Source organism: uncultured Campylobacter sp., assembly GCF_938002845.1.
Taxonomy (GTDB): Bacteria; Campylobacterota; Campylobacteria; order Campylobacterales; family Campylobacteraceae; genus Campylobacter_B.
On sequence record NZ_CALKZP010000012.1, the window covers coordinates 1 to 55,606 of the forward strand.

Annotated in this window: 49 protein-coding genes and 1 tRNA gene; 28 read left to right on the top strand and 22 right to left on the bottom strand. The window is 46.2% G+C overall.

Annotated features, from left to right (window positions below):
* Window positions 1-378: 378 nt before the first annotated feature.
* Together Q0224_RS01250 and Q0224_RS01255 are read left to right on the top strand one after the other, a co-directional pair.
* Window positions 379-789: a hypothetical protein gene (locus Q0224_RS01250; RefSeq protein WP_297948431.1), complete on the top strand. Its 411-nt coding sequence runs from the start codon at window positions 379-381 to the stop codon at window positions 787-789.
* Window positions 786-1,055 carry a hypothetical protein gene (locus Q0224_RS01255; protein WP_297948434.1) on the top strand — a complete coding sequence of 90 codons (270 nt, stop codon included), beginning with the start codon at window positions 786-788 and terminating at the stop codon, window positions 1,053-1,055. The genes Q0224_RS01250 and Q0224_RS01255 overlap by 4 nt, the downstream gene beginning before the upstream one ends.
* Window positions 1,056-2,532: 1,477 nt before the next feature.
* On the opposite strand, the gene Q0224_RS01260 is transcribed toward Q0224_RS01255, so the two are convergent.
* The 6 genes from Q0224_RS01260 to Q0224_RS01285 all read right to left on the bottom strand — a co-directional run bounded on the left by Q0224_RS01260 (window position 2,533) and on the right by Q0224_RS01285 (window position 9,241).
* Window positions 2,533-3,060, bottom strand: coding sequence for an NAD(P)H-dependent oxidoreductase (locus Q0224_RS01260; protein ID WP_297948437.1), 528 nt, complete (start codon window positions 3,058-3,060; stop codon window positions 2,533-2,535).
* Window positions 3,061-3,343: 283 nt separating this feature from the next.
* On the bottom strand, window positions 3,344-4,687 hold the full coding sequence (locus tag Q0224_RS01265) for an anaerobic C4-dicarboxylate transporter (protein WP_297948439.1): 1,344 nt from the start codon (window positions 4,685-4,687) through the stop codon (window positions 3,344-3,346).
* 286 nt (window positions 4,688-4,973) lie between these two features.
* Window positions 4,974-6,380 (bottom strand): aspartate ammonia-lyase, encoded by a 1,407-nt coding sequence (locus Q0224_RS01270; protein ID WP_005870686.1) that lies wholly within the window; start codon window positions 6,378-6,380, stop codon window positions 4,974-4,976.
* A gap of 315 nt (window positions 6,381-6,695) precedes the next feature.
* Complete coding sequence (locus Q0224_RS01275; protein ID WP_297948442.1) at window positions 6,696-7,295, bottom strand: DedA family protein; 600 nt, start codon at window positions 7,293-7,295, stop codon at window positions 6,696-6,698.
* Window positions 7,296-7,525: 230 nt separating this feature from the next.
* Complete coding sequence (locus Q0224_RS01280; protein ID WP_297948445.1) at window positions 7,526-8,350, bottom strand: peptidylprolyl isomerase; 825 nt, start codon at window positions 8,348-8,350, stop codon at window positions 7,526-7,528.
* A 114-nt stretch (window positions 8,351-8,464) separates the two neighbouring features.
* Window positions 8,465-9,241, bottom strand: coding sequence for a MetQ/NlpA family ABC transporter substrate-binding protein (locus Q0224_RS01285; RefSeq protein WP_005870677.1), 777 nt, complete (start codon window positions 9,239-9,241; stop codon window positions 8,465-8,467).
* Between the two features lie 233 nt (window positions 9,242-9,474).
* Between Q0224_RS01285 and Q0224_RS01290 the strand changes: the two genes are divergently transcribed.
* From Q0224_RS01290 to Q0224_RS01315, 6 genes are all read left to right on the top strand, one after another.
* Window positions 9,475-12,090: a valine--tRNA ligase gene (locus tag Q0224_RS01290; RefSeq protein WP_297948449.1), complete on the top strand. Its 2,616-nt coding sequence runs from the start codon at window positions 9,475-9,477 to the stop codon at window positions 12,088-12,090.
* Window positions 12,091-12,338: 248 nt separating this feature from the next.
* Window positions 12,339-13,325, top strand: a complete 987-nt coding sequence (locus tag Q0224_RS01295; RefSeq protein ID WP_297948452.1) for a diaminopimelate dehydrogenase — start codon at window positions 12,339-12,341, stop codon at window positions 13,323-13,325.
* 44 nt (window positions 13,326-13,369) lie between these two features.
* Window positions 13,370-14,359: a methionine ABC transporter ATP-binding protein gene (locus Q0224_RS01300; RefSeq protein ID WP_297948455.1), complete on the top strand. Its 990-nt coding sequence runs from the start codon at window positions 13,370-13,372 to the stop codon at window positions 14,357-14,359.
* A 431-nt stretch (window positions 14,360-14,790) separates the two neighbouring features.
* Window positions 14,791-15,033 (top strand): hypothetical protein, encoded by a 243-nt coding sequence (locus tag Q0224_RS01305; RefSeq protein ID WP_297902676.1) that lies wholly within the window; start codon window positions 14,791-14,793, stop codon window positions 15,031-15,033.
* The gene (locus Q0224_RS01310; protein ID WP_297948458.1) at window positions 15,033-15,695 is read left to right on the top strand and encodes a response regulator transcription factor; all 663 of its coding nucleotides are present in this window, start codon (window positions 15,033-15,035) and stop codon (window positions 15,693-15,695) included. Before Q0224_RS01305 ends, Q0224_RS01310 begins: the two co-directional genes overlap by 1 nt.
* On the top strand, window positions 15,688-16,860 hold the full coding sequence (locus tag Q0224_RS01315) for a HAMP domain-containing sensor histidine kinase (protein ID WP_297948460.1): 1,173 nt from the start codon (window positions 15,688-15,690) through the stop codon (window positions 16,858-16,860). The genes Q0224_RS01310 and Q0224_RS01315 overlap by 8 nt, the downstream gene beginning before the upstream one ends.
* A gap of 243 nt (window positions 16,861-17,103) precedes the next feature.
* On the opposite strand, the gene Q0224_RS01320 is transcribed toward Q0224_RS01315, so the two are convergent.
* From Q0224_RS01320 to pta, 4 genes are all read right to left on the bottom strand, one after another.
* On the bottom strand, window positions 17,104-17,451 hold the full coding sequence (locus Q0224_RS01320) for a hypothetical protein (protein ID WP_297948463.1): 348 nt from the start codon (window positions 17,449-17,451) through the stop codon (window positions 17,104-17,106).
* Window positions 17,436-17,726, bottom strand: coding sequence for a hypothetical protein (locus tag Q0224_RS01325; protein ID WP_297948465.1), 291 nt, complete (start codon window positions 17,724-17,726; stop codon window positions 17,436-17,438). The genes Q0224_RS01320 and Q0224_RS01325 overlap by 16 nt, the downstream gene beginning before the upstream one ends.
* A 519-nt stretch (window positions 17,727-18,245) precedes the next feature.
* Window positions 18,246-19,478 (bottom strand): acetate kinase, encoded by a 1,233-nt coding sequence (locus Q0224_RS01330; protein ID WP_297948467.1) that lies wholly within the window; start codon window positions 19,476-19,478, stop codon window positions 18,246-18,248.
* Complete coding sequence (gene pta / locus Q0224_RS01335) at window positions 19,479-21,077, bottom strand: phosphate acetyltransferase (RefSeq protein ID WP_297948470.1); 1,599 nt, start codon at window positions 21,075-21,077, stop codon at window positions 19,479-19,481. It abuts the gene before it with no gap.
* A 112-nt stretch (window positions 21,078-21,189) separates the two neighbouring features.
* Between pta and Q0224_RS01340 the strand changes: the two genes are divergently transcribed.
* From Q0224_RS01340 to Q0224_RS01360, 5 genes are all read left to right on the top strand, one after another.
* A complete protein-coding gene (locus tag Q0224_RS01340) occupies window positions 21,190-21,909 on the top strand; it encodes a helix-hairpin-helix domain-containing protein (protein ID WP_297948472.1) in 720 nt (239 codons plus the stop codon).
* 456 nt (window positions 21,910-22,365) lie between these two features.
* Window positions 22,366-24,060, top strand: a complete 1,695-nt coding sequence (locus Q0224_RS01345; protein WP_297948475.1) for an acetolactate synthase large subunit — start codon at window positions 22,366-22,368, stop codon at window positions 24,058-24,060.
* 1 nt (window position 24,061) lies between these two features.
* Entirely contained in the window at window positions 24,062-24,532 is a 471-nt protein-coding gene (gene ilvN, locus Q0224_RS01350; RefSeq protein WP_297916700.1) for an acetolactate synthase small subunit, read from the top strand.
* A 31-nt stretch (window positions 24,533-24,563) separates the two neighbouring features.
* Complete coding sequence (gene lpxD / locus Q0224_RS01355) at window positions 24,564-25,514, top strand: UDP-3-O-(3-hydroxymyristoyl)glucosamine N-acyltransferase (protein WP_297948477.1); 951 nt, start codon at window positions 24,564-24,566, stop codon at window positions 25,512-25,514.
* A gap of 386 nt (window positions 25,515-25,900) precedes the next feature.
* On the top strand, window positions 25,901-26,518 hold the full coding sequence (locus Q0224_RS01360; protein ID WP_297948479.1) for a Type 1 glutamine amidotransferase-like domain-containing protein: 618 nt from the start codon (window positions 25,901-25,903) through the stop codon (window positions 26,516-26,518).
* A gap of 82 nt (window positions 26,519-26,600) precedes the next feature.
* Here Q0224_RS01360 and Q0224_RS01365 read toward each other — a convergent pair whose 3' ends face one another.
* The 3 genes from Q0224_RS01365 to Q0224_RS01375 form a co-directional block, all read right to left on the bottom strand.
* Complete coding sequence (locus Q0224_RS01365; RefSeq protein WP_297948481.1) at window positions 26,601-26,801, bottom strand: hypothetical protein; 201 nt, start codon at window positions 26,799-26,801, stop codon at window positions 26,601-26,603.
* 71 nt (window positions 26,802-26,872) lie between these two features.
* Complete coding sequence (locus tag Q0224_RS01370; RefSeq protein ID WP_297948484.1) at window positions 26,873-27,346, bottom strand: hypothetical protein; 474 nt, start codon at window positions 27,344-27,346, stop codon at window positions 26,873-26,875.
* A 187-nt stretch (window positions 27,347-27,533) separates the two neighbouring features.
* Window positions 27,534-27,752, bottom strand: a complete 219-nt coding sequence (locus Q0224_RS01375; RefSeq protein ID WP_297948486.1) for a hypothetical protein — start codon at window positions 27,750-27,752, stop codon at window positions 27,534-27,536.
* Between the two features lie 109 nt (window positions 27,753-27,861).
* Between Q0224_RS01375 and Q0224_RS01380 the strand changes: the two genes are divergently transcribed.
* Window positions 27,862-28,140, top strand: coding sequence for a helix-turn-helix transcriptional regulator (locus Q0224_RS01380; RefSeq protein WP_297948539.1), 279 nt, complete (start codon window positions 27,862-27,864; stop codon window positions 28,138-28,140).
* Between the two features lie 213 nt (window positions 28,141-28,353).
* Here Q0224_RS01380 and Q0224_RS01385 read toward each other — a convergent pair whose 3' ends face one another.
* From Q0224_RS01385 to Q0224_RS01395, 3 genes are read right to left on the bottom strand one after another with little or no spacing between them, the layout of a single operon-like run.
* Entirely contained in the window at window positions 28,354-29,757 is a 1,404-nt protein-coding gene (locus Q0224_RS01385) for a CAP domain-containing protein (protein WP_297948487.1), read from the bottom strand.
* 17 nt (window positions 29,758-29,774) lie between these two features.
* The gene (gene pckA, locus Q0224_RS01390) at window positions 29,775-31,352 is read right to left on the bottom strand and encodes a phosphoenolpyruvate carboxykinase (ATP) (RefSeq protein WP_297948489.1); all 1,578 of its coding nucleotides are present in this window, start codon (window positions 31,350-31,352) and stop codon (window positions 29,775-29,777) included.
* A gap of 18 nt (window positions 31,353-31,370) precedes the next feature.
* A complete protein-coding gene (locus Q0224_RS01395) occupies window positions 31,371-33,191 on the bottom strand; it encodes a biotin/lipoyl-containing protein (RefSeq protein ID WP_297948492.1) in 1,821 nt (606 codons plus the stop codon).
* A gap of 108 nt (window positions 33,192-33,299) precedes the next feature.
* Here Q0224_RS01395 and Q0224_RS01400 point away from each other — a divergent pair, with 108 nt between their 5' ends.
* Window positions 33,300-34,307: a hypothetical protein gene (locus tag Q0224_RS01400; RefSeq protein WP_297948494.1), complete on the top strand. Its 1,008-nt coding sequence runs from the start codon at window positions 33,300-33,302 to the stop codon at window positions 34,305-34,307.
* A 660-nt stretch (window positions 34,308-34,967) separates the two neighbouring features.
* Here Q0224_RS01400 and Q0224_RS01405 read toward each other — a convergent pair.
* From Q0224_RS01405 to Q0224_RS01425, 5 genes are read right to left on the bottom strand one after another with little or no spacing between them, the layout of a single operon-like run.
* The gene (locus tag Q0224_RS01405) at window positions 34,968-36,398 is read right to left on the bottom strand and encodes a DUF4139 domain-containing protein (protein WP_297948496.1); all 1,431 of its coding nucleotides are present in this window, start codon (window positions 36,396-36,398) and stop codon (window positions 34,968-34,970) included.
* A 51-nt stretch (window positions 36,399-36,449) separates the two neighbouring features.
* The gene (locus Q0224_RS01410; protein ID WP_297948498.1) at window positions 36,450-37,775 is read right to left on the bottom strand and encodes a TRAP transporter large permease subunit; all 1,326 of its coding nucleotides are present in this window, start codon (window positions 37,773-37,775) and stop codon (window positions 36,450-36,452) included.
* Entirely contained in the window at window positions 37,772-38,353 is a 582-nt protein-coding gene (locus tag Q0224_RS01415) for a TRAP transporter small permease subunit (RefSeq protein WP_297948501.1), read from the bottom strand. The genes Q0224_RS01410 and Q0224_RS01415 overlap by 4 nt, the downstream gene beginning before the upstream one ends.
* Window positions 38,354-39,694 carry a sodium-dependent transporter gene (locus Q0224_RS01420; protein ID WP_297948503.1) on the bottom strand — a complete coding sequence of 447 codons (1,341 nt, stop codon included), beginning with the start codon at window positions 39,692-39,694 and terminating at the stop codon, window positions 38,354-38,356.
* Window positions 39,695-39,696: 2 nt separating this feature from the next.
* Window positions 39,697-41,076: a sodium-dependent transporter gene (locus Q0224_RS01425; protein WP_297948505.1), complete on the bottom strand. Its 1,380-nt coding sequence runs from the start codon at window positions 41,074-41,076 to the stop codon at window positions 39,697-39,699.
* 229 nt (window positions 41,077-41,305) lie between these two features.
* Between Q0224_RS01425 and Q0224_RS01430 the strand changes: the two genes are divergently transcribed.
* The 13 genes from Q0224_RS01430 to Q0224_RS01490 all read left to right on the top strand — a co-directional run bounded on the left by Q0224_RS01430 (window position 41,306) and on the right by Q0224_RS01490 (window position 54,061).
* The gene (locus Q0224_RS01430) at window positions 41,306-41,605 is read left to right on the top strand and encodes a F0F1 ATP synthase subunit C (RefSeq protein ID WP_122862636.1); all 300 of its coding nucleotides are present in this window, start codon (window positions 41,306-41,308) and stop codon (window positions 41,603-41,605) included.
* A gap of 47 nt (window positions 41,606-41,652) precedes the next feature.
* Window positions 41,653-41,736: transfer RNA gene (locus Q0224_RS01435), tRNA-Leu, on the top strand.
* A 224-nt stretch (window positions 41,737-41,960) separates the two neighbouring features.
* The gene (locus Q0224_RS01440; RefSeq protein ID WP_297948508.1) at window positions 41,961-43,247 is read left to right on the top strand and encodes a hypothetical protein; all 1,287 of its coding nucleotides are present in this window, start codon (window positions 41,961-41,963) and stop codon (window positions 43,245-43,247) included.
* Between the two features lie 64 nt (window positions 43,248-43,311).
* Window positions 43,312-44,856, top strand: coding sequence for a hypothetical protein (locus Q0224_RS01445; protein WP_297948510.1), 1,545 nt, complete (start codon window positions 43,312-43,314; stop codon window positions 44,854-44,856).
* A gap of 175 nt (window positions 44,857-45,031) precedes the next feature.
* Window positions 45,032-45,286, top strand: a complete 255-nt coding sequence (locus Q0224_RS01450; RefSeq protein ID WP_297948512.1) for a hypothetical protein — start codon at window positions 45,032-45,034, stop codon at window positions 45,284-45,286.
* 163 nt (window positions 45,287-45,449) lie between these two features.
* On the top strand, window positions 45,450-47,864 hold the full coding sequence (locus Q0224_RS01455; protein ID WP_297948515.1) for a hypothetical protein: 2,415 nt from the start codon (window positions 45,450-45,452) through the stop codon (window positions 47,862-47,864).
* A gap of 1,004 nt (window positions 47,865-48,868) precedes the next feature.
* Window positions 48,869-50,095, top strand: a complete 1,227-nt coding sequence (locus Q0224_RS01460) for a hypothetical protein (RefSeq protein WP_297948518.1) — start codon at window positions 48,869-48,871, stop codon at window positions 50,093-50,095.
* 108 nt (window positions 50,096-50,203) lie between these two features.
* Window positions 50,204-50,794, top strand: a complete 591-nt coding sequence (locus Q0224_RS01465) for a hypothetical protein (RefSeq protein ID WP_297948519.1) — start codon at window positions 50,204-50,206, stop codon at window positions 50,792-50,794.
* 178 nt (window positions 50,795-50,972) lie between these two features.
* The gene (locus Q0224_RS01470) at window positions 50,973-51,569 is read left to right on the top strand and encodes a hypothetical protein (RefSeq protein ID WP_297948522.1); all 597 of its coding nucleotides are present in this window, start codon (window positions 50,973-50,975) and stop codon (window positions 51,567-51,569) included.
* A gap of 59 nt (window positions 51,570-51,628) precedes the next feature.
* Window positions 51,629-51,925 (top strand): hypothetical protein, encoded by a 297-nt coding sequence (locus tag Q0224_RS01475; protein ID WP_297948525.1) that lies wholly within the window; start codon window positions 51,629-51,631, stop codon window positions 51,923-51,925.
* A gap of 140 nt (window positions 51,926-52,065) precedes the next feature.
* On the top strand, window positions 52,066-52,641 hold the full coding sequence (locus tag Q0224_RS01480) for a hypothetical protein (RefSeq protein WP_297948528.1): 576 nt from the start codon (window positions 52,066-52,068) through the stop codon (window positions 52,639-52,641).
* Window positions 52,642-52,648: 7 nt separating this feature from the next.
* Window positions 52,649-53,608, top strand: coding sequence for a hypothetical protein (locus Q0224_RS01485; protein ID WP_297948531.1), 960 nt, complete (start codon window positions 52,649-52,651; stop codon window positions 53,606-53,608).
* A 210-nt stretch (window positions 53,609-53,818) separates the two neighbouring features.
* Complete coding sequence (locus Q0224_RS01490) at window positions 53,819-54,061, top strand: hypothetical protein (RefSeq protein ID WP_297948534.1); 243 nt, start codon at window positions 53,819-53,821, stop codon at window positions 54,059-54,061.
* A gap of 826 nt (window positions 54,062-54,887) precedes the next feature.
* On the opposite strand, the gene Q0224_RS01495 is transcribed toward Q0224_RS01490, so the two are convergent.
* The coding region (locus Q0224_RS01495; RefSeq protein WP_297948536.1) for a universal stress protein at window positions 54,888-55,606 on the bottom strand (719 nt) is incomplete at its 5' end.

Below are 55,606 nucleotides of genomic sequence, written 5' to 3' on the forward strand. Positions count from 1 at the left end.
CAAAAATTTGAGGCGTGCAAGCAAAAGGCGCGGGAAATTTTAAATTTATAGGTATTGCTCGTCAAAATTTTACTCTTTGCGGCGAGCTAAATTTAAAACCGTAAATTTCTACAAAAAAAGCAAAGAAACCTTAAAATAGTAAAATTCAGGTCGTAAAATTTTACGCATTTTTCTAGTGAAAATTCTCATACCTTTTTCAAATATGCGCCCATATCGCTGCGGCGTGCGCATCACAACTAAATCGGCTAAATTTAAAGAGCCGATTTGCGCTTGCGGCGACGGGGCGCGTAAAACGCCGCAAAATATCAGACAAAATATCCGTAAATTTAGCCGAAACGCAGTAAAATTCGAGCGACAAATTTAACAAAAGGAGCGATCGTGGAAAATTTATTACTGGCGCAGCTGCGCGAGGCATTACCGCAGGGTATGCGCGTGCCGAGCGAGACCCAGGCGCTTTATGCGTGGGTCGAGGCAAACGGCTTTTATGACGACGCGGGCGGGCGCAGACGAGGCTATCTCTACCCGCAGGATCGGCTACGGCAGAGCTGGAGCGACGATGAGCGCGAGGGCGGCACGGACATCGTATTTTTCACGGATGAGCCGAAAAATCGCGGCGAGGAGCTAAGGTATTGGTTTTACGGCGAGGATCGCGAGCTTACTGCGGAGATCAAGCGGCGGCTTTGCGTATTCGCAGGCAGCGGCTCGGAGGGCTCGATGTGCGCGCTGTGGCTGGACGATGCGGGCGAGGCTAGACCCCGCACATGGGCTCCGGCTCGGGCTCGAGCATGACCTGCGTTTTGGCTCATAGCGGGCTAGATTTTTTGCGACTGCTCGCGATCGGATACGATGAAATCTGCTGGGACGAGGATTTTAGTGCGCCGCCAAACAGCGACGACTTTATTGTGCATCCAAACGTAGAATTTCAGCAGTGGCTCAAGGAGACGTTTAAAACGACGATCCCGCAAACTGCGCTTGAGCTCGTCACGCCCGCGCATATAGACGACGAGAACCCGAGCGATGAGTTTTTGATCTGGGTAAATCGCGTCACGGAGTAAAATTCAAAGCGGCTTTTGCGCCGCTTGATGAAGCGTTGTGGGCTTTACTTTAGCAGGAAACCTTGAAATTTAAGCTTTTGCTGGCTAATTTAAAGAGCGTAAATTTAATGGATATCTTTTTATTAAAATTTGGCGTCGGTATCTATATAGAAAAGCATTAATCATCTATTACTACTTCTGCTACTCTTAAAATTTTTAATAAATTTGCTCGATAGAATTTAACTCTTTGCAGTGTGGGGGTAGAATTTTGCTGTTATCCGAAATAAGACGCGATAGAAAAGTTGGCACGTTTTTAAGAATCTAAATAAAAATTTAGCTAAATTCCGCGTGGATGAGCTGATATACCAAACGCATGGAAGTTCTGTCGGTTTATTAGCAAAGAACTGATTGAGACTAAATTCTAAAGCAGAAAAAACAAGGCTAAAAGCTTTTCGGTAGTTTTGGCGATAGGTTGTCTTTAAGTGTCGTATCAGAAAAATTGTGACCGCAGCGACGCAGGCAGCGCGCGCAGAGCAAAAAAATGGTGCGCATCTGTATCGGCGTAGCGTTTTTGGGCTTCATATGAAAGATCGTATCCAAACGATCCTGCTGTCAAATATCTACATAAATTACGGCGGATTTTTATCGAGGGCATGAGGGGGGCGAGCTACAAGGCATATCCAGCTAATACGTCTTTGCAGCTAGCTGTATGCAGGCATTTAAAGACGGAAAGTAAAAGCGAACAGGTTGAAATCTGAAAGCATTAATAGGCGCGCAATAGGCAAATTGCGCTCAGTGGCGAAGTGAGCGCAAACTTTTTGGCAGCTTTGAGCTGTTTGCACGCGCGTAGGGTGGCAGGCGCTACTTTACTTTAAATCTCTTTTTGGATCTTGGGTTTGCGCGCGCAGAGCAGCAAGTACTAAGCAGCTCGGCGCGGAGGTATCGTATTTTGCACCGCTTTCGCAGTAACTCTCCTTGATACCTGCCAGCTGACGCACTTTCTAGCAAGATGAGTGATTGTTGTTTTGACATTGATGAGGATGAGCTTGGCGGACTCATGACAGCATATACAGCTCAGTAGCGGTAAACGCGTAGTTCGCAGCGTTTTATGAATTTAGCGGAGGGTTTGAGCCGGGTGGGCATGCATAGTTTTTTAGCGCCTTGTGGAAATTTAGGACGAGTATTATTGCGAGCGGGTGCAAATTTTTAGGTAAAATTTTATGCTCATTGATTTTTATATGGTTGTACTAAAGCATGCTTCATACAGAAAAATTTCGTATAAATTTTTAACGTAAACTTTGCCCATTTAGGGGAGAAGAGAAGGGAGTAAAATTTTACGATCAAAAGAGCGGGGGATTATGTCAGCAGGCTGCGTGTGCAACGCAAAAAATAGCGATACAGGAAGCGTATCGAGTAGTGTGGATGAAAAGATGATTTTCATCCGTCACTTTTTAAAATAAAATTTCTCGACTAAAAAGCGATTTTGCCTTTGTAAATTTTAAAATTTTGCTAAAAATTCTTCGTATTTTTCTGCACTTTTTGCGATATATTCGCTATCTGGATGAAATGAAAATCCATAGCCAAAGTGGCACGGCAGCAGCTTGGCGCCTGTAAAATTCATCGCGCATTTAAAAGGCGTGATAACTTCCTCTATGTCAAATCCGATCGTGCCGTCTTTTTTATAGTTGTTTCGCTCATCGCCGATAGTGATCGCTAGGGCGAATTCTTTACCTTTTAGCTTGTCGCCGGTGCTGCCGTAAGCCCAGCCGTAGGCAAATACATCGTCGAACCATTGCTTTAAAAGCGGCGGATAGCTGTACCAATAAAGTGGAAACTGAATGATAATTTTATCGTGGCTTAAAAGTAACCCCTGCTCGCGCGCTACGTTTATTTTGCCGTTCGGATAAGCGGCGTAAATTTCGTGAATATCAAATTTATCCGCTTGCTTTTTGGCTACCTCGCGCCACGCCTTGTTTGCGTGCGAGCTTGCCATATCGGGATGAGCGATGATGATGAGATTTTTCATATTTTATCCTTGTTTTAATTTTCTTACATTATATGTTTTTTGGCTGAAATTTTGATTTATCATCCAGCATAATATGGGTATGAAATTTCAAGTGAAATTTTACTTCCACTCAAATACTACTGGCAGGCTTATAGTTTTTGTATGTAATTAGAAGTTAAATTTTATAAGCAAGTACGGCAGGCCCCAAAATCGATAGAATTTTACCTACTAAATTATATTAAAGATTTTAAATGTGGTTAAAAATGCGCCGAAAAATTCGGCGCAAATGAAAGGAATACTAATCTTAGATTAGCGCAGGAGCTACTAAAAATCCTAGAGCGACCGAAATCGCAACCATAATAGTTCCCGGAAGGAAGAATGAGTGGTTAAATACAAATTTACCGACTCTAGTCGTTCCGGTATCGTCCATGGCGATCGCGCCGAGTGTCGTAGGATAGGTAGGGAGCACGAACAAGCCCGAAACGGCTGCGAAAGATGCGACCAAGATCCAAATTTGACCGGAATTTTCAGGGCTAGTCATTCCAAGCGCGGCAGCAACTGCAGGCATCATAACCTTTGTGGTCGCAGCCTGCGAGTATAGCAAGCAGCTTAGGAAATATAGCGCGACGGCTAGTACGAAAGGATACTGCGTAACAACGTTTTTAGCTACCTCTTTGATGCTGTCGATGTGACCGTTTACGAAAGTAGTACCGAGCCACGCGATACCGATGACGCAGATGCACGCATTCATACCGCTTTGGAAGGTGCTGGTAGAGAGCAGCTTGCCCGTATCAATCTTGCATAAAACAGCGATAAGAAAGCCGATAGTTAGCATAAAGCTGATGATCGCGCTATCTCTTGAAAGGATCGGTTTTTCTACCAAGCCGACGCTCTTTGAGATCGCAAGCGCATAGCAAACGACGATCAAAACGCCGACGGCAAATATCGCAACCGATCTTTTCGCGTAAGGTTTCGGCTCTTTATACTCCTCGGCTTTGATCTCAGCTACAAGACCTTTTGAAAGTCTTTCTTTGTAAACAGGATCTTTTGAAAGATCGAGATCGTAGAATTTATTTACGATAAAAGCCGTAATCAACATAGCTACAAAGGTAGTAGAGATGCAGATAAACAAGAGTTTAGGATAGCTAACGCCCAGCTTCTCGCACAGACCGCTCATAGCGACGAACGCCGCCGAAATAGGGCTCGCAGTGATCGCTACCTGAGACGAAACAACCGAAAGCGCAAGAGGAGCGGAAGGCTTGATGTTCTGCGTCTTTGCGACCTCGACGATAACCGGGATCATAGAAAACGCAGTATGTCCGGTGCCCGCAAGTATCGTAAGTAGATAGGTAACGATAGGCGCTAGGAAGTTGATCTGCTTAGGATTTTTCCTTAAAATTTTAGATGCTACCTGCACCAAATAATCAAGTCCGCCTGCGACTTGCAGCGCCGTAATCGCGGAGATTACCGATGCGATAATTAGGATAACGTCAATCGGGATATCCTTCATATCAACCTTCATGCCCAAAATGGCTAGGACGATAACGCCCAAGCCGCCTGCATAACCGACGCCCATGCCGCCTAGCTTAACGCCTAGGTAGATGCCGCCGAGCAACACGATAAATTGCAATATCACCATAAAGTCCATTGCAAAACTCCTTATAAAGTAATTTTTTTAACGGCGCGCAGAATTCTAAAGATTTCAGCAGGTAAAATCCGAATTATCTTTATAATTCAGTGGTCGGAATTCTATGCGGAATTTTATCCTAAAATTTCGCAAGTGGAATTTTACTCCACGGAAGCTAAATCTAACTTGATGAAATTCTGCATCTACGGAATTCTGCACGATCAATCTTATCTATTTAGAATTCTACTTTGCGGAATTTCGCCTATTAAATTAACCGACGAAATTCCGCGCCGCACCTAGTTTGAAACTATTTTTTGCTCATATGTGGGTTGAGCATAGATTTAGGCTCTAGGATCTTATCGATCTCCTCTTTTTTCAAATATCCGCGCTCTAGGCAGATTTCGCCGACGGATTTTCCGGTCTGAAGTGCCTCTTTGGCGATACTTGCGGATTTTTCGTAACCTATGTAAGGATTAAACGCCGTAACGATACCGACGGAATTTAACACCGATTTTAGGCAAGCTTCAGGGTTTGCCTTTAGATGTTTGATAGCTTTTTCAGCTAGTGTATTCATCGCATTTTCCAAAAGCACGATCGAGTTAAATAACGCATATGCGATGCCAGGCTCAAACGCATTAAGCTCGAATTCTCCGCGCTCTGAGCAAAGCATAATCGTAACGTCGTTGCCGATAACCTCGTAGCAAGCCTCGCCTACGACCTCGGCGATGACCGGATTTACTTTGCCCGGCATGATGGAGCTGCCCGGTTGCATCTTAGGAAGCTCGATTTCGCCTAGACCGCATCTAGGACCGGAGTTCATAAGACGTAGGTCGTTTGCGATCTTGCTTAGGCGAACGGCAGCTGTTTTTAGCGCGCCACTAACGTGAACGAAGTCTGCGGTGTCTTGTGTAGCGGCGATGAAATCCTCTGCGGCTTTAAATTTAACGCCGGTGATTTCGCCTAGTTTTTTCTCGACTACGTTTTTGTAATCAGGATGGCAGTTGATACCCGTACCAATCGCCGTAGCGCCCATATTTAGGTAAGTCATCGACTCTCTAGCAGCTTTGATAAGCGCGATATCGGTTTTGATGTAGGTAGCAAAAGCGTTGAAAGTGTTTCCAAGAGTAGTAGGAACGGCGTCTTCAAGCTCCGTCCTTCCCATTTTGATGACATCTTTGTATTCTTTGGCTTTAACTTCAAGCTCTTTTTTCAAATTTTCCATAGCTTTTAGTAGATCGGTTAGCTTGGCGTAAGCGGCGACTTTGATCGAGCTAGGATAGGTATCGTTAGTGCTTTGACCCAAATTTGTGTGATCGTTTGGATGGAGGTATTGGTATTCGCCCTTTTTGTGTCCCATGCTCTCCAAAGCTATGTTAGTAATGACTTCGTTGGTATTCATATTCGTCGAAGTTCCGGCGCCGCCTTGGATCATATCGACTACGAATTGATCTCTGAACTCTCCTGCGATGAGCCTGTCGCAAGCTTTTGCAATCGCATCGGCTTTTTGTGCGTCTAGGACTCCGACCTCTTTATTGGCTAATGCAGCTGCTTTTTTGATTTGTGCAAATGCTTTGATAAAAAACGGATAGTCTTTGAGCGCTCGTCCGCTTAGATGGAAGTTCTCTAGTGCCCTAAATGTCTGCACACCGTAGTAAAAATCGTCGGAAATTTCTAATTCACCGATGAAATCGTGTTCTTTTCTGGTCTTTGCCATAATAAGTCCTTTCGTTGAAATTGTTAATGGAATTTTAAAGCTTTTAGTATTAAAAGTAGCTTAAAACGTAACGAAAAATTAAAATTTAGAAATTAGTGCGATTGTTTAAGGCTTTAAATAGAATTTTACTTAAAAAATATTTTGGAATTCGCTACTAAGGCATAATTACACTTTAATAGAAATATCGTATTATAGGTAAATTATGAAAGTGAAATTATAAAAATTCTTGTTTAGCTTAAATTATAATTTGAAAAATTTGAACTTAAAGGCGATAAAATGGAATTTTTCATTGTATTTGTATTTACTAGCGCGGAGCTATCTTTTGCGTTTTATAAAATAAACATATAGAAGCGAGATTATAATGACGATGGCGAACAAAGCGATCGTAATTAGATGCAGATCTTGCTTGATTAGTTCCTCGTTTTCGCCGATGAAATATCCCAGGCTCATAAGTATTAATGTCCAAATCGCAGCCCCAAGCCCGGTAAATAGCACGAAGCGTGCGACATTCATCTTTGCAAGGCCCGCAGGAAGGCTGATGTATTGACGAATGCCCGGGATCAAGCGGCAGTTAAACGTTGAAATTTCACCATGGCGGTTAAAAAAAGCTTCGAATTTTGCAAATTTCTCCTCGGTGATACCTACGTATTTGCCGTATTTAGCGATAATCTTACGTCCAAAAAAATAGCATAGATAGTAATTAAACAGCGCGCCGGTGATGCTGCCGCCAAGCCCACAAACAAATGCCGCAACAAAGCTCATCTGCGATTTTGAGGCCAGATAGCCCGCAGGGATCATCACTACTTCACTTGGGAAGGGAAAGAAGCTGCTTTCTAAAAACATCATCACAAAAATGCCAAGGTATCCCCAACCTGCGACAAATTCTACGATAAAATTTACGATATTAGAAAGCATTTGAATTCCTTGATTTAATGTAAAAAACCGACTGCGCTTAAAATTTCGCGAAATTTAGCATCAGCAGAGCGAATAAGTTTGTAATTTAACAATCTGTCGATATAAGAGTGGCTTAAAATTTCGCGAAATTTAGCGCATATAAAACAAAGGCGCGGGCTAAATTTTATCCTTGCAAGTTGCCGCTGCAGCGAACTTGCATATAAATTTAATAGCCTCACGCCTTAAATAAACTATTTTGCGTATTCGATGTTTAGTTTGCCGAATAGCTCATTAGCCTTGTCATCGATTTTTTTGTTTACTTTGCTTGGAAGTAATTGATTTTTGATGAGATCTTTTACCTTTTCAAACGGCATAGTCTCAGCCTTTTTGCTGCTTTCTTTGTAGATTATATGATATCCGAATTGCGTCTTTACCGGCGTTTTGCTCATCTCACCATCTTTTAGCGCAAACGCCGCTTTTTCAAACTCCGGCACCATCATCCCTTTACCGAAAGAGCCCAAATCGCCACCGTTTTCTTTCGCACTTGGATCGATTGAAATTTCTTTAGCTAGCTTATTAAATTCCTCTTTTAAATTCTCTTTTTTGACTTTTGATAGCTTCGCAATCGCGTTTTTAGCAGCCTTTTCGTCTGCTACTAAGATATGACTTGCGGTAACGGAATCTGGTTGCATGAAATTCTGTTTATTTTCATCATAAATTTTTTTAGCTTCCTCGTCGCTGACGCTTACGTCTTTAGCCTGTTCGCGTTGCCATAGATTAAATGCGATGCCATCTTTAGCAAGCTCTAGCTGATGCTTATATTCGTCGCTGTTTTCAATGCCTGATTTTTTCGCCTCTGCGATTAGAAGTTTGTATTTGATTAGATCATCGATTAGTTTTTTCTTCTCATCGGCGGTCGGTTCCTGTCCGCCGTGCTGCATACCTTGAGCTAAAAACGGTGCAACATCCTCATCTGTAATAGTGATATTCGCGTCTTTTGCAGTAGCCAAAACGCCTGCATTAAGCGAAGATATAGCCATAGCGGCAACAAAGCTGAAAGATAAAATTCTTTTCATTATTTTTCCTTTACTCGGTAAATTTCGCGCAATTATAAAAAAAGATAGTAAATAAAATAGCGAATGCCAGCAAATTCGGCGCGAATCGTGCGCCGAATTTTAAAAAGAGAGGAGTTAAAACGATGGAATGATTGCGCCTTTATATTGCGTCTCGATGAATTTTTTCACTTTCTCGCTTTGAATTGCTTTATCTAGCGCCTTGATTTTAGGGCTGTTTTCGTTGCCTTCTTTAACGCTAATAACATTTGTGTAAGGGTTGCCCTCAGCCTTTTCTAAAAATAGCGAATCCTTGATTGGGTTTAAATTTGCGTTAAAGGCAAAATTTGAGTTGATAACCGCAATATCGACATCGCCCAGGGTGCGTGGAAGCGCGGCGCCTTCAAGCTCTAAAATTTCTAAATTTTTAGGATTTTTCGTGACATCTAGCGGCGTGCGAAGCTTAGCGTTTTGATCTACTTCGATGAGCCCCGCGGCTACGAGCAGATCAAGAGCGCGGCTTTCGTTAGTCGGATCGTTCGGCACGGCAACTTTGGCACCGTTTTTAAGATCTTTTAAATTTTTAATCTTATGGCTGTAGATGCCCATCGGCTCTAAGTGCACACCCACGGTCGCTTTTAACTTCGTGCCTTTATTAGCGTTAAATTCCTCCATATATGGCACGTGCTGGAAAAATCCCGCATCCACGTCGCCGCTATCAGTAGCGAGGTTAGGGGTTACGTAGTCGTTGAAAACCTTGACCTCAAGATCGTAGCCTTGGGCTTTTAGATCAGGCTTAATCTGCTCTAAAATTTCGGCATGCGGTATCGGAGTAGCGGCGACTACGATTTTTTCGGCAAGAGCGAAGCTGACGACGCTGGCGCTAAGAAGCGAAGCGAGAAGAAATTTCTTCATATTTAATCCTTTTGGTTAAAATTTCGCAGTATTATAGCAGGTAGAATTTTTAATGTCAAGTGTTTTTATATGATTTTTTAAAATTTTATCTAAAATATTCTAAAATTCGATATTTATATATATATTTAAATACTACATTTTATTGTATAATGCAGAATTGGCACGCTTTAATGAGCGCTTTACATAAATTCCGCTAAAATCGCAAAATTTAAAATTTTAAAAAAGGGCTGAAAATGGCAGATTTTTACGACGCGAAAGCCGTAGAGGAGAGCTTTTATAAAATTTGGGAGCAGCGCGGTTATTTCGAGATCGACGGCAATAAAGATATTCAGCAAAAAGGCAAAAACTTTTGCATTATGATGCCCCCTCCAAACGTCACCGGAGTGCTTCATATCGGGCATTCGCTCACTTTTACGCTGCAAGACATAATGACGCGATACAAGCGAATGGACGGCTACCGTACGCTTTGGCAGCCTGGACTCGATCACGCTGGCATTGCGACGCAAAACGTCGTCGAGCGCGAGCTTTTGGCGCAAGGGATCAAAAAAGAAGAGATAGGGCGCGAGGAGTTTTTAAAGCACGTTTGGCACTGGAAGGAGCAAAGCGGCGGGCAGATCGTAAAGCAGATGAAGCGCCTTGGCGTCACGCCTGCGTGGAGCAGACAGCGCTTCACGATGGATGAGGGGCTTAAAAACGCCGTGCGTAAAGCCTTCGTAAATTTATACGACGCGGGGCTCATCGTGCGCGGAAACTACATGGTAAACTGGTGCACGCACGATGGCGCGCTAAGCGACGTGGAGGTCGAACATAAGGAAAACAAGGGCAAACTTTATCATCTGCGCTACTACTTTGCGGACGCGCAAGATAAATTTATTGTTGTTGCGACGACGCGCCCCGAAACCTACTTCGGCGACACCGCCGTCATGGTAAATCCAGCGGACGAGCGCTATAAAAATTTGATCGGTAAAAAAGTCGTGCTGCCGCTAATCGGCCGCGAGATCGAGATCATCGCCGACGAATACGTCGATATGAGCTTCGGAACGGGCGCCGTGAAGGTCACGCCGGCGCACGATACCAACGACTACGAGGTCGGCAAGCGCCACGAGTTGGAGTTTATCACCGTTTTTGACGAAAAAGGAATTTTAAACGAGCGGTGTGGTAAATTCCAAGGCTTAGAGCGACTTGCCGCGCGCGATCAGATCGTAGCGGAGCTTGAGAGGCTAGGCTTTATCGAAAAAATCGAGGACTACGAAAATCAAGTCGGCTACTGCTACCGCTGCAAAAACGTCGTCGAGCCGTACATCTCGCAGCAGTGGTTCGTGCGCGCGGATATCGCAAAAGAAGCAATTACCAAAGTAAATTCCGGCGAGGCGGAATTTTTCCCGAAGCACTGGATTAATAGCTTCAACGCCTGGATGCGCGAGCTGAAGGACTGGTGTATCAGTCGCCAGCTGTGGTGGGGGCATAGAATTCCCGTGTTTTACTGCGACTGTGGCCATCAGTGGGCGGATGAGCGAGAGAGCCCCGATACTTGCCCGGAATGCGGCGGTAAAAATTTTACTCAAGATCCCGACGTGCTCGACACGTGGTTTTCAAGCGGTCTTTGGCCGATCAGTACGCTTGGCTGGGGCAACGGTGAGGCGCTGAAAAACGAGAAGTGGTTTGAGGAGGATTTGAGCGAATTTTATCCGAATACCATGCTGATTACCGGCTTTGACATTTTGTTTTTCTGGGTCGCGCGCATGATGTTTCAGTGCCAAAACGCCATGGGCGATCTGCCGTTTCGCGACATCTACCTGCACGCCTTGGTTAAGGATAAAGACGGCAAAAAGATGAGCAAATCGAGCAAAAACGTAGTCGATCCGCTGCTAAAAATCGATGAATTTAGCGCCGATATTTTGCGCTTTACACTTACGATTTTGTGCGTGCAGGGGCGCGATCTGCGCCTTAGCGACGATAAGCTTTTGATATATCGAAATTTTACGAATAAGCTCTATAACGCGAGCAAATTTTTGCTTTTAAACGCTTCTAAATTTGACGATTTGGACGCGGCGCGGATCAAAACGAGCCTCGGCAAATATATGCTTTCGCGCTTTAACTGCTGCGTGGGCGCGGTGCGGGAAAATTTAGACGAATACCGCTTCAATGACGCTGCGACCGAGCTTTATAAGTTTTTTTGGGACGAGTTTTGCGATTGGGGCATCGAGCTTAGCAAGGCGGACAAGGCCGCGATCGGCGAGCTGGGGATGATTTTTAAAGAAGCGATGAAGCTGCTAAGCCCGTTTATGCCGTTTTTAAGCGAGTATCTGTATCAGGAGCTAAGCGGCACGAAGCTGCAAGACGCGCGCTCCATCATGGTGATGCGATACCCACATCCTGGCGAGCGCGACGAGCGGATCGAGGAGCTATTTTCGCTTCTTATAGAAGCGATCGTTAGCATTCGCCGCGCAAAGGCGACGATCGAGCTCGGCAATGTGCGCGTAGCCAAAGCCTACGTCAAATCCGCAGTCGATCTAAGCGCCGCCGCGGATTACATCAAAACGCTAGCAAAGGTCGATGAAGTGGAATTTACGCAGCAAAACATCGCAAATTCCGCTCGCGACGTAAGCGAGAGGCTAGAAACTTTCGTACCGCTTGAGGGGGTCGATCTTAGCGGCGTGATTTCGCGACTTAACGCGCAAAAAGCCAAGCTGCAAAAAGAGATCGAAAAGCTCTCAGGCATGCTAAATAACGAGAAATTCGTGGCCTCCGCCCCGCAAGCCGTAGTCGAAGCCAACCGCGAAGGGCTGCAAAGCGCGCAGGAGAAATTCGCCAAAGTATGCGACGAGCTAAAGGCGTTTGGCGAGTAGCCCGCTAGTTTGAGCTTAAATTTTAAATCAAGGAGAAAAATATGTCAAAAGGTAGTATAGGTGGATTTACTTTAGGCACGGTCATAGCCGTTGCACTATCATGGGGAGTCAATAAAAGCATAATGTGGGCGATAATCCACGGATTTTTAAGTTGGTTATACGTGATTTATTATTTCCTACTGAGGTAAAATTTCATCGGCGGCGCGCCGTTTTACGCGCTAAATTTTAAAATTTATCAAGGATAAAAAATGAGCGAAAAAATAAAAATAGCGGTTTTGGGATATGGAAATTTAGGTCGCGGCGTGGAGCTTGCCGCGCGAAATAGCAAGGATTTAGAGCTTTCGGCAGTCTTTAGCCGCAGAAATCCAAGCGAGGTAAAAACATGCGGCGCTCCGGTATTTAGCGCGGATGAAATTTTATCGCACAAGGGCGAATTTGACGTTTTGGTGCTTTGCGGCGGTAGCGCGACGGATCTGCCGACGCAGACGCCAGAATTTGCAAAGAGCTTTAACGTCGTAGATAGCTTCGATACGCACGCGAAAATCCCTGAGCACTTCGCCGCGGTAGACGCCGCAGCCAAAAAAGGCGGAAAAGTTGCCATCATCGCCGTAGGCTGGGATCCGGGACTGTTTTCGCTAAATAGACTATTTGGCGAGAGTGTACTGGAAAACGGCAGCAGTTATACGTTTTGGGGCAAAGGCGTAAGCCAAGGCCACTCCGACGCCATCCGCAGGATTGAGGGCGTCATAGACGCACGCCAATACACCGTGCCGATAGAAAGCGCCTTGAAGCGAGTTCGCGCTGGCGGAAACCCGAGACTTAGCACGCGCGAAAAACACCTGCGCGAGTGCTACGTCGTAGCCGAAGAGGGCGCCGATAAAGCGCGCATAGAAAAAGAGATAAAAACGATGCCCAATTACTTCGCCGATTACGACACGAGCGTGCATTTCGTAAGTCTTGAAACGCTTAAAAAAGAGCACGGCGGCATCCCTCACGGAGGATTCGTCTTGCGAAGCGGAGCGACCGGCGAGCGCGGCGAAAATAAGCATCTGATCGAGTTTTCGCTAAAGCTTGATTCAAATCCCGAATTTACCGCTAGCGTACTAGTAGCCTACGCCCGCGCGGCGTATCGCTTAGCAAAAAGGGGCGAGCGCGGCGCGTTTAGCGTATTCGATATCGCTCCGGCGCTTCTTTCGCCAAAGAGCGCAGATGAGCTAAGGCGCGAAATTTTATAAATTTCCGGGGGCGTTTCGGCGGAATTATGAACGAGGAAATCTGAGTGATAAAGATAGAGAATTTAAAGAAATTTTACGGCAAAACCTGCGTGATCGACGATGTGAGTCTGGAGGTAAAGCAGGGCGAAATTTTTGCCATCGTCGGTCGCAGCGGCGCGGGTAAAAGCACGCTGCTGCGCTGCATAAACGGTCTTGAGGACTATCAAGAAGGAAGCCTTAAGGTAGAGGGCAGGGAGGTAAGAGAGCTAAGCGCCGCTCAGATCCGTGAACTGCGCAAAAATATCGGTATGATTTTTCAGCACTTCGCACTAATGAGCCGCCGCAGCGTCGCGCAAAACGTTGCCACGCCGTTAGCATTTTGGGGCCATCCCGAGGATCACACGAAGCGCCGCGTCGCCGAGCTTTTGAAGCTCGTGGGGCTTGCAGATAAAGCAAATGCCTACCCCAGCGAGCTTAGCGGCGGACAGAAGCAGCGCGTGGCGATTGCGCGCGCGCTTGCATTAAGCCCTAAAATTTTGCTATCCGACGAGGCGACTTCGGCGCTTGATCCCAACACTACCGCGCAAATTTTATCGCTTCTGCGCCGCATCAATCGCGAGCTGGGCATTACGATCGTGCTCGTCACGCATGAGATGGAGGTCGTAAAGGGTATCGCGCAGCGCGCGATCCTGCTTAAGGGCGGGCGCGTGAGCAACTCGGGCGATATCGTCTCGCTGTTTTTGCACCCGGATGAGAATATGAAGGAGTTTTTGGGCGAGGAGGAGGTGCTGCCCGCAAGCGGTGTGAATATCAGGCTCTTTTTCCCGCCCGCAGTCGCGTTTGACAGCGTGATCACGCACATGGCGCGCGCTTTGGAGATAAATTTTAACATCGTTTGGGGCAAGCTCGAGCGCCTCGATAAAAACGTCGTCGGAAGCCTCGTGATCAACGTAGAGCCCGCACACGTCGCGCGCGTGGAGGAATTTATCAAAAACGCGGGCGTGATCTACGAGATCGTAAGCGAGGATGAGATCAAAAGCTGCGCCGCGATCTAGGTGCGATTTCGCGCCCTGTGCGCTCGCGCCGCACTAAATTTAAGGGCTTATGCGGCATGGCGAATTTAAAAGCTCGCGCGATGCCGCAAATTTAAAGACTCGCGCGGCGTTTTAAATTTAATGACCGAGCCGTGGCATTATAAATTTAATTAGTTTCGCCGGCGGTTTAAATTTCTATTTTGCCTCGATAAAGTAAGCTCGGCGATGCGCTGTTGGCGTGCGCTCTGGCTAGCTTTGATTTGCGTTTAGAATTTGACTAGCCGTAGCGAGGCGATTTAAATTTCAGAGATCGCGACCGACCGAGCGCATTTAAGCCGCTCCGCGTTTGAAATTACAGGCGTTTAAATTTAAATTTGAATTTTTTCGGAATTTCACACTTACTTCACTTTTACGGAAGTATAATTCCACTAATTTTTTTTAAGGAGTACGTAATGAAAAAACTTACTTTGTTTGCGCTTAGTGCGCTATTTGCTGGCACTTTTGCCGTAGCTGCCGATATGGGCATGAAAGATGAGATGAAGGACGCCAATACATCAATGCATAATGGTGCGAAAGAGGTGAAAGCTGAGATGAAACATATGAAGCACGAGACGCATGGTATGAAAAAAGATGCCGTTAAAAAGGGCTCTCATGCAAAAAAAGAGATGAAAAAAGAGATTAAAAAAGAGATGTAGTGAGTAAAATTTTACTCGTAGAGGACGATGAGACCCTTTGCGATCTCATCGGCGAATATTTAAGAAATGCAGACTTTGATGTGTGCGTTTGCAGCGACGCTCAAAGCGCTGCAGATCTTGCTTATGAGCAAAAATTTGATCTTTTTATCTTTGACGTAAAAATCCCCAAAGGCGACGGATTCTCACTTTTAAAAGAGCTACGCAAGAACGGCGATCACACTCCTGCGATATTTGCTACGTCGCTAAATACGCTCGATGATCTTGAGGTCGGTTTTAAAAGCGGCTGCGACGATTATCTCAAAAAACCGTATGAATTAAAAGAGCTGCTGCTGCGCGTTAATTCGCTCATAAAGCGAAACTTCAGCCATAATTTTGATGATTTTGTAACTATTGACGACGAGTTTAAATTTTACTTTGCAAGCAAAGAGCTACGCAGATCGGGCGTGCCCGTCGCGCTTTCAAACAAAGAGCGCGAGCTGCTGGCGCTTTTTTTACAAAATAAAAACAGGCTTTTAAGCAAGGATGAAATTTTCTCCGCGATCTACGCTTTTGACGAAACTCCGAGCGAGGAAGCGCTGCGAACTTATATCAAAAATCTACGCCGCGTCCTAGGCGAAGAGCACATCATAAATCGCCGTAACGCAGGGTATCTGTATGTCTGAAAAGACCGCTTTAACGCTTAAAATTTTATCTTTGTATCTCATTTCAAGTGCGTTGTTTTTGGGATATTTTTTCAACATAAATTACAGGATGAACGAAGCCGCGCTACTTTCGCACAGGATAAAAGAGCTAAAAGAGATCAAAATGATGATCTATATGAAAGCAAGCATGGACGGGCTGGGCTCACTGGCGGACTTTGAGCGCGAAAAGGGCGTGAGTGCGTGTATATTTAAGCCAAACTCTGATGAAATTTACGGCTGCAGTGGTGAGCTTGGCGCACTTGATAAAGCGAAGCTAAAGGCGGAATTTATAAGTGGCGGTAGGCTAGGAATTTATGAGAATCTGCAAAATATGGAGGAGCGAAACGCCTTTTCCAAGGCTAAAATCATTCTGCTTGGAAGTAGCGTGCAGGGCGAAATTTTAACGCTTCGTATCAAAACCGCAGCGATGATGATAGCGCTTTTGGGTGTGATATTAGCCGTGGCGTTTTATCTGGTGCGGCTAGGCACCAAGCCGCTTTACGATAAGATCGATACGCTAAATCGCTTCATCAAGGATAGCACCCACGAGATCAACACTCCGCTTAGCATCATCTCCATGAGCGTCGAGACGATGCGGCACGCGGAGCTTGGGGAATACAACGCCAAACGCATCGCTAATATCGACCTTGCCGCTAAGACGCTTTCGCGCATCTACGAGGATCTCGTGTTTTTAACCTTCGGTATGAATAAGGAGGGCGAGATTAGCTCGATCGATCTAAAGAGCCTCGTCGCTTCGCGCTGCGAATACTTCGCGCCGTTTATTCAAAAGCGCAGACTAAGCCTTAAAACCGATCTTGCGGATGCGAGCATGAACGCAAACGTCTATGAAATTTCGCGCCTGATCGACAATCTGCTAAGCAACGCCGTAAAATACGCCGATGCAGGCGGCTACGTGGATGTGCGGCTAAGGCACGGCGAGCTAGCGATCTCAAATAGCGGCGAGGGGATCGACAGGAAAAAGGGCGACGAAATTTTCAGGCGCTTTGCGCGCTTTAACTCAAGCGAGGGCGGCTTTGGAATCGGGCTTAGCATCGTAAGCGAGGTCTGCAAAAAATACTCCTTTTCTATCTCCTACGACAGCGTGCCGGGCGAGATAACGACCTTTCGCCTTACGTGGCGAGAGTAAAATTTTAAAATTTAGTGAAATTTAAAATTTAAAAGCGGTCGCTTGCGGTTTAAATTTAATCGTAGTTTGGTCGCTTAAATTCCGCGCAAAAGGGCTCTAATTGCTGGAGCGTTTAAATTTAATCGTCGCTTGTTTTTGTTCTAAAACGAAGCGCGGAATTTTATCAGTCGTTCGCTTTGCGCTCGTAAAATGACCCTGAAAGTTATTGGTGCGGAATGTTATTCGTCCATGATTTTATAAAATTTAGCTTTTATTTCTCGATAGATATATCCAGTGGACTATATCGCTAAGCGAAATCACGACAAGCATACTCATAAACATCGAGGTGGCTGTGAAAAACGATATCCAGCCAAATAGGCTCTCTCTGCTCGCAAAAGTAGGAAATATCCGTCCGCTGCCTACTCTGTGCGGGATGCCGTTTACGGCAAAATCGGCGTAGAAATAATTGTTTAATTCCCAGTAAGCGAAAGGTATAGCGAGCAATATCACAAATAGCTGCGTCTTGACGGCGGGAAGCTCTTTTTTGTATAAGAATACGGCGATTGGATAATACACGCAGCTTAGCGCGAAAGCCGTTAAATAGGTACCCACAATGCTACGACGTAAAATTCCGCAAGCTGCGTATGCGGGCTTATTTTGCCGATTGCGGCGATGTTTGGAAAAAACCGCTTCATAAATCTAACGAAGTCCGCGCATGCCGCGCTTGCGTCTAAAATATTTTCGGGTAGCACGAATACGCTAAGCGCCGTGATCGCAAACAGCGCAAAAACCGCCGCGTAAAGTCGCCCGAAAAATTTAGTAAATTTCGTATCGGGATATGACGCCTCTTGCTCTTGCGCGCCTTGAGAATTCGGCAGATCGCTCATCGTTCGCTCCTTTAATAAAGTTTGCGTGCCAAAACCCGGCTTGCGCTAAATTTTAAAATTCTATGCCTTATTATCCGGTAAATTTCACAATAAGGACCTGTTTTGGAATTTTGCGGTTAAATTTGAAATAAAATTTATTAAATTTAACCGAGCAATGCTTTTTTACAAACAAAGAATTGCCGCTTCTAACGCGCAGTGATCTAGGCGGGGTTTGGGCGGTAGACCTGCTTGCGGTTGCTAGCCGAAGCAAAGTAAAAGGGTGCTTCGCAAGTATAGCCCCTTCCGCTCCGCCTCTTCCGAGCAAGAATTTAAGCCTTATCGGAAGCGACAAATAAAATTTAAACCCGTGCGTAGCGTAGCAATTTCTCGTATCGTCGGAGCCAGAAAGCCACTAAAATAAAGAAAGCCCTTTCATTTCACGCAAGCTCGCAGCCAAAACCTAAAATTTAATTGCCTAACAAAAAAGGCAAGTTGGTATCGTTGCTCGCAAAATAACCGCGGAATCCCGCTAGATAAAATTTAAAATTCCGAGTATTTCTGATAGTCGATCTGCGCGGAGTTTTTGTTGATCGTATCGACCGTAGCTTCAGCGATCGCAAGTTCCTCGTTGGTAGGGATTACGAGCGTTTTGATTTTACTATCCGCCGCACTTAAATTTCTAATCGAGCCGGTATTTTTGGCGTTTTTTGTCGCATCGATTTCGATGCCGATATGAGCGAGCTTCTCGCAGACATTTTGCCTAAAATGCGGCGCATTCTCGCCGATACCGCCGGTAAAGATCAAAGCGTCCACGCGCCCGAGCACGGCATAATACGCTCCGATCATCTTAACGACGCTGTAAACGAGCATCTCAAACGCAAGTTTCGAGCGCGGCTCGCCGCCTTCCATCTTTTCATATACCTTTCGCAGATCGCTTGCACCGCAGATGCCCAAAAGTCCGCTTTTTTTGTTCATTATGACGTCCATATCCTGCGCGTTGTAGCCCGCGACGCGCTCGATGTATGGGATGATAGCGGGATCGATCGAGCCGCATCTGGTGCCCATGATGATCCCCTCAAGCGGCGTTAGCCCCATTGAGGTGTCGATGCATTTGCCGTTTTCTATGGCGCTCACGCTCGAGCCGTTGCCAAGATGTAGCGTAATGGCGTTGAAGTTTTCGTATTTCTTACGTAAAAATTTCGCTCCCATCGTCGAGACGAACCAATGCGACGTGCCGTGCGCGCCGTAGCGGCGAACTTTGTATTTTTCGTAGAATTCATATGGCAGCGCGTACATATACGCATACGGTGGGATACTTTGATGAAATATTGTATCGAAAACCGCGACGTTTGGAATTTTAGGAGCGATCTTCAGGCAGGATTTGATACCCGCTAAATTTGCAGGATTGTGTAGTGGTGCAAGCGGCGCAAGCTCGGCGATTTTAGCCATTACGTCCTCATCTATGAGCGCGGGAGCGTCGAAATAATCCGCACCCTGAACGATGCGGTGTCCGATGCCGCCTACTTGAGTTAGATCTTTGATTACTCCGCTTTGTTTTAAAAGATCAATCGCGATTGCGATCGCGGTTTCGTGATTTGGAATTTGCTCGTTTTCAACCTTTATGCTTCGTCCGTTGGCGCAATTGATGCTTCCGCTTGCGTGCGTCGAGCCGATCTCCTCGATGAGCCCACTTGCGATGCAGGCGTGATTTAGCATATCGTGGAATTTAAATTTAACCGAGCTCGAGCCGGAATTTATGACTAGGATATCCATTTAATTATCTCCCGCTTGAATTGCGCTGATAAGTATCGTGTTTACGATGTCGGCGACCTTGCAGCCGCGACTTAGATCGTTTACCGGCTTTTTTAAGCCCTGTAAAATCGGCCCGATCGCCACGGCGCCTGCGGTGCGCTGTACGGCCTTATAGCAGATATTTCCGCAGTTAAGATCGGGGAAAATAAATACGTTCGCGCGTCCTGCGACCGCAGAGCCCGGCATTTTTTTCTTTGCTACTGCGGCATCGACTGCGGCGTCGAATTGCAGCGGTCCGTCGATTAGAAGCTCCGGCGCCTTTTCGCGCGCTTTTTGCGTTGCAGTTTTTATGAATTCCACGCTATCGCCGTTGCCGCTATCGCCGCTTGAGTAGCTTAGCATCGCCACGCTCGGCTCAAGCCCGAACGCCTTTGCGGTCGCGGCGCTTGAGATCGCGATACCTGCCAGATACTCCGCGCTCGGGCTCGGCGCCACGGCGCAGTCGGCAAAAAGCAGAGCCTGCGTATCCAGGCACATTATAAATGCGCCGCTAACGCTTGAGATGCCGGGCTTTGTCTTGATGATCTGAAGTGCGGGACGGATCGTCTCTGCGGTAGTCGTGCCGGCACCGCTTACCATCGCATCGGCTAGCCCTTCATACACGAGCATCGTGCCGAAGTAGGTGCGATCGCACACTAAATCGCGCGCCTGCGCCTCGCTCATACCCTTTGCCTTGCGAAGCTCATATAGATCGCGCGCAAATTTTTCCAAGCTCGCATCCGTCTGCGGATCTAAAATTTTAACGCCCGCTAGATCGAGACCTAACTTGCTTGCGCTTTTTTGCACTTCGTCTTGCTGCCCCAGAAGGATCAAATTTGCCGCGCCGCTTTGTTTTATAATCGCAGCCGCGCGCAGAATTCTCTCATCGTCGCTTTCTGGTAGCACGACGGTTTTAACGTTCGCGCGAGCCTTGGCGTAGAGCTTGCTTTCAAATTTCAACGGGGTTAGAATTTCACAGCGCGTGGAGTTTGCGGCGTCCGTGAAGTAGCTCTTGTCGGCAACGACTTTATCAAGCTCTATCGCGCCGCTTTGGCAAGCGGAATTTTCGTCGTGAAATTTTGCATCGCTTTCGCAAGCAGAATTTTTGCCGCAAAGCTCCGATTTTTTAGAATTTGCACCCTCTTGTGCAGGTCTTAGCGCAGAAAATGAAATTTTATCCTCATATATGCTGGCAAAGCTTACCGCTTTTGCTGCGGTGATCAAGCGCGTGCCGATGCGCGCGGCAATTTCGTTAGGATAAAATCCGCAAACGGGGATATTTAGATCCTTTGCGATTTGTAAATTTAGCTCGCGCAGATCAGCTCCCGCTACGCCGCGAACCAGCACAAAATTACACTGCTCTAAAATTTGTGCGAAGCGCTCTATCGCCGCCTTTCGCACGCGCTCATCTTGCCCGTTTGCGAGCGCTTTTTCAAGTTCGCTCCTGCTAAAAAGGGCATTATCGCCAGCGATGCAAAGTTGCAAAACGTTGTGAAAGCTCATGGATAAAATTTTATCTAGTTTTTTTAGCTCGGATTGGTAGGCGGCGGGTTCGTCGCATAGGAGCAAAATTCCGTTCATCGGTTGATCCTTTGAAATAAGATAGGCAATTGTAGCAAAATTTTGCTTGCGTGTTAATCAAAGATTTATCGTGAGGGTTTAGAATTTGGTAACTTCCAACAAAGGAGCGCACATGAAAAATTTAGTGATTTTGGCTCTTTTAGTGAGCCTCGCCGCGGCGAAAATCAACATAAATGAAGCTAGTCGCTACGAGCTGATGACGATCGGTGGGCTTGATGCGGGCAGGGCGGATATGCTTATGCAATACCGCCAAAAGCGCGAAATTTCAAGTCCAGATGAGCTAAAGGGCATTAACGGCTTTGCAAGTTACGATACCACTAAACTGCAGAAGAGCTTTGAAATATCGCCTAGAGCTAATGTGCAGCAGCCGGTGCAGCCTGAGCGCGATATAGTCGTGGTCGAAAAGACCCGCACCCGCACGGTTTACGGAGGCTCTACTTACAGACGCGTTGAAAATTACGGCAATGGCATCACGATCACAGAAACCGGCACTTTACCGCCACCTCCTCCGCGAGGATATGGTAGGCATGGCGGCATGATGCCGCCTCCTCCCCCGCCTCCTGGCGGTATGCCACCACCTCCGGGAGGTATAAAACCACCTCCTCCACCACCGCCACCTCCGCGCGATGATTATTCTCGCAGGAGAAGTTCTGGCAGTACGAGCGATAGCGAAATCGGCGGAAGCTCGCGCCGTAACATGCCGGTGCCTATGCATATGGGAACGATCCGCTCGAAAAGATCCAGCAGCGTCACAAGCTTCGGCGACTGCGATCCGCAAAGCGGTAACTGTGCTAGCGTAGGCGTAGGCGTGCAGGTAGATAGAGGGTTTTAAAATTTAATTTTACGTGGGCGGAATTTTAGAATTTTATAATCGAGATTCCGCCCGCCCTAAATTTACGGCTAAATTTTAAAATTTTGTAGCGATGGAATTTAAAATTTACGCTGGCATCGCTCTGCGCTACGATAAAATTTCAAAGAATTTTGTAAATTTAATCGAGCCTAGCGTGGTAAAATTTCAATCTAAAATTCTATGTTAAAACTGATGCGCTGTGTTTTGTCAAGATAAAATCTGCACTTTAAAATTTTAAATCCGAACATCCCGTCCGTTTTAAATTTATGGCTAAATTTTAAATTTGCCTTTTCTACTCTCGCTAAATTCCGAAATTTTGCCCCAGTCTGCGCCGCTATTAAATTTTAAATTCGACCCGATTTAGCGCCTAAAATTCGTGAAATTTAATTTACAAAATAATATAATCACAAAATTATTCCAACGAAACAGGATGGGCGTATGAAAGAAATTAGCGGATCGCAGATGATCGTGGAGGCGTTGCGGCAGGAGGGGGTCGAGGTGGTTTTCGGCTATCCGGGCGGCGCGGCGCTTAACATATACGATGAAATTTACAAACAAAAATACTTCAGACACATTTTGGTGCGCCACGAGCAGGCCGCGGCGATGGCTGCGGACGGATACGCGCGCGCTAGCGGCAAGGTCGGCGTGGCTGTCGTCACGAGCGGTCCTGGATTTACGAACGCGCTTACGGGGCTTGCTACGGCGTATAGCGACAGCATCCCGATCGTGCTTATTAGCGGGCAGGTTGCGACCTCGCTCATCGGCACCGACGCCTTTCAAGAGATCGATGCGATCGGAATTTCGCGCCCATGCGTCAAACACAACTATCTAGTTAAAACGATCGAAGAGCTGCCTAGAATTTTAAAAGAGGCTTTTTATATCGCTCGCAGCGGCAGACCGGGGCCCGTGCATGTCGATGTGCCGAAGGACGTGACGGCGAAGCTGGGCGTTTTTGAATATCCTAGCGAAATCAAGATGCAAACTTACAAGCCGAATTATAAGGGAAATTCTAAACAGATCAAAAAAGCCGTCGAGCTAATCGCAAGCTGTAAAAAACCTATCCTCTACATCGGAGGCGGCGTCATCAGCGCGGGTGCAAGCGAGCTGGTGCGCGAGCTTAGCGAGTTTGCGCAGATCCCTGTCGTTGAAACCCTTATGGCGCTGGGGGCTATGCGAAGCGATGATAAAAACCGCCTCGGTATGGTAGGAATGCATGGCAGCTACGCCGCAAATATGGCGCTTAGCGAGTCGGATCTGATAATCTGTTTGGGCGCGAGATTTGACGATCGCGTCACCGGCAAGCTTAGCGAATTCGGCAAAAACGCAAAGATCATCCACGTCGATATCGATCCTAGCTCGATCTCAAAGATCATAAACGCGGATTATCCTATCGTGGGCGACGTGAAATCGGTGCTAGAGGAGATGCTGCCTCGCATTAAAAACGAGGTCAGCCCTGCAAATTTCGAGCAGTGGCGCGAGCTCATCCGCAAATACGATGAAATTCACCCGCTTAAATTTAACGACAGCGATGAAATTTTAAAGCCGCAGTGGGTTATACAAAGTACCGCAAAAATCGCGGGCGAGGACGCTATCATCGCTACGGACGTGGGACAGCATCAGATGTGGGTCGCGCAGTTTTATCCGTTTTGCAAGCCGCGCACTCTGCTAAGTAGCGGCGGGCAGGGCACGATGGGATACGGGCTTCCTGCAGCATTGGGCGCGAAGGCTTATGCGGGAGATAGACCCGTTATAAATTTCAGCGGCGATGGCTCGATATTGATGAATATTCAAGAGCTGATGACGGCGAGTGCGAGCGGTCTAAACGTCGTAAATATCGTATTAAACAACAATTTCTTAGGCATGGTGCGGCAGTGGCAGAGCCTATTTTACGGGCAGCGTTTCTCATCGACCGATCTTAGCTCGCAGCCCGATTTCGTAAAAATTGCGGGGGGCTTCGGCGGCGTGGGCTTTAGCGTTAGCACCAAAGCGGAATTTGAGGATGCGCTGAAGCAGGCTCTTGCGAGCAAAAAGGTGAGCGTCATCGAGGCTAAGATCGATCGCTTCGAAAACGTCTGGCCGATGGTACCCGCAGGCGGCGCGCTTTATAATATGATTTTTGAGCAGGAGTCTTAGGATGAATAGCATAAGAAGAGTAATTTCGGTCGTCGTTACCGATGAGCACGGCGTTTTGTCGCGGATCTCTGGGCTTTTTGCAGGGCGCGGCTATAATATCGACAGCCTCACCGTTGCACCGATCCCAAATACCGGTCTATCGCGCCTTAGCATCGTCACTTCGGGCGACGAGCGCGTCATAGAGCAGATCACTAAGCAGCTTCATAAGCTGATCCCCGTCTACAAGGTCATCGATGATGCAAAATTCGTCGAAAAGGAGATGGTTTTGGTAAAGATCGCGCTGGGCGAAAATTTAGCGGGGCTTGACGCCGTTTTAAAAGCCTACAACGGCAGCATCGCAAACAGCGACGACAGCAAGATCGTCATCATGGCGTGCGACGACGCAGACCGCATCGACGGCTTTTTAAAGACGATAAAAAAATACAATCCGATCGACATCGTCCGAGGCGGCAGCGTCGCGCTGGATATGTGAGCGGCGATAAAATTTAATCAAAGGAGCGCAAATGAAATTATCAAAAATTGCCGAAATTTTAAACATAGAGCTTAACGGAGCGGACGCGGAGATTACCGCGATAAATTCGCTTCAAAACGCAAAGCAAAGCGAGCTAAGCTACTGCGATAGCGACAAAAACGAGAAATTTTTATCTGCCACCAAAGCAGCCGCCGTGCTGGTAAAAATCGGCACCGCAGCCCCAAGCGGCGTGCGAGCGCTGGAGTGCGAAAATCCGCATCTAGCTTTTGCGATCTTAAGCGCGCATTTTGCCAAGCCGCTCATTCGTAGCGGCGCGCCAGCAAAAATCGCCGCTAGCGCACAGATCGGGCAGAACGTGCATATAGGCGCAAATTCCACGATCGGCGAGAACTGCATCATCTTAAGCGGCGCGTATATCGGCGATGACGTGCATATCGGAAGCGGCTGCGTGATCCACGCAAACACCGTCATCTACAACGACACGATCATCGGCGAGCGCTGCATAATCCACGCAAACGCCGTTATCGGAAGCGACGGCTTCGGCTACGCGCACACCAAAACGGGCGAGCACGTTAAAATTTATCATAACGGCAACGTCGTGCTGCAAGACGAGGTCGAGATCGGCGCGTGCACGACGATCGACCGTGCGGTGTTCGGCTCTACGATCGTTAAGCGCGGCAGCAAGATTGACAATCTCGTTCAGATCGGGCACAACTGCGAGCTTGGGCAAAACTGCCTCATCGTCTCTCAGGTGGGGCTTGCGGGCTCTACGACGCTCGGGCGCAACGTCGTGATGGGCGGACAGAGCGGCAGCGGCGGGCACGTAAGCGTGGGCGATTTCACTCAGATCGCGGCGCGCGGCGGCATAAGCAAGGATCTGGCGGGCGGTAAAAACTACGCCGGGCACCCTATAATGGAGCTTAACGAGTGGTTCAAGCTGCAAGCTAAGATCGTTAGATTTTTTAAAGATAAAAAGCACTAGCCGTTTTTACCTTGGCTGACTTGCCTTGATCGGTTCGGTCGATTGGCTTGATTTGATCGTTTTGATCGTTCGCTCTGATCGACTCCTCTAGCTAGCTTAATCTAGCAGGCTCGCGTCGTTTCAGTGAAGTTTGAAATCGCCAGGCAGTTGGCGATTGTGGAGTGATTTGCGCTGCGTTCGGTTTTTGCATAGTTTGCAAACTGCTGCGGCGGTAAATTTTGCCCTTTTATCGACAGAATTCCGCCCGCGCCGTTTTTTGTCGTGCGCTTGCTTTGTGGGCGCGGTAGAATTTACTCTGCTAGTTTGGGTTGCGTTTGTTAGCAGTCATTGCGGCCAAGCTTTACGAGCGCTTTTAAATCAGTGAAAATTTAATTAAAGGAAAAACAATGATAGAGATGTTTTTATGCTCCTATTTTGCGGGTGCGGCGACGCTTTTTGAGGACTATGCGAGGCAAAATATCCGCGCCAAAGAGGTACTTTTTATCCCGACCGCCGCAAACGTAGAGGAGTACCGAGACTACGTGGACGAGGCGAAAGAGGCGTTTGCCAAAATGGGCTTTACGGTTCAAATTTTAGACGTTTCAAAAGTGAGCGAGGCCGAAGCCAAGGCAAAGATCGGCGCAGCGCAGGTACTTTACGTAAGCGGCGGCAACACCTTTTATCTTTTGCGCGAGCTTAAAAAGAAAGGTCTAGCAACCCTCATCGCAGATCGCGTCCGAAGCGGCGAGCTCGTATACGTGGGTGAGTCGGCGGGCGCGATGATCGCCGCACCCAGCATGGAGTACGCGAGCGTGATGGACGATGCGGGCGACTACGGGGCCGCGGCGCAAACGGGGCTTGATCTGGTTAAATTTTACCCCGTGCCGCACTACGGCGAGGAGCCGTTCGTGCAAAGCGCGGCTGAAATTTTAAAAGCTTACGGCGGCAAGCTAAATTTGACGCCGATAAATAACGCCGAGGCGATCGCGGTGCACGGCGATAAATTTGAAATTTTAGGGCGTTAAGTTTAGACGCGCGTCATTCTAAGAGAGCGCCTAAATTTAGAAAACGACGCTTAAATTTTACGTGCTAAAGCCTGCGTAAAATTTAAAAACGGCGGAGCTTGAGGCGAGCCGAAAAATACAGCCGACGACGCGAGCTAAATTTACTCTTCGCAAAAATCCCGCTTAAATCATCCTCTAAATTTGCCTTTACGAACTTGAATTTACCAATTTTTGTGAGCGCGTCAAGCGCCTTTAGCACGTGAGAGCCGATGTAACCCCCTCCGCCTGTTATTAAAATTTTCATTACCCTGTTTTTAGCGCAAAAAGTTAGGCTGATAAATGATAACCCAACTTTTAAATATGTCTAGAAAACATTTACTTAGTTCTTGTTTGTTTTAGTGTTTGCAGAATATCAAAATCCAACACTTCACGCGTCGATGAATAGCCTTCAAAATAACCTTTTCTTCTTAAATCATCACGCCATTCCACAAGCATCTTATTCGCCAATATTCTAGCCGTAGCAAAATCGTGTTTTTCATAATATTCACTTAGTATAAAGCAAGTTGTTAGCATCGTTAATGTGGCGCGCTCCTCTAAGCTAATATTTGTATTTCTCAACATTTCAACGATTTCTAAAGCATATCTCGTCATTAAATCATAAATTTGAGAATTACTTAAACTTGTATGATATTTTACAAATCTTTTATACTCTAAGACTACTTCAGGGTCAAGATCAAGTCTTGGTTCACTGTTTTTTATCTTATATATTGTTATTGCAAGTGCAATCACCAGCGAAAGTCCATTGGTTGCCTGAACCAAAACCAAAGCCGCTACCCATATCCAAATCATGTTTAATCCTTAACTATGATAATAAATTTAAAAGCAGTGCTATGCCTAAAATAAAAGTGGCATAATTTATAAAAATAGCACACGGAGAAGTTTCAAAATACGGATTATTTAGTTTTACCAAATTCACCAATAAACAAAGAACAAGAAAAATGACGAATAATACTCCTAAAAACATATCGCTTTTCTCCTATTTAAAAATATCGGCAATGATAAAAATCAAAGAAATTACTATTGCCCACTTTGATATAAATCTAAAAATCGTTGCATAGCCGTTTACCTTTAGCGTAATGTCACGGCTTGGAAGCCCCCTTAAAAAGTCTTCTTCCATTCTCACCATGGTTGCCTTATATATTGGGTTAACAAAAATAAACATTACAGAAAAAACAATCAGACAAAAAATAGCCACAATCAATCCTTTTACATTTCATTATCTCTATAGGCATAATCGCCATAGCAAGTTGATAAAGAATTATATGAGAAATAAACTTATAGAAAACTTTTCTATAGGAATGAACGTGTTAAATTTACCTGAGATAACGACGGACGAGGAAAACGAACGGTTTTTTGATACCGTGGCTTCAAACGTAAAACGGATGCGACAAGAAAGAAATCTAAGCCAGTTAGAGACGGCTCTAAGTATCGGACAAGCCTCGGGCGGATTTTACGCGAATATGGAAAATAACGCCCACGGCAAGCACTTTAATCTACTTCATCTTTTTAAGCTTTCAAAACTTTTTAACTGCAATATAAACGAGTTTTTTAAGGAAATAACAGAGAGCAATGAAGATAGATAAGAGTAAATTTGACGTCAAATTTAACCAAAGTATCTGGCAAACTATGACTTAAATTTTTTCAAAGCGCTTTCGTATTTTAAAATCAGCAAAGGCTTAAAATCAAAGCAGCATAACTCATCAAAAATAACCAAAAAAAGAGCTTCGTTTAAATTTAGCTGATTTTTACCCACATTAAACACAATTACAACCCAATCCAAAAAAAGCGGCGTGGATTTACCGTCTCATCTTTCTGCCAATCAGCGCAAAAATCACGATCACGCCGGCGATCATCAGCCCAGCCTTGACGTAAAACGCCCTCCTCTCGCGCACGGCTTCGGGCGAGCTGGTTTTGAGCCGCACCTTGACGCTCATGCCGCCCGCTACGATGCTTAGCGTATCGCCCACCATGCCTTTTAGCTTCACGCTTAGCGTGTTTGTACCGCTTTGCGCGACCGTAGGCGTCATAAAGCCCGAGGCCTTGTAAGAGTAGCGCGTCATGAGGTCGTTGCAGTCTTTGGGGCGGAAAAATATCTCGTAGGTCTTATCCGCATCCACGCCCAGCACGTCGCCGTCGCGCGCGTCAAAATACGGATTTTGCGGAGTTTTGGTTTTAAAGCTCCATTTTATCTGCTTTACCTGAGCGCCCGCGCTTTGGGTGTTTTGATTTCGCGCACCTACTTGCTCATAGCTAAAAACCGCCTCATACTGCGCGCCAAAGTCAAAAACCTCGCGCGAAAAAACCGCAAACTGCTTGGACGAAAATTTGGAGTTTATGTCGTTGGTGCTCGTGATGACGTGCAAATTTTGGATCTTTTGCCCGTCTTTAAATATCTCAAAATCTTTAAATTTTACATCGCCAGCGTTTGCGTTAAACTCGATACTAACGGGGTTTGCCGTGATCTTGCACTCGGGAAATGGGTCCGGGATCTCGCCGCTAAAATAGGGCGTCACCGCAGTAGCGTCCGGGAATTTGACGTAGGGCTTCATTGAGCCTGTGAAATTGTCAAATTTGGCATCTTTGATTTTTAGATTTTTATCAGCGCAGACATTTGTATAAAACCGTCCTGCGCCCGTATCGCTAGCACCTTTAGCGCAAAAGCCGTTTAACCGCGAGTTACCCATTTCAAAGACGAAGGCGTTAAATTTATCCTTGGACGCGAGTGCGTAGCCTACCTCATCGACGCTCAAATTTAAAAACGCAAACCGGTGATAGATCGCCGCAAACAGCCCGTCCACCGCCTCTTTAAAGTCGCTTTTATAGGCGATATTTTCAAGCACTAGAGTTGATTTATAGCCTACGGCTAGGGCTCTATCGGCCGGAGTCGCGCCACTAAATTTCGCCCGTCCCGCCACTTCGTCGTGCCCCATATATTCGTTTTGGGCACTGTATTCGGCGTGATTTTTAGCGGCCTGGCTTAAAATTTGATTTGGTTTTAGGGCGGAGAGTCCGGAGCCGCGGCGGTACTCGTTTAGATACGCGACCGCGTCCGAATCGGGAACGAAAGAAAACTCGGGCTGCTTGGCGGACTTTAGCGCAGAGTTTTGACCCTGCCCGCCAAAGATATCGCAGCCAGATAAAAAAAAGGCGCAGGCTAAAAGGCCGAATTTAAGCCCGCGTTTTACAGAGTAAAATTTCAATCCTGCGCCCTTTAAATTTAAGCCTTAGGACCGGCTTTTGCGTATTCTACGCCCTCTTTTACGTCCTCGTAGCGTTTAAAATTTGTCTCAAACATGCTCGCTAGTTTATCGCGAGTCGCGACGTATTCGTCCTTATTTCCCCACGTATTTATCGGATTTAGCAGCTTCGTCTCGACGCCTGCGAGCTCTTTTGGGATCGCTAGATTAAATTTCTCAAAATTTTCAAATTCGCACTTTTTGATGCTGCCGTCCAGGATCGCATTTATGCATGCGCGAGTGGCTTTGATGCTCATTCGTTTGCCCACGCCGTACGCACCGCCGCTCCAGCCGGTGTTTACGAGATAGACGCTAACATTGTGCTTGTCGATCTTTTCGCCCAGCAGCTTAGCGTAAACGGTCGGATGTAGCGGCATAAACGGCTCGCCAAAGCACGCACTAAATGTCGCCACAGGCTCGGTGATACCGCGCTCGGTGCCCGCGACTTTGGCCGTATAGCCGCTTAGGAAATAATACATCGCCTGCTCTTTGGTTAGTTTTGCGACCGGAGGCAAAACGCCAAATGCGTCGGCTGTTAGGAAGATGATGTTTTTCGGATGGCCGCCTGCAGAGCTTGGTTCGTAGTTATCGATATGGTAGATCGGGTAGCTAACGCGGGTGTTTTCGGTCTTACTACCGTCCTTGTAGTCCACGACGCCAGCCTCGTTGGCGACCACGTTTTCAAGTAGCGCGTCGCGCTTGATCGCGGCGTAAATTTCAGGCTCGCTACTCGGGTCTAAATTTATGCATTTCGCGTAGCAGCCGCCCTCGAAGTTAAATATCCCCTCATCGTCCCAGCCGTGCTCGTCGTCGCCGATCAGCTTGCGGTTTGGATCGGTCGAGAGCGTCGTTTTGCCCGTGCCGCTTAGACCGAAAAATAGCGCCGTGTCGCCATCTTTACCCACGTTTGCCGAGCAGTGCATACTTAGCTTGCCCTCGAGCGGCAGCCAGTAGTTCATCATCGAGAAAATGCCCTTTTTCATCTCGCCGCCGTACCACGTGCCGCCGATAACAGCGACATTTTCCTCGACGTTAAAGATAACGAAAACGTCGGAGTTTAGCCCATGCTCTTTGCACTCTTCGTTTTTGCATTTGCACGCGTTGTAAACGACGAAATCAGGGCTAAATTTAGCCAGCTCCGCTTCGCTTGGACGGATGAACATATTTTTTACGAAATGCGCCTGCCATGCGACTTCGGTTACGAAGCGGACGTTTTTGCGGCTGGATTTGCTAGCGCCGCAATAGGCGTCTTGGATAAAGATTTCTTTGCCGCTTAGTTGGGCTTTTGCCTTAGCTAAAAGCTTATCGAAAAGCTCTTTTGAGATAGGCTGGTTTACCTTGCCCCAAGCGATGTATTTTTGGCTCGGGTCTTGCTTTACGAAGTACTTATCCTTTGGGCTGCGACCCGTAAAGATGCCGGTATCAACCATAAAGGTGCCGTTGCTTGATACGCGCCCCTCATTCATCGCCTTTTCAAGCTCGAAAAGCTCGTCGTAGCTTAGGTTGTGGTTGATTTTTTTGATATCCTTAAGACCTAATTTTTCTATTTCGTTTACCATTTTTCTTCCTTTTTTGGATTAAATTTTCGCTAAAATTTGACCGTTTGCTACGGTTTGTCCTTGCTGCACCTCGATAGACGTTACCAGCCCGTCTTTTGGGGCGTTTACGTCTATTTCCATCTTCATGGCCTCCAGGACAAACATCCTTTGCCCCTTTTTCACGCTATCGCCCACTGCGACTAGGATTTTAAACACGTTTCCCGGAAGCGTGCTTTTCACCGGCTCGCCGCTGCCGCCGGTCGTTTTGGCCGGAGAGAGCTCCGGAGGCGGCATGTGCGCTACGCTTGCGGGTTTTACGCTTTTTATCTCGGCTTTGCCCTCAGCGTCCGCGACCTCGACGTCAAATTTCTTGCCGTTTACGGTGATGCTATATTTTTCGTTTATCGGAGTTTTTGCTCGAGGGGTCGGTGCACTCGTTTCGACCACGTTTGCGGATTTTTTTCGGATATTTACTTTGCCTTCGCCTTTTAAAAACGCGATACCTTTTTCCTTGCACGCCGCAGCGATAAAGATATTTTCCTCGCTAGGCTCGATACCCTCTTTTTTAAGCAGCTCGCGCGTAAATTTAAGCGACTTACTCTCATCTTTGTCGGCAATATCCATGGCGTGTTCTTTAGTCGGTTTTAAGCTTAACTGCTCGCTAGCTAGCTTAACCACGCTCTTATCTGGCTCTACGGGCGTCTTGCCAAAGTAGCCTAGCACCATTTTACCGTAGCCTTCGGCGATCTTTTTCCACGGGCCAAACATCACGTTGTTAAACGCCTGCTGGAAATAAAACTGACTCACCGGCGTCACGCTCGTGCCGTAGCCGCCCTTTTGCACGACTTCGCGCATAGCAAGGATGACTTCTGGAAATTTATCCAGGATATTATTATCGCGCATCATTTGGGTATTTGCCGTTAGCGCGCCGCCTGGCATCGGGCTAAACGGTATGAGCGGGCTAACCTGCACGGCCTCAGGCGGCAGGAAATAGTCTTTCAAGCACTCATTTAGCACGCTTTCGTATTTTAGAATTTTCTCCACGTCAAGTCCGCCCAGATCGTAGTTTTTGCCCTTAACGGCATGCAACATCGTTAGGATATCTGGCTGACTGGTGCCGCCGCTAACGGGACTTGCGGCTAGATCTATGCCGTCTGCGCCAGCCTCTAGAGCGGCCATATAGCACGCGACGCTAACGCCTGCGGTTTCGTGAGTGTGGAGTCTGATGTGAGTGTTTTGCGGGAGGAGTTTGCGAGCCATTTTGATGGTCTCATATACTTTTTGCGGACTAGAGGTACCGCTGGCGTCTTTAAAGCAGACGCTGTGATACGGTATGCCCGCGTCTAAAATTTCGCGTAAGATCCGCTCGTAAAATGCCACGTCGTGCGCGCCCGAACAGCCTGCTGGCAGGTCCATCATCGTGACGACCACTTCGTGCTTTAGTCCGTGATGAGCGATACGCTCGCCCGAAAATTTTAAATTTTCCACGTCGTTTAGCGCGTCGAAGTTTCGTATCGTGGTCGTGCCGTGCTTTTTAAAGAGCTTTGCATGCAGATCGACTAGCTCGCGGCTGCCCGTATCTAGCGTCACGGTATTTACGCCGCGGCTTAGAGTTTGCAGGTTTGCCTCAGGTCCGACCGTTTCGCGAAATTTATCCATCATCGCAAACGCGTCTTCGTTTAGATAAAAATAAAGGCTCTGAAATCGCGCCCCGCCGCCAAACTCAAAGTGCGTTATACCAGCCTCTTTAGCCGCGCTAACCGCGGGCAAAAAGTCCGCCATCGCCACGCGCGCACCGAAAACCGACTGAAAGCCGTCTCTAAAGGTAGTGTCCATAACGTCTATAAATTTTTTCGCCATTTTGCCGCCTTGTCAAATTTCAAAATCGTGCTAATTTTACCTTGTTTTAGATTAAGTGGATATAATAAATCAAAGCATTATCGCAAAAATGTTTAGCAAGGGGAGCAAATGCAAGAGCGCACGCTAGAAGAGCTTTATAAAAAGCTAAAAGAATTTGGTAGATTAGCCGATAAAGAAGAGTTTTTGTTTTACGAGATAAGAGACGCCGTAGAGGCGCAGGATTTGGCGTTTGCCGCGCAAATTTGCGACTTTGTGCTAAACGAGGAATTTGAAAAATTCGGCGCATTTTTAAGAACCAGAGCGCTAATGTGGCTCACGGGCTACATCGCGCAAAATTTAAAAGAAAACGAGAGCAAATACCCGAATTTTAACGACTTTGTAGACTGCCTGTGGAAATTTAAATGGATCGTCTCGGGCGTCGCCAAAAGCTCCATGATAGAAAAAGAGCTCATAGACAAGGTAAACGGAGCGATGCTGTTTTACTACGAGCGCTTGGAGCTCTCGCTGGCAGCCTACTACAAGGCCTTGATGAATCAAAACATAGACATGGGCGACGCTAGGGAGGCGAAGGCAAACTATGAGCTGTGGAAAAAGCTCGCCAAGGACGATATGGGTGATTGCGAGGCGTGCGAAGCAAGCGATGAGATCGCGTATTTAAATTTTGCAGGCGAGCACGAAGCGGCGCTAAGCCTAGCCGCGCCGATACTCTCTGGCGAGCTAACCTGCGGCGAAGTGCCTCACACTACCTACCCGCCGATACTTTTTAGCATGATTAAAACAGGCAAGATCGAAGAGGCAAAAGCCCTTTTGCCAAAGGCCGCGGCGACGATCGAGTCAAATCCTCGCGTCATAAACGAGATCGCGCCGCTAATCGAGATCGCCGTTAGACTGGGCGAGCGCGAGACGGCGCTAAATTTGGCGCGCAAGCACTCCGCGGCGATCCTTGATGGCAACGACGATCTAAACGACCTGCGATTTTTCATCGCGGTTAGCGCGTTTAGCGACGAGAACGACTACAAAACGGCTTTGGAGCTGGCGGGTAAATTTGACGCTAGAAACGGCAACACATACTACTCGGACTACCTGAACGAATTTTATGCTGAATTTGGTTTTTAACTTTTGCGGGTTAAATTTTACGTATAAATTCGGCAAATTCGACCGAGATAAATTTAGCAAATTTTACTCGCCGAGACCAGCATCTCGACGATAGTAAATTTGGCTTGGTTAATTTTAGGTTTTTTGCTTCATGTAAAAAGATGGGGGGGGGGGGGGGATGGCGCTCTGTTGGCAACTCCCAAAGGGAGTGCAAGCGCAAAGTGAGGTAAAACCGAAGCAAAAGAGCTCCTTAGCAATTTATCTGTTTTCTTTTCTTTGGGAGAGGAAGGGGCTCTACTTACGGTCTGCTTGTAGCTACGAGCGAAGCAAAGTAGAGCGTCGCCTTCCTTTGCTTCGGCTTTGCCTCGCAACTGCAAAGCAGACCCTCTCCCATACCCTCTCTAACCCCACTGCACGTTAAAAGTTGCTGCACTACGTGCAGGTTTATCCGGCGCTATCGCGCCGCAAATTTAAATTTACATTTTCGCGGTGCGGGTCTCGGCGAGTCAAATTTGACTTCAAATTTGATCACAAAAGAGATAAGGCGAAGTATCGCGAGATGATTTTTCGAGTTTTGAAGCAAAATTGAGCGTGCGCTAAGCATATAGCCTGCGGAGCGAAAATTTTGCAAAATCTCGGAAAAGCGCTCGCAAGACAAGCCGCAACAAGAAATTTACAATCTTATTCGCTCGGCTTAGTTAACTCATATGAGAAATTTACTTCCTTGCTCTCGTTCGGCTTAAGCGCAAATTTCCACGTTACCTTGCCGTCTTTGCCTATCTCGTTTTCTTTTGGGTCGTTTTTCACGCTCACGCTTACGCTCTCGTGCGTGCTAACTGGCGCTTGCTCCTCCAAAACCACGTCCCACGCGAGTTTTGAGCCGTTTTTGATGCTGTATTTATATCCGCGCGAGATCTTGTTCTTCGAGCCGAAAAACGACTCTTTCGTATATTCGCCGTTAGCTTCTTTTTTCACGCTAACAAGCTCGTTTTTGCCGAAAAACTCCTTCGCCTCCTCGCCCGCGGCGTAGCCTACGTATCTTTTGCCGATATTTATACCGTCAATCTTAAACTCGCTTTGCGCGCTCTCGATGCTTCGCTCCGGCTTAAACGCAGCTCTAACAAAAGCGCCCGCGCTGCCGTAGCCGTCGATCACGAGGTCAAATTTAGCATCTAGGCTCTGCTTGTCGTAGGCAAAATCAGCCGTTTCATCCGCTTTTAGACTCACGCCCTCGATTCGCCACGCGTTTGCGAGCGCGTTTTGATCATTGCTGGCTTGCACGTCTTTGACGCTATTTTTCTTTGCGGGCGCCCTAGCCACGGCCATATCGGCGCTCGCCTCCATCATCGGCGCAGCTGCTAGCGGCATCATATTTCGTGGCTTTGGCTTGCCCTCATAGCGCGGATAAAACGGCGCTGGCGTTAAATTTGACGAGTAGTAAAACGGATAAAGCGCGATGGTTAGGGAGTTTAGATCGATACCCAGAGGATTTGTCACGGTTAAATTTTGCGAGATTTCGACCTTGCCTTTGGCGACGTCGGCCTGGATTTTGTTTTTCAAATTTACGCTAACGCTCACGGGATAGGATATCTTGACCTGTTTTGGGTCGCATTCGAATTTCAAATCAAGCTTTTGAAAATTTTTAACCTCAGCCTTGTTCATTTCCTTTTTCAGCTCGTCGATTTGCTTTTTGGTTTGCGAAATTTGAGCTAGATTTTTTAGCACGGCTTCGTAAAATTTATCGCCGTCAGCCTCCAAATTTGCGACGCTTTGCTCTTTAAAAGCGGGAAAATTATTTAAAAAAGCGTTTTTGGAGTTTAGCGCGTTTAGTTTATCGTTTAGCTCCCCAAGCTCTTTTTCGTTTTGCTTAAATTTAGCATAGGCCTCGTTTTCTGCGGGCTTTGCTTCGTTTAAATTTAGACTCACTAGCTCGCACGACGCAGCCACATCGATGTCCTCAAGCTCGATGAAATCGGGCAAATTTAAGCTAAATTCGCTTTTTTGGTCGGTGAAATTTTGATGGATAAATGAGGCGTTTTTGTAAATTTCTATCAGGTTGCTTTCGGCGCTCGCTATCAGCGCAAACGCCGAAACTAAGGCTATTTCTCTCATTTTCTCTCCTTTGGATGATTTTAAGAGATTATAGCCTTACAAAGATAAATTTTAGCCTAGCAAGATGATCGTGAAAATAATCAAAACTAAAATTTGTATCGCGATAAAGGGCACCACGCCGCGGTAGATGTCGGAGGTCTTGACCTCTGCCGGAGCCACGCCTTTTAGATAAAAGAGGCTAAAGCCAAACGGCGGCGTGAGAAACGAAGTCTGTAAATTCATCGCGATAACGATAGCGAAATATAGCGGATTTATGCCTAAATTTACGGCTATCGGCGCTAAGATCGGTAGCACGATGTAAGAAATCTCGACGAAATCTATAAAAAATCCGAGCGCAAAAATCGTAATCATAGCTAAGATGATAAAGCCCCATTTTTCGCCAGGCAAATTTGACATCACTTCCTCTACGATCTCGTCGCCGCCGGTGTAGCTAAACACCATCGAAAACGCGGTCGCTCCGATAAGGATAGCAAAGACGACTGCCGTGGTTTTGACGCTCTCTTCGAGCGCTTCTTTTAGCATTTTAAACGAAAAAGTCCTGTAAAAAACCGAAAGCAAGATCGCACCCACACAGCCAAACGCCGAGCTCTCCGTTGGTGTAGCGATGCCTTCAAATATCGAACCGAGCACCAGCACGACGAGCACCAAAGGCGGTAAAATAGCAAGGATAGCGTTTAAAATTTGCTTTGATTTAGGCACGTCGCTCTCGATGGCGACGGGCGGCGCGTAGTCCTTTTTGACGTAAGAGACGATGAGGATATAGACTATATAAGCGCCCACGAGCGCAAGACCCGGATATATCGCTTCGCGGAAAAGATCGCCCACAGGCACCGTAAAGACGTCGCCCAGGATAATTAGAACGATGGAAGGCGGGATGATCTGCCCAAGCGTACCCGAAGCACAGATAGTGCCGCAACCTAAGGCTTTATTGTAGTTGTATTTTAGCATCACGGGTAGGCTCATAACGCCCATGGCTACGACGCTAGCGCCCACAACGCCCGTAGATGCGGCTAACAGCGCGCCCACCAAAACGGTACTAATCGCCACGCCGCCGCGAATCTCGCCGAATAAAAACGCCATAGACTCGAGCAGCCTCTCAGCTAGTTTGGTCTTTTGTAAAATAATACCCATAAAAACGAAAAGCGGCACGGCGATGAGGATTTTATTTTCCATTATCGAGTAAATGCGGTAAGGCATGAAGTTAAAGGTCTCTTTAAATATCTCAAGCCCGCCCATAAAGCCGTTGCCGCCGCCAAAGCTCTCGACCATGCCGCCGATGAGTCCGAAAATAACGGCTATCGCGCCGAAGGTAAATGCGACGCTAAAGCCGATAGCAAGCATAAAAAGCGCGGCTAAAAACATTACGATGCCGGTCATTTTCCCTCTCCTTGTTGCGCAGTTTGGTTTAAATTTGCGTCAAATTTGCCCGCCTCGCTTAAATTTGAGCGAGCGTCCAGATAAACGTTTAGCCACTTTATAAAGTAGCCGACGCTAAAAAATATAAGCAGCCAGAAGCTAAACGGGATAAAGGCCTTGATAACCCAGCGATACGGCAGACCGCCAGGATCGGCGCTACCCTCGCCGCTTTCATACGCCTCTATGACGTAGTCCCAGCTCAGCCACGCGACCAAAAGCGCAAGCGGCAGGATAAAAAGGATGACGCCAGCCATATTTATGAGCGCCCTTTTTTTTACGCTCATCTTTTCGTAAAATATATCCACTCGCACGTGCGTATCGTCTTTTAGCGCGTAACTCATGCCAAGCAGGATGATGACGCTAAAAAAGTGCCACTCAAGCTCCTGGAGGCCGACGTTGCCGTATTTGAAAAAATATCTCGCCGTGACGTTAAAAAAAACGTCCGCGATCATCAAAAACATCACAAAGATACAGACGTAGCCCACGATGTTGCCGAATTTATCGAAAAGCCTCTCTACTTTTTTTAAATTTCGTTCCATTTAACTCCCCAAAATTTGTCTTATCATTATCGCCAAAATGCAAATCGGCGCAACGAATCGCAGTAAAAAATACCAAATTTCAAAAACCGTCCTACCCATATAAGGCAAAAATAGCTCCTCTAGGCTGCCTCTTTTCATCGCGTAGCCGACAAATACCGCGATCACGATACCGCCCAGCGGTAGCATGATATTTGAGCTAAGATAGTCTAAAACGTCGAAAAATCCCTTGCCGAAAAAGGTGAGCGCGTCTTTAAATTCGGTAATATTTGAAAGAGCGCAAAGCGTACCCAGGCAATAAACGCAAACGCCCACGATCGCGATCGCGCCTAGGCGGGGGATCTTAAACTCGTTTATGAGGTAAAAAACGAGCGGCTCGACCATCGAGATAGCCGACGTAAGCCCTGCAAAAATAAGCGCGGTAAAAAACGTAAAGCTTAGGACGTTTCCCATCGCTCCTAGCTTAGCAAACAGCGTAGGCAGCGATATAAATGCAAGCCCCACGCCCTGGCTAGGCTGCTCGCCGTACTCGAAAACAAAGGTAAAAACGATGAGTCCGATGACGACGCTAACGATGATATTTAGTGCGACGACGTAGAGCGAAGAGGTGAAAAGATTAGTCTTATCGTCTAGACTAACAGAATACGTCGCAATCGCGCCGATACCGACGCACATCGTAAAAAACGCTAGGCCAAGAGCTACAAACACCGCCTCGCTCGTGATCTTAGAAAAATCAGGCACCAGCAAAAACTCCGCCGCCTGCGAAAATCCGCCCATCTGCATCGAGTAAATCAGCATAAAAATAAGCAATAAAAAAAGCGTCGGCAAAAGCCATAAATTTATGCGCTCGATGCCGCCTTTTATGCCCTTTGAAAGGATGAAAAAGTAGGCCGCAAACGCAATGCTAAAGTATAAAATTTGACCCGAGATATCAGAGCTTATAAATTTGCCGAAATTTTCGCCAGAAACCGCGATACTTTGCGGAAGCTCGCCAAGGGATAAGACCGAGTACCTAATAACCCAGCCGATGATGACCGTATAAAACGACGCCACCAAAACGCCGGTTATCATTATGACGCCGGCATACCCCCAAAATTTACCGTTTTTAGGAGCGAGCGAACGAAAGGCGTTAACGGGATCGGCGTTTGAAATTTTACCCATCGCCATCTCGGCAAAAAATATACTAAGCCCGACCGCAACGGCAAAAACAAGATACAAAAGCACGAACGCCGAACCGCCGTTTGCGCCGACCATGTATGGAAATTTCCACGCATTACCAAGTCCGATCGCGGCACCTACGATGGATAATATAAATCCGATTTTAGAAAATTTATCGCTTGCCACGCTTAGCCCCTTAGCGCATTTATCGTGATGATAACGATGCTGATGGGAGCAACAAATCTAATCATAAAATACCAAATTTCAAATACGACCCTGCTCATATACGGCCCAAAAAGTATGTAAAGCGCGTCTTTTTTGATCACAAAGCCGACAAAAATCGACACCGCGATGCCGCCTATCGGCATAATAATATTTGAGCTTAGAAAATCAAGGCAGTCAAAAAGGCTCTTGCCGAAAAATACCAAATTTTCTTTAACGCCATCTATGCTTGAAAGTATGCACAAAATGCCCATGCAGTAGATAAAAGCGCCGATTAGCGCGAGGGCTTTTTTACGAGAAAAGCCAAATTCGCGGATGAGATAGTGCGTGAAAGGCTCCAGCATCGAGATAGCCGAGGTAATGCCAGCAAAAAGCAGAGCAGAAAAAAACGCAAACGCCAGTACGTGCCCGAGCGTGCCTAGTTTCGCAAACAGCGTCGGCAGCGAGATAAACACGAGTCCCACGCCCTGACTAGGCGTCGCGCCAAACTCAAACACAAAAGTAAAAATAACAAGCCCCATCAAAATGCCCATCACGACGTTTATGACGACGATGATGATCGAGGAGCTAACTAGATTCGTATTATCAGGCAGCGACGCAGAGTAAACGATAATAACGCCAACACCCAAAGACAGAGTAAAAAACGCCAGCCCAAGCGCGGTTAGAATGCTGCTTACGCCTAGTTTTGAAAAATCGGGAACCAGCAAAAATTTCGCCGACTGCACGAAGCCGTCCATCGTAAACGAGTAGCTAAGCATGATGATAAGCAGGATAAGAAGCGAAGGCATCATCCAGACGTTTACGCGCTCTATGCCGCTTTTTATGCCCTTTGAAACGATAAAAATGCAGAGAAAAAATACGATCGTGAAGTAAAAAATTTGAGACGCGGCGTCGTTAGCGTAAAAACTGCCGAAAATTTTCTCGGAAGCCTCAACGTCTTTTGGCAGCTCGGTTATTACCATAACTGCGTATTTTAGTATCCATCCGATGATGACCGTGTAAAAAGAGGCGATGATGATCGCACCTATCATCGTAAAACCCGCAAATTTCCACGCTTCTTTGTGCTTTGGAGCAAGCTTTTTAAAAGCATTTACGGGGTCAGATTCGGAAAGCTTGCCGATAGCTATCTCGCCGAAAAATATAGCAAGTCCGATAAAAAACGTCATAAAAAGATACAAAAGCACAAAGGCCGAACCGCCGTTTTGACCGACTAGATACGGGAATTTCCACGCATTTCCAAGCCCCACCGCAGAGCCCGCGACGGCTAAGATAAAGCCGATTTTAGAAAATTTATCCTGCGCCAAATTTAACCTTAGTATTTGAAATTTCAGAAGCGAGGCTAGCATAAAAAAGCTTTTAAAATTCTAATTTTTAAATAAATTCGTGGAAAAACGAAACATCGCTGAAATTTTTTGTAAATTTGTAGCACTAGTGGCGGCAAATTTGACGAACGGAAAATTTATGAAAAATTTTCTCGGTTTTAAGTAACTCAAAGCTAAATTTTTATAAAATGCGCTCTCAAAGCTTCAAAGTAGGGGTCTGATCCGAAATGGCTTAAATTTATAAGGAGACTTTATGAAAAAAGTTGTTTTCTTAATGATGGCTTTTGCTAGCTTCGCGTTTGCGGACGGTGGCGAAATGCTAAAATCTTACTCTGTTCTTGCAGCAGCAGTTGGTCTAGGCCTAGCGGCTCTTGGCGGCGCTATCGGTATGGGAAATACCGCATCTGCGACAATCTCAGGCACAGCTAGAAATCCAGGCGTGGGTAGCAAGCTAACTACGACGATGTTCGTTGCTCTTGCGATGATCGAAGCGCAAGTTATCTACGCACTAGTTATCGCGCTAATCGTTCTTTACGCAAACCCAATGTTATAATCTCGGGCGGGTTCGTCCCGCTCTTTCTTCTTTAATTTAATCTACGTGCGACCTTGGTGGAACGGTAGACACGCTACTTTGAGGTGGTAGTGCCGAAGGGTGTGCGAGTTCAAATCTCGCAGGTCGCACCATTATTCATTTTTCTAAATATTAATCCCCATAAATACGACGTTCAAGCTAAGTCAAAAAGTCAAGCTCCCCTACAAACAGCTGGGAATTTGGCCGAAAACTACCAAAATTCGATACCCAAGCCTATTTTGGGTATCGAATTTTGGGTATTTTGTCTCTAAAAACGAAAATAGCGAGCTCCGCAGATATAATTACTTGTGATTCAAATTCACTACAAGGAGTTCAGATGAGACAAAATGCTCTCACAAAATCGCCGAAGTTTAAGCTTCAGCCAGACGTCGCGATAGAGGAATATCGCTTACCAGTAGGCACGGATTACGCCCGAATAGTTTTGAAGGATAAGCTATTATTGCAAATCCGAAAGGTAACAAGGTCTGGTCGCGTCGCTAGATACGACAAAGATTTTTACGTGAAAACTGGCGCGACTAGCCGAATCAAGCTCGGCCGCTTTCCTGAAATGAGCTATGCTGCCGCAATAGCCGCTAGCGAAAAAGTGCAAAAAGAAGGCGAGAATAAACTCGCTCCAAAAGACGCTCTAAGCGCGGTTTTTGAAGACTTTTTAGTGTTTAAAGGTTCAGGGCTAAAACCTGCTACCGTCTCCAAAAAACATAAGATTTTTAATTCTAAGCTCTCTGCATTTAAGGCCACGCCTATAAGCAAGATAACACTCCGAGACCTACAAGACGTCGGCCGTGGAATCTTGCAAAAGGGCACATATTCGGCGCTCGAGGATTACTGCCACTTTGCCAATCAGCTCTTCGACTTCGCGTATGCGCGAGGATACCTACAAGCTGATATTTTCCGCGGGGAAAAACTTATTGAGATTTTCGCTCTGCCGAAAGATAGAGTGAAAGGCTATCCGTATATCAAAAACGAAAACGATTTGAGGGCGCTAATCCAATACATTAGCTCGTATCCTCACACTGGTAGCGTTCGCAATGCCCTAAAATTTGCCTTCGTTACAGCCTTACGCTCCGCGAATGTGCGAAATTTGAGCATCAAACATATAAAAATAGACGCAAACGGCGAATACTATTTGCATTTCCCAGCAAAAGATATGAAAATTATGGAAAATGGGGATATGTATTTGGGGCTTCCGCAAAAAATCGGTGAATGGCTCGAGGGGAAGAAAAAATTCGCAAATAACAAGGCCGAGCTACTTTTTTCAAATATGAATGGGAACGTATTAAGCGACGCGACTCTGTCAAAATCTTTGCGTTCTTGCGTTCTAAAAGAAGTTCTGCCTATAAAAAATCCTGACGACGAGCCCCGACATATCGTATGCCACAGCTTACGCATCATAATGTCGACTTTCGCGAACCTCGAGCGAAAAAAGGGGCGAAACGACCTAAGCTGGGAGTCCATAGAATGTGTGCTCGACCACGCCGTGGGGCTGAAAATAATTAGAGACTATGATAAATCGAGTACGGACGAAGAGCTACAGATTGAGCTAACTAGGAAAGTTTTAACTTGGTGGCTAGAATACATCGAAGAAAAAGGTTTTAGGTTATGATTTTTAAAAGAAGCAGGGTTCGAGCCAAAATTAAGAATAATCTAAACTCAAACCAAGCAGAATTATGCCGTTTTCTTGCTTATATAGGCGTTATAAAATCTGGGTATTTAGTATGAGCTATCCAAACGCATTAATCGGCGAAGTAATCGAAACCAAGGAATTACGCGCGGGGTCAAGTTCGACCCCTGCCGTAATAGCCAAAAAAATGAGCGTCGCGCCTTTGTTGCGCGAGCTCCAATTTACGGCGCTAGCTCTTTGTTTGACGGAGAAAAACACGCGCTATCCGCTCCAAAAGGGCGGCCGAGCGTCAAACAAAGAGCTAGCGGAGCACTTAAAAGAAGCCCTAAAAGAGCTTTGCGATTATATAAATTCAATCGGCATTCCGTGTCTCATAGCTTGGGTTTTTGAAAAACATCAAAACGGCTCGCCGCATATCCATTGTATTTTGTTCACGCCTATCGCATTACGCGAGCTAATGATAACCGAAATGTCGCAATATTTGGGCGAGGAAGCAATCACGCCATACCCAAAAATCTCGTATCTCTTAAAAGAAATAGCCCAAACTCATCGTAAGCCTAAACCCGTAAAATTTAACCTAACGCGAAAAACTAAAACGGAATATACCGAGGACGGCAAATCGACGTATAACTGCGCGAAAATCAAAGACGTACAGAGCGAAAAAACCCTATATTTCGAGCAAAACAAGCTTATGGCGCGCAACTTCAAAGAAACAGCAACTATCCTAAAAGAAACGATGAAAGAGATAGCGGCCTACACAAAGAAACACCGTACGGGCAAACGCGGCAAAAGACACGCCGCTAACCAAGACGACGTAATCGTATACGACTACGTATATTATCCGACGGACGCGGCCGAAACTCGCGCCCAAGCCCGCGCTCAAGCGCAAAAACCCATAAAAAAAGAAAACAAATTAAAACTTCAAAAACTAAAATTTTCAAAAATCAATCCCGAAACGGGGCAAATAGAGCTAAAAACAAAACACTTAAATATTAACCTAGTGGCCGCAAACGGGGAAAAATATCACGCTAGCGAGAAAATCTACGTAACCACGGGCGAGGTTATCGAGCTGCGCCGCAAATGCCGAAAATTAAAGAGCAAAAAAGCTTTAAAAGCCTACGTCACGGCCTATAAAACGGTCAAGATAAAACAAGAGCAACGGCCAAAAAGCCGACTTCAGGAGCTAGAGGAGCGCAAACGCGTGCTAGAGGCGGACTATGCCTTAGATTACGAGCTAGGCCTAAGCTACTACGTTAAACGTTACGGCGGCGAAATCCCGCCCGACCCTAGAATTAACCCCGAGCACGAACGGAGCATACTATGGCGATTAGAAGAACAAATGCAAATCGACAAGTCAAATATGGCGCGCGCGATACGCCTCGGCGAGCCATTTTGGTCGCCTATCGAAAGCAACCCCGACGGCGAAATTTACTATTATGAAAAAATGTTCGCCCCCGCGAAAGACCGCCCGGGCGTGTTTTTAACGCTAGAGGATTGGTTATTGACCTCTCAAAGTCGAAGCATAATCGAGCTTGACGCATTAATCGACTTTGAACGCCGCGTAGTAGCAAACTACGGCGCAAAAAACTAACTAAAAAGGAGGCCTAAAACAGCAAAAAATCTAGCCCCTTACGGGGCGAAAATGCCCTAATATAGGGCACGTCGTCGTCTAAGCAAAATATCATCAATCGTTAAACGTCTCAAACCGTTCCATTTAGAACACCAAAAACATATAATTATAATAAAACATAAAGGAGACTAAAAAAATGCTAGACAACGAAGCAAGAAAAGCAAACCGCGAGGCGCTTAAAAAAATAGTCAAACTGACGACGCGCGCGCGAGACATTGACCGCGAAGTTTCGAGCGCAAAAATCAAGCTTGAAAAATTACAAAAAGAGCAGGACGAAATCTACGCAAAACTCGCCGTATTTTCAGACCCAAACAAGCCAGATACGACGGACACGCTCGAAGACGAGCCGACGGAAAGCTCGGAAAGCTATTCCCCGCACCCATATTCTTGACCCTTGCGGGCAAGAATATGCGCACCGAGGTTGGAGAATCCAACCTCTTAGTGCGCACTAAGAGGCTATACTAGCCTCAAGTGCCCTTTTTTCCGACCGCGAGGGTCGAAAAAAAGAAAAGAAAATCACTCATTTTTCTACGCTATTTTTTAAGAGGTAAACAATGCAAATAATCGAAAATAATGCGAAAGCTTGCGTGAGTATGCAGCGCTGCGATTTACGCGTGGCGGCGTTTCACAACAGCCGAGAGGGCTTTATTCCAGAAAGTTCGCGCCCGGAATTAGCCAAAAAAAATAAATGCAGTTGTAGCGCTTTAGCGGCATTGCAAAAAATCCAAAAATGGGACCAAAAAGCAGACGAAGCCTACGCGAAAACGCACGGGGGGAGAAAAAGCCCCGTTAAAGAAGCTAACAAGTGCTGGGAAGCGGTCATAAATTTGAACTCGCGGCACGATATGAAAGACGTAAAAAAACTCGTGAAAAAGCTCGAAAAAATCACGGGCTACCGAGCCGCGCAGATAGCGCTCCATAAGGACGAAGGCCATATCAACGAGGACGGCGACTTTGTCAGAAACATTCACGCCCACGTTATTTTCTACGCCCGGGATTTGAAAACGGGGCTTAGCCTCTCTGCGGCAAACTACGCGCGAAAAGACCTTATGAGGCAAATGCAGGACGCCGTAGCGGACGAGCTCGGTATGGAACGCGGCCAAAGTGCCGAAATTACGGGCAAAAAGCACTTATCGCCGAGGGCTTTCAAGGCGCAAAAGCGACAAGAGGCCGCACTCGAAAAAAACAACGCCGAATGGCAAGAAAAATTAGCCCAAAATAACAAAGAGTGGGAGCAAAAAAAGGCCGAATGGGAAGCGAAACAAGCCGAGAGAGAAGCAAAACGCGAGGAGTGGGAGCGCAAAATCCCCGAGGTGCTGGCGGCTAGGGAGCGGCGGTCAAAATATATCTCCGAACAGCTCGACTGGGAGCACGCCCGAACCGGCAAAATGCTCGCGAGAGAGATGCAAATGCTAGGGGTAAGCTTCGCTGGCATAAACAACCCACAAGGAAATATCCTCGTAGAGGCGCAAAAATCAGCCATACGGAACATTTTCTATATGCTAGGCGTTACCGCCCAGCTCGCCGTAGTTTTGATGAAAAAAACGATAGCGAATGACGAGAAACTCGCCGCCGACGCGAAAATTTATAACGTCGAATCAACGTTGCTTAGAGCCGTCGATTATATCGCAAATTCAGACAAAGACAACGGCGAAGAATTGAAAATAAGAATACAGCGGACTTTTTTAGGCATACCCGAGGACAAACGCGAGGAATTGTTTTTATATGCCCTCGAAAACGCCCCTACGCCCGAGTTGAAAGCCGATATTCAGGCACTCATCGAGGGCAGATTTAGCGACATCGCCAAATCGGCAGCCGCCCAAAAACGTATCGAAAATCGCGACCTGCGAGCCGAGCTCAAAGCATATTCAGAGGAAATCCGCAAAATAAAAGAGGACTTGCGAGCAATGGAGGAGGAAAACCGCATACTCGTAGCCGCGGAGCGCGCCCTGCTCCGCGAAAAAGGCGCGGAGAGAAGCGAATACGCCGAACAAGAGGCCGAGAACCGAAAGAGAATCGAGGAGCTAAAAACGCTCAAAGACGAAGCAAAACTGATAAATAACGACCTCCGCGACCAAAAACAAAGCCCAGACAAGGACGCGCAAACAATCCGAGAGCAAGCCGAGAAAATCGAGGAGCTAACGAGCAAAATCGCGCAAATTTCGGCCGAAAACGCCAAAAAACAACGCGAGCTAGAGGAAGAGCTAGAGCAAGAAAAAGCAGCTAGAGAACGAGCCGAAATCATCACGCCGCAAATGTTAGACGCAGCCTTCGAGAAAATCGACGAGCTAGAGGGGCGACTAAAAGGGCGCGAAGAGCAAAAACCCGAGCCAATCCGCGAAGAGCCTAAAATCGAGCCCGAACCCGTAAAACCCGAACCCGAGCCCGAGCCCGAGCCGATAGCGAAAAAAGCCGACGACTTCACGAACATATACGGCTACGCGAGGCCGCAACCCGAGCCGCGCCGCCGCCTAGACGAATACGAGCGAAAAACCTATGACGACCGCCCGAAATACGAGCCTATCCGCGAGCCCGAACCCGTAAAACAGCCTGAAAAACCGCGCGACGAATGGCAAGAAATCGAGGACGCCATCGAAAAATGGCGAAAAACCGAAGATGTAGGCTCAAAAACGCTAATGACCGTTGATATCCTAGGAAAGCTCAACGCCTACGAAAAAAGCGGCTGGGACATATCCCTCGAAAAACAAATTCGTATGAATAACTTTCGCCGAGTCGCAAACTATGACCCCGTTGCGGACGAGCTAGAGGCGCAAAAGAACGCCGAAACGATACGAAAAGTAGCCGCCATTCATCGCGAGCTGGACCAAAAACGCCAAGCCGAAATACAAATCGAAACAGCCATAAAATACGAGGACGTGAAGCAAAAAAGCGTCAAGCAAGAAGCCGACGCGAGGCAGCACAATATAAAGAAAAAACGAAAAGACGAGCTGGAATTTGGGTCGATTTAGCCTGAAATAAATACGCGTGCAAGCCTAAATTTGGGGCTTTGCACGTGTTTTTGCCATTTTTCTTAATTCCGTTAAATTTTAACGCGCGTACGCGCGCGCGTATAGTATAATATCGCCTAAAAAACCCCAAGCAAAAACCGAAGTCAACCTCACGGCACGGTAGGGGCTCGGACTTTGTTTGCAAAGGACGAGAACATACCGCGACGGGAGAGCCCGCCGGCTTAAGGCTTACCTGTTTAGCCTCTGTATCAACACGTGGAAGATACGGCATTCTTATAGCGTGCTAGGGGATTAAATCTATCTCTAATGCTACTCCATAGGCGGTAAAAACGGAGCGGGGGCGCGTCGCGAGCCCCTCGCGCAGGACGATAGGGGATAAATAGCGCGCATTGTAACGTTTCATAAAAAATAACGCGTCAGGACAAGAGGGGCGACTCGCTCTTGGCGCGCGGCACCGCGTTTGGAAGCTTCCTACACCCCATTAGACGAAACGGCTAGACAACTTCCTTATTTTCCGGCTTGACTTTTTAGGAAATCTAAGATAATATTCACCTCAAGCAGGGTTCGCAACCGAAAAATTAAGAAAATTTTTTAAGTTTTCTAAACTTAAAATTGAACGCTACAAGACTATCTGATTAACTTTCTGTTAATCCTTCTTTATGCTTTTTCTTAAGTTTCGACCCGATTTCGTTATTTTTAGAGCCAAAGCTTAATCGTTTTTGGGGTCTAGTTTCCTAAATACCCAAATCCGATTAAAACGCCGAAAATATGGGCTAAAAATGACTAATGCAGTGCACGCAGGTCGCACCATTTAGACAAATTCTCCCAAAGATATCCCAATATCCGGCTTTTGCAAAATAGGCATTAAAGCTAAGTAATCCGAAATTTATCGAATTGCTTTCCTAAAACTTCCTTGACGGCTTCCTATCTCGGTTAGGAAGTATTTTTTTAAAAAACTCGCGCTACCCGTCTGAAATCTTATAATTAAGAGAAAAAGGACGCGCATGCGATTAACCTCTCAACTTGACAAACTTACGGACTTCGTCGGCTTTAAAGCTCACCCTGATGAAACTATTGCCACATACACGCTACCGATCGGCAAAAAAGAAAGCCGACAAAAGCTCGACGAATGCGGGCTTTGGGTGAAAATCCTAAAAACGACTGCCCGCAAGAGTAAAAAAGTCAAGCTCAAGAAGGACTACTACTACGGCGAACAAGGGAAGTTGGTCAAGTTTTTAGGCTCTGCAAAAGACCTAAGTTACAAAACCGCGCTAAAAATGGCTAAAGAATTGAACACAGGGGCTACGCCTAACGGAAAAGCATTTGCTACCCTTGCTTCGGTTTTTGACTCATATCTTAGCTTCGGGGCCAAGCGCTGGGCGCCGCAAACGATGGCAAAAAAACTCAAAATCTATAAAAAATTCGCCCCTATAAAAGACAAAGACATAAGCCGTATAAAAGCCGATTCGATATTTGCTATCGCGGACGAGCTTTATCATGCCGAAAAGTTTGCTGCTTTGAAGGACTTTCTCATCGAAGTGAAAATGGTTTTTAGCTATGCAAAAAACCGCCAAAAAATCGACAAAAATCCTTTAGCTGATGTCGATTTCTCTAAAATTTACGCCGTGCCCGAGAGTGACGGCTTTGGGTATGTCGAAACCGACAATGATTTACGCTCACTCATTGCTTATTGTTGCGGTTACGAGGGGTCTCAAGACGTGCGCAACGCTCTAGTTCTCGGCCTCTGCACGGCATTACGGGCGGCAAATGTTCGCTTTTTATCTCGGGAAAACCTAGCGCGCGACGAAAACGGCTATTACCTCGTTTTTTTAAAAGACGAGATGAAGGTAAAACGCAATGGCGATATGTATCTCGGTATTCCTCAAGAACTTGGCGAGTGGCTGGATTCTATGGACGTCGGCACGTATTTTTTTATGGGTCGGAGCGGGGAAAAGGCGCTCTCCGATGCGATATTATCAAAGGCTCTAAAAGACTATACGCCTGAGACGCCGAAGGGTCGTATTGTGTTTCATTCATTCCGCGGCATTCTTTCGACCTTCGCTCACGAAGTGGACGAAGGCGACGTTAGCGACTATGATATGTCTCGGACTTTGTCACATGCAATAAAAGGTGTAGAGAAACGCTACAACAAATCCAAAGCAATCACGACTACGCGTCGGGTTTTGACTTGGTGGTTTAATTATCTAAAAGATAGGGGATTGAAATTATGAGAAACAAAAGAGGCGGGCAAAGAGAATTAGCTCTTTGCCATAAGAACAAGCAAATTATATTCAATGTTTCTTTATTTTTCAATAATATATATCGGGAAGTGGGCGTAAATGAATAATTTTCACTCTGATCTCGATAAATTTAATCCTCGCGAGCTTCACTTAAAACAAAAGTTGTTAAGCAAAGAAATAAAACAACCTCTTGATTCCCGTGCTTTGGAAATTTCGACCTTCGATATCTCTGCTGATTTCCTTTCCCTCGGCTTTTCTTGCATAGGGCTTACTCTGACGGCAGACAATACGGGCGTTTGGCGAAACGGCACGCCGGGGCGAAAGAACAACAAAGAGCTTGCCGAAGCTCTAAAAAAAGAGCTCTATAGTCTTGTAAAAAAGACACTCTCCACTATCCCCCTTTGGGTTGCATGGGTCTATGAGCGACACCGAAACGGGAGTCCGCATATTCACGCTATGCTCTTTTGCCCTATTCGAGATCTTGCCCACGTGATCTCTGTTTGTAAAAAGCTCTACAACGATAACTCTGTGGTGATAAATACGTTAGCTCCTGCCTACATATTCAAAAACGAAAAGTGGCACTGGGAACTCGTCAAAAAAGAGACCAATTTTCCTGCCGCTCTTTGCTCGAAACTCCTCGCCCGGACTGCTGTCGATTTTGACAAGGAAAAAAAACAAGCTAGTTCGTAGAAATGTAGCAAAGGTACGAGACGTTCAAACTACAAAAGAGCTCCATAGTGTATCGAATGCGAAGCTTCGCAAAAAATATCCTAACGCCGAGCTAGCCTTGGGTAATCTTTTTTTCGAGTTGTGGAGATATTGGAAATACGCACATTGCAGATCAAAACGAGAAAGAGTCGCCGAGGATGTGAACCGATACGATAGGCTTATTCTTGGCATAAAGGACGAAAACGAAAATGACGACTTGGACGATGAGCCTTTTCCAGTAAACCGATTCGTTATTACTCAACCTGTACTCGGGGCTTTCGGTCGTGACGTAGCTTGCAAATTAAAAACCAAAGCTGACGACGAACTCGTGCAGCTCGACGTAACTCTTTGGTGCCGTGATAATATCGAACGTTATCATGTGAATCTGAAAAACGTCTATCTTACCGAAACGCGGATTAAAAACCTGAAACTTTGGGGCAAGCGATGTAGAAACAAAAACGATTTAGTAGTACTTTGCCGTACGCTTTTTAGCGGTAAAAAAATATGCGGTCGCGATCCTCTGCGAATGCTTGATTTTGCTCCCCAAAACTTAAGCGAATACAACCTTGAGCTTTTACAAAATCGCTACGACATCCGCTCTTGGTTTGGGCATATTGCTCCAAAAATAAAAAAAGAAACAAAACCTCTTGATCCCGATGTTCAGGAATTGCTAGCATTGCTTGAAAACTTTGCCTACGAAAACAATAGACCTGCTACTGTTGTAGACCGTGTAAAATTTGAAGTATGCTGCACTTGATTTTTAGCCGATTTCCGGCATGATCTTTATAATTAAATCAAAAAACAAAGGAGTTTTAGATGGAAAATTTTCAAAAACCTAACCCAATCCCAAATGTTGCTCTAGCGCAAGCGAGCCAAAATCAAAAACCGCAAGAGCAAAAAGCAATCGAAACAAAGGACAAAAAGCCCCTTAGTAAGAATGCACAGCTTGTTCAAGAGCTTAAAAAAATTTTGACGAAATTGAGCTCTATCGAAAGGCGCGAAAAAACGGCTCAAAATGCTATCGAGAAGGCACAAAAAGAGCTTGCTGCAATAGCCGCTGAAAAGGCACAATATGAAGCGATCGCCAAAAAGTTCGATGTCGTGGCTGTTTGACCTTCGCCTTTCCCCTTGTGGGCGCGTTTTTCAGTATGGGGCTTGTCCCCTACTGAAGTAATGCGCATTACTGCAATAAGAGGGGCAAGCCCTCATTATTGCGCATTGCTAGACCTGATACCAAAAAGGATTAATTTAAAATGGATAATAATGCTAAAAGTAGTTTTAACATTGACTTCACGAAGGCTGGGAGCTTCTGGCATAATTTTCGCCGAGGTTTTTTGGCAAAAGACGTCCGAGCTGAATTATCACATTTAAACGAATATACTTGTAGCTTCGAGGAAGCGCGACAAAAAGCGAAACAAATGAAAATAGACGCGGATATTGCATATCTTAGACATCGCGGCCAAAAGCCGAAATATGATCCTGAAAAAATATATTGGAGCGCTGAAGTCAACGCTCGCGAATGGCACACTATCGAGGATTTAAAACGTGTTGCTGAAGTGATCGAGAAAGAGATGGGCTATCGCTTGATTTACGGCGCGCTCCACAAAGACGAGGGGCATTTGAATGACGCGGGCGAATGGGTTATGAATTGCCACTTTCACCTTGAATTTATCAGCCTAGACGAAAATGGAATATCGCAGCATCGGAAAACTTTTTCGCCTAGCTTGATGTCAAAAATTCAAACAAAAATTGCGGCTGTGCTAGGAATGGAACGCGGTATCTCGAAAGAGATTACGGGGGCGCGACCATTTGACGCCGAAACAGTATAAGCAAGCCGTGAAGCTTCAAGAGCCTATTAAACAAGAATTGAAACTTACGAAAGACGAATTGAAAGAGGCTAAAGCGAAAATCAAAGCGCTAGAGTCTCAACTCAAAGCTGCAAATCTTGAAGCCCGCGCCGACCTGCAAGAACAAGGAGCGAGTCGCCCTTCCTATGCTTTGCTTGAAGCCGAAAACCGCAAGTTGAAAAACGAGCTCGACGAGCTAAAAAAGGCGCCCGATCTTGGCAACCTTGAGGACTTTGAAAAAACTTTTAAGGAAAAAATCACAAAGTTTCGCAATCACCCCAAAATCGACGTCGAAGTCGAAAAGACTATAAACGCAAACAATTTAAGAAGCGGTGGTATTTTGGGCGGTTTTGATAAAGACAGTATGATGGCTTATGTCGCTGATTCTGTGGCTATTAAGTACGCTGCGCAAGCCACAATAAAAGAGGCTCAAACTGCTTTGACTGAACTCGCTGCCAAGAAAGAAATAAACGTGCGCGCGCAATTACGGGCTTTGCAAGAAAACCGTATTCTAGGCTCGTTTCTCGGGGCTACTAGCTCAAAGCCTGCTGTTGATGTCGAGGCTTTGCAAGCTGAAAATTTGCAAATGCGTCAAAATTTTGATAGGTTACAAAAACAAAACGCCGAGCTACAAAGAATGCTAAAAAGCTCTGTTGACCTCGCCAAACAAAAGGACGTTCAGATCGCCGAGTTAACGAAAGTGAATCAAGAGGGTTTAAAACCTGCTAACGATCACTTTTTTATGGGGCAAGCAGTCTTGCTCTCCGAGCTTGTGGGCTCGGGAAAGCTATCCGTTGAGCCGAAGGGTAGGTATTTGATCGAGAGTCTAGATAGTTACCTAAAAGGCGAATATCCCTCTGCCGACTCTTTCCCGGGTATCAAAAGCGGCCTCCTTAGTTATTGTCCCGTGATTCATGCTTCGAAAAACGATCTAACTTACACTCGATGATCCTCTTTGCCCCTCGATAAATAGGGGCTTTGAGGCACTTTTTTCGCGTTTCTTAATAGTAATAATATAAATTTAGGCAAAACCAAAAATCTATAAAAGCGTCCAATCAAAAAACAACTTCAAAGCAAAAGAGCAATACGCATTAAGGCACGGTGGCGGCTGTTTTTTGTTTTTCCTTAGCTTCGCGGTGGATGCGAACGGCTTTTATGAGTGTCAAGGGTTAAATTTTACGTGGCGAGCTTCGAGCCCGTAAAATTAACCTGCTTTGCCCTTGACACCATAAAAACGGCTCGCTACAATTTTAGCGATAAAAGCGAAAATGCAGAGCGACTTTTGCAGGCTCTGACGCGCCGTCCGAAGTTTGCGGCGTGGCACAGCTTGCAAAAGGGGCTTGAGCTCTACAAGCGAAAGCCGAGCGCCCGCCCGTGCCGTCTTTTGTTGCTTATGCTATAAAGTTGTATTTTTTTAACGCTTCGCCGATCAGCTCGAAGTGCTCACTGATACGGCTACGCTTGACCGTGGTATTAGGAAAAAAATGGGTAATTTGACAAGCTTTAAAAAACATGCTAACATCCCAACTCAGAACAGGCGGGTAAAAGAATTAGTTTTACGACTTAAGGTTTAACCCTTAAATGGTTTATTTTTTGTTTAATATAAACTCAAAAATAACCTAAAACCCTTTAAGCTTCTAGCTAAAATCTTTTAAAAACGCTACGTTTTCTTTAAAAACCTTAAAAACCTAGGAAGTCGGTTTTTTCACTTCCTATTTTTGCGAAAGCCTCGATTTTTTGGGCTTTTTTCTCTAAATTGCAGACACGCAGGTCGCACCATAATTCTTATTAACTCCCAATAAAAATCCTTCAAGCTATCAATGATTGAATGCTTATCATATAAAATAAGTAGGTGCATACAACCATTTTTGGTTGATATTTGCCATCGCTCACGATCAAATTTAAAAAACAGTTTTTAAATTTGAAATATATTTTATTAAATTTAGCACCTTGGTACTTTATCAACCGCAAAATATCAAATCAAAAAATTAGGTTGAAAAATTTCCAAAAAATGCAGTTGTCTCGCAAGACAAATTTAATCTGCTCATTCATGTCTAAATTTAGAACAATGATAAAACATGAGAAAAGGAAAATCTCAAATTTAATCAGCAAGCGCCCGAAGTCAGTCACAAAATTAAAAAAGCAACCGACCTCTTATAAAAGGCCAGTCACTTAAATTTACCTCGGAGCCAAACGTCAAATTTAAAAATTTGGCTACGAATTGTGTCCTACATAAAGACCGGTATCGTCGTATTTTTAAGAAAATATCTTGAAGTACCACTCAAAAATATCTCCAAAAAGCCGTTTTCGCCGTATCTGCCCGCCACGATCAGATCAAATCCGCCCTCTTTAGCGCTTCGCAGCAATGCCTCGCCCGGTACCGAAGTCGTGCTAACGACCTCGTAAGTCGCCTGTATGTCGTGCAGTTTTAGGTACTCTTCTAGTTTTTTTAGATTTTCCTCTGCACTACCGTCGCCAGAGTGCGGCATGCAAGTGATACAATGCACTTTTTTAGCTTTTTTTAGCAGTTCGATCGAGCTACTTACGGCGCGCGAGTTTTGCGTCGAACCGTTCCAGCTAACTAGGATGTTATCAGCCTTAAAGCTCGTTATGCGCCTTGGTATCGTGATAGCCGTTTTACCGCTTTTTAGCACCGCCGCTTCAAACGTACCCGTGATCTTGCCGTCAAGCGGCACGGCAGCCACTACCATATCGCAAAATTTAGACTCCTGCTCGACCACCACGCTTCTTTTGCCACTTTTGGTGACAAATTTAGCCGTCGTCTTGCCCTCGATCGGCTCGTCGCTGACCTGCACGCCAAGCTCTTCGCAAAGTTTGTGAAAAATAGTCTCGTTGCGCTCGTGCTCGACGCCAAGCTCAGCCTTCGCCGCTTTTAAAAACTCATCGTAAAGAACTCCGCCCCTAAGCGTCATTTTCATATTATAAA

Coding starts and splice junctions, on each gene's coding strand:
- Q0224_RS01255 (WP_297948434.1), top strand. CDS start 786: ATGACCTGCGTTTTGGCTCATAGCGGGCTAGATTTTTTGCGACTGCTC.
- Q0224_RS01260 (WP_297948437.1), bottom strand. CDS start 3,060: ATGAAAAATCTCATCATCATCGCTCATCCCGATATGGCAAGCTCGCAC.
- Q0224_RS01265 (WP_297948439.1), bottom strand. CDS start 4,687: ATGGACTTTATGGTGATATTGCAATTTATCGTGTTGCTCGGCGGCATC.
- Q0224_RS01270 (WP_005870686.1), bottom strand. CDS start 6,380: ATGGCAAAGACCAGAAAAGAACACGATTTCATCGGTGAATTAGAAATT.
- Q0224_RS01275 (WP_297948442.1), bottom strand. CDS start 7,295: ATGCTTTCTAATATCGTAAATTTTATCGTAGAATTTGTCGCAGGTTGG.
- Q0224_RS01280 (WP_297948445.1), bottom strand. CDS start 8,350: ATGAAAAGAATTTTATCTTTCAGCTTTGTTGCCGCTATGGCTATATCT.
- Q0224_RS01285 (WP_005870677.1), bottom strand. CDS start 9,241: ATGAAGAAATTTCTTCTCGCTTCGCTTCTTAGCGCCAGCGTCGTCAGC.
- Q0224_RS01290 (WP_297948449.1), top strand. CDS start 9,475: ATGGCAGATTTTTACGACGCGAAAGCCGTAGAGGAGAGCTTTTATAAA.
- Q0224_RS01295 (WP_297948452.1), top strand. CDS start 12,339: ATGAGCGAAAAAATAAAAATAGCGGTTTTGGGATATGGAAATTTAGGT.
- Q0224_RS01305 (WP_297902676.1), top strand. CDS start 14,791: ATGAAAAAACTTACTTTGTTTGCGCTTAGTGCGCTATTTGCTGGCACT.
- Q0224_RS01315 (WP_297948460.1), top strand. CDS start 15,688: ATGTCTGAAAAGACCGCTTTAACGCTTAAAATTTTATCTTTGTATCTC.
- Q0224_RS01325 (WP_297948465.1), bottom strand. CDS start 17,726: ATGAGCGATCTGCCGAATTCTCAAGGCGCGCAAGAGCAAGAGGCGTCA.
- Q0224_RS01330 (WP_297948467.1), bottom strand. CDS start 19,478: ATGGATATCCTAGTCATAAATTCCGGCTCGAGCTCGGTTAAATTTAAA.
- pta (WP_297948470.1), bottom strand. CDS start 21,077: ATGAACGGAATTTTGCTCCTATGCGACGAACCCGCCGCCTACCAATCC.
- Q0224_RS01340 (WP_297948472.1), top strand. CDS start 21,190: ATGAAAAATTTAGTGATTTTGGCTCTTTTAGTGAGCCTCGCCGCGGCG.
- Q0224_RS01345 (WP_297948475.1), top strand. CDS start 22,366: ATGAAAGAAATTAGCGGATCGCAGATGATCGTGGAGGCGTTGCGGCAG.
- ilvN (WP_297916700.1), top strand. CDS start 24,062: ATGAATAGCATAAGAAGAGTAATTTCGGTCGTCGTTACCGATGAGCAC.
- lpxD (WP_297948477.1), top strand. CDS start 24,564: ATGAAATTATCAAAAATTGCCGAAATTTTAAACATAGAGCTTAACGGA.
- Q0224_RS01360 (WP_297948479.1), top strand. CDS start 25,901: ATGATAGAGATGTTTTTATGCTCCTATTTTGCGGGTGCGGCGACGCTT.
- Q0224_RS01365 (WP_297948481.1), bottom strand. CDS start 26,801: ATGAAAATTTTAATAACAGGCGGAGGGGGTTACATCGGCTCTCACGTG.
- Q0224_RS01370 (WP_297948484.1), bottom strand. CDS start 27,346: ATGATTTGGATATGGGTAGCGGCTTTGGTTTTGGTTCAGGCAACCAAT.
- pckA (WP_297948489.1), bottom strand. CDS start 31,352: ATGGTAAACGAAATAGAAAAATTAGGTCTTAAGGATATCAAAAAAATC.
- Q0224_RS01395 (WP_297948492.1), bottom strand. CDS start 33,191: ATGGCGAAAAAATTTATAGACGTTATGGACACTACCTTTAGAGACGGC.
- Q0224_RS01400 (WP_297948494.1), top strand. CDS start 33,300: ATGCAAGAGCGCACGCTAGAAGAGCTTTATAAAAAGCTAAAAGAATTT.
- Q0224_RS01405 (WP_297948496.1), bottom strand. CDS start 36,398: ATGAGAGAAATAGCCTTAGTTTCGGCGTTTGCGCTGATAGCGAGCGCC.
- Q0224_RS01410 (WP_297948498.1), bottom strand. CDS start 37,775: ATGACCGGCATCGTAATGTTTTTAGCCGCGCTTTTTATGCTTGCTATC.
- Q0224_RS01415 (WP_297948501.1), bottom strand. CDS start 38,353: ATGGAACGAAATTTAAAAAAAGTAGAGAGGCTTTTCGATAAATTCGGC.
- Q0224_RS01425 (WP_297948505.1), bottom strand. CDS start 41,076: ATGCTAGCCTCGCTTCTGAAATTTCAAATACTAAGGTTAAATTTGGCG.
- Q0224_RS01430 (WP_122862636.1), top strand. CDS start 41,306: ATGAAAAAAGTTGTTTTCTTAATGATGGCTTTTGCTAGCTTCGCGTTT.
- Q0224_RS01440 (WP_297948508.1), top strand. CDS start 41,961: ATGAGACAAAATGCTCTCACAAAATCGCCGAAGTTTAAGCTTCAGCCA.
- Q0224_RS01445 (WP_297948510.1), top strand. CDS start 43,312: ATGCCGTTTTCTTGCTTATATAGGCGTTATAAAATCTGGGTATTTAGT.
- Q0224_RS01450 (WP_297948512.1), top strand. CDS start 45,032: ATGCTAGACAACGAAGCAAGAAAAGCAAACCGCGAGGCGCTTAAAAAA.
- Q0224_RS01455 (WP_297948515.1), top strand. CDS start 45,450: ATGCAAATAATCGAAAATAATGCGAAAGCTTGCGTGAGTATGCAGCGC.
- Q0224_RS01460 (WP_297948518.1), top strand. CDS start 48,869: ATGCGATTAACCTCTCAACTTGACAAACTTACGGACTTCGTCGGCTTT.
- Q0224_RS01465 (WP_297948519.1), top strand. CDS start 50,204: ATGAATAATTTTCACTCTGATCTCGATAAATTTAATCCTCGCGAGCTT.
- Q0224_RS01475 (WP_297948525.1), top strand. CDS start 51,629: ATGGAAAATTTTCAAAAACCTAACCCAATCCCAAATGTTGCTCTAGCG.
- Q0224_RS01480 (WP_297948528.1), top strand. CDS start 52,066: ATGGATAATAATGCTAAAAGTAGTTTTAACATTGACTTCACGAAGGCT.